This is a genomic window from Gymnodinialimonas ulvae, assembly GCF_037543845.1.
GTDB classification, from domain to species: Bacteria; Pseudomonadota; Alphaproteobacteria; order Rhodobacterales; family Rhodobacteraceae; genus Gymnodinialimonas; species Gymnodinialimonas ulvae.
On the sequence record NZ_JBBIFX010000001.1, the window covers coordinates 1 to 57671 of the forward strand.

General features: G+C 59.5%; 46 protein-coding genes, 3 pseudogenes, 1 riboswitch and 1 other annotated feature (1 of these 51 running past the window's edge). Of the genes and pseudogenes, 26 read left to right on the forward strand and 23 right to left on the reverse strand.

The window, feature by feature from the left end; all coding sequences use genetic code 11:
* From V8J83_RS00005 to V8J83_RS00015, 3 genes and pseudogenes are all read left to right on the forward strand, one after another.
* On the forward strand, positions 1–297 hold a 297-nt coding region (locus tag V8J83_RS00005; RefSeq protein WP_339982033.1), incomplete at its 5' end, for an integrase core domain-containing protein.
* A 50-nt stretch (positions 298–347) separates the two neighbouring features.
* Positions 348–672 (forward strand): annotated as a pseudogene (locus tag V8J83_RS00010) (integrase core domain-containing protein); the annotation flags it as partial.
* A gap of 538 nt (positions 673–1210) precedes the next feature.
* Positions 1211–3574, forward strand: a complete 2364-nt coding sequence (locus V8J83_RS00015; RefSeq protein WP_339982036.1) for a calcium-binding protein — start codon at positions 1211–1213, stop codon at positions 3572–3574.
* Positions 3575–4543: 969 nt separating this feature from the next.
* On the opposite strand, the gene V8J83_RS00020 is transcribed toward V8J83_RS00015, so the two are convergent.
* A complete protein-coding gene (locus V8J83_RS00020) occupies positions 4544–4747 on the reverse strand; it encodes a hypothetical protein (protein ID WP_339982038.1) in 204 nt (67 codons plus the stop codon).
* On the opposite strand from V8J83_RS00020, the gene V8J83_RS00025 reads away from it, so the two are divergent.
* The 3 genes and pseudogenes from V8J83_RS00025 to V8J83_RS00035 form a co-directional block, all read left to right on the forward strand.
* Entirely contained in the window at positions 4746–4991 is a 246-nt protein-coding gene (locus V8J83_RS00025; RefSeq protein ID WP_339982040.1) for a hypothetical protein, read from the forward strand. The genes V8J83_RS00020 and V8J83_RS00025 overlap by 2 nt on opposite strands.
* Before the next feature lie 245 nt (positions 4992–5236).
* Positions 5237–6262: pseudogene (locus V8J83_RS00030) on the forward strand (IS3 family transposase).
* Positions 5518–5634: a sequence feature (AL1L pseudoknot), on the forward strand. Its footprint overlaps the pseudogene before it by 117 nt.
* A gap of 183 nt (positions 6263–6445) precedes the next feature.
* A pseudogene (locus V8J83_RS00035) lies at positions 6446–6526 on the forward strand (IS6 family transposase); the annotation flags it as partial.
* Positions 6527–6793: 267 nt separating this feature from the next.
* Here V8J83_RS00035 and V8J83_RS19040 read toward each other — a convergent pair.
* The 7 genes from V8J83_RS19040 to V8J83_RS00065 all read right to left on the reverse strand — a co-directional run bounded on the left by V8J83_RS19040 (position 6794) and on the right by V8J83_RS00065 (position 16805).
* Positions 6794–7009, reverse strand: a complete 216-nt coding sequence (locus V8J83_RS19040; protein WP_439649743.1) for an HGGxSTG domain-containing protein — start codon at positions 7007–7009, stop codon at positions 6794–6796.
* 24 nt (positions 7010–7033) lie between these two features.
* On the reverse strand, positions 7034–8839 hold the full coding sequence (locus V8J83_RS00040; protein ID WP_339982042.1) for an EAL domain-containing protein: 1806 nt from the start codon (positions 8837–8839) through the stop codon (positions 7034–7036).
* Positions 8840–9023: 184 nt separating this feature from the next.
* A complete protein-coding gene (locus V8J83_RS00045) occupies positions 9024–10232 on the reverse strand; it encodes an MFS transporter (protein WP_339982044.1) in 1209 nt (402 codons plus the stop codon).
* Positions 10225–11010 carry a hypothetical protein gene (locus V8J83_RS00050; RefSeq protein WP_339982047.1) on the reverse strand — a complete coding sequence of 262 codons (786 nt, stop codon included), beginning with the start codon at positions 11008–11010 and terminating at the stop codon, positions 10225–10227. Before V8J83_RS00050 ends, V8J83_RS00045 begins: the two co-directional genes overlap by 8 nt.
* Before the next feature lie 1276 nt (positions 11011–12286).
* Positions 12287–13618, reverse strand: coding sequence for an aspartate aminotransferase family protein (locus V8J83_RS00055; RefSeq protein WP_339982051.1), 1332 nt, complete (start codon positions 13616–13618; stop codon positions 12287–12289).
* Between the two features lie 4 nt (positions 13619–13622).
* Positions 13623–14390, reverse strand: coding sequence for a beta-keto acid cleavage family enzyme (locus V8J83_RS00060; RefSeq protein WP_339982053.1), 768 nt, complete (start codon positions 14388–14390; stop codon positions 13623–13625).
* A 3-nt stretch (positions 14391–14393) separates the two neighbouring features.
* The gene (locus tag V8J83_RS00065) at positions 14394–16805 is read right to left on the reverse strand and encodes a GcvT family protein (RefSeq protein WP_339982055.1); all 2412 of its coding nucleotides are present in this window, start codon (positions 16803–16805) and stop codon (positions 14394–14396) included.
* A gap of 127 nt (positions 16806–16932) precedes the next feature.
* On the opposite strand from V8J83_RS00065, the gene V8J83_RS00070 reads away from it, so the two are divergent.
* The 5 genes from V8J83_RS00070 to V8J83_RS00090 all read left to right on the forward strand — a co-directional run bounded on the left by V8J83_RS00070 (position 16933) and on the right by V8J83_RS00090 (position 22781).
* A complete protein-coding gene (locus V8J83_RS00070) occupies positions 16933–17820 on the forward strand; it encodes a MurR/RpiR family transcriptional regulator (protein WP_339982058.1) in 888 nt (295 codons plus the stop codon).
* 105 nt (positions 17821–17925) lie between these two features.
* Positions 17926–18909, forward strand: a complete 984-nt coding sequence (locus V8J83_RS00075; RefSeq protein ID WP_339982061.1) for a TAXI family TRAP transporter solute-binding subunit — start codon at positions 17926–17928, stop codon at positions 18907–18909.
* A 76-nt stretch (positions 18910–18985) separates the two neighbouring features.
* Complete coding sequence (locus tag V8J83_RS00080; RefSeq protein ID WP_339982064.1) at positions 18986–21577, forward strand: TRAP transporter permease; 2592 nt, start codon at positions 18986–18988, stop codon at positions 21575–21577.
* Complete coding sequence (locus V8J83_RS00085; RefSeq protein ID WP_339982066.1) at positions 21574–22008, forward strand: universal stress protein; 435 nt, start codon at positions 21574–21576, stop codon at positions 22006–22008. Before V8J83_RS00080 ends, V8J83_RS00085 begins: the two co-directional genes overlap by 4 nt.
* 105 nt (positions 22009–22113) lie before the next feature.
* Positions 22114–22245, forward strand: a riboswitch (FMN riboswitch).
* 68 nt (positions 22246–22313) lie between these two features.
* On the forward strand, positions 22314–22781 hold the full coding sequence (locus V8J83_RS00090) for a 6,7-dimethyl-8-ribityllumazine synthase (RefSeq protein ID WP_339982068.1): 468 nt from the start codon (positions 22314–22316) through the stop codon (positions 22779–22781).
* A gap of 57 nt (positions 22782–22838) precedes the next feature.
* Here the strand turns inward: V8J83_RS00090 and dhaL are convergent, their stop codons facing one another.
* The 6 genes from dhaL to V8J83_RS00120 form a co-directional block, all read right to left on the reverse strand.
* Entirely contained in the window at positions 22839–23483 is a 645-nt protein-coding gene (dhaL, locus tag V8J83_RS00095; protein WP_339982071.1) for a dihydroxyacetone kinase subunit DhaL, read from the reverse strand.
* Positions 23484–23496: 13 nt separating this feature from the next.
* Positions 23497–24489, reverse strand: coding sequence for a dihydroxyacetone kinase subunit DhaK (locus V8J83_RS00100; protein ID WP_339982073.1), 993 nt, complete (start codon positions 24487–24489; stop codon positions 23497–23499).
* Positions 24490–24508: 19 nt separating this feature from the next.
* Positions 24509–25273, reverse strand: a complete 765-nt coding sequence (locus V8J83_RS00105; protein ID WP_339982075.1) for a GolD/DthD family dehydrogenase — start codon at positions 25271–25273, stop codon at positions 24509–24511.
* Between the two features lie 107 nt (positions 25274–25380).
* Positions 25381–26361: a substrate-binding domain-containing protein gene (locus V8J83_RS00110; RefSeq protein ID WP_339982078.1), complete on the reverse strand. Its 981-nt coding sequence runs from the start codon at positions 26359–26361 to the stop codon at positions 25381–25383.
* Between the two features lie 56 nt (positions 26362–26417).
* Complete coding sequence (locus V8J83_RS00115; protein ID WP_339982080.1) at positions 26418–27434, reverse strand: ABC transporter permease; 1017 nt, start codon at positions 27432–27434, stop codon at positions 26418–26420.
* Positions 27435–27462: 28 nt separating this feature from the next.
* Entirely contained in the window at positions 27463–28944 is a 1482-nt protein-coding gene (locus V8J83_RS00120; protein WP_339982084.1) for a sugar ABC transporter ATP-binding protein, read from the reverse strand.
* Between the two features lie 231 nt (positions 28945–29175).
* Between V8J83_RS00120 and rpiB the strand changes: the two genes are divergently transcribed.
* Together rpiB and V8J83_RS00130 are read left to right on the forward strand one after the other, a co-directional pair.
* Positions 29176–29631 (forward strand): ribose 5-phosphate isomerase B, encoded by a 456-nt coding sequence (rpiB, locus tag V8J83_RS00125; protein ID WP_339982087.1) that lies wholly within the window; start codon positions 29176–29178, stop codon positions 29629–29631.
* 20 nt (positions 29632–29651) lie between these two features.
* Complete coding sequence (locus V8J83_RS00130; protein ID WP_339982089.1) at positions 29652–30638, forward strand: sugar-binding transcriptional regulator; 987 nt, start codon at positions 29652–29654, stop codon at positions 30636–30638.
* A gap of 111 nt (positions 30639–30749) precedes the next feature.
* On the opposite strand, the gene V8J83_RS00135 is transcribed toward V8J83_RS00130, so the two are convergent.
* From V8J83_RS00135 to V8J83_RS00145, 3 genes are all read right to left on the reverse strand, one after another.
* A complete protein-coding gene (locus tag V8J83_RS00135; protein ID WP_339982092.1) occupies positions 30750–31526 on the reverse strand; it encodes an ATP-binding cassette domain-containing protein in 777 nt (258 codons plus the stop codon).
* Positions 31526–32680: an ABC transporter permease gene (locus tag V8J83_RS00140; protein WP_339982094.1), complete on the reverse strand. Its 1155-nt coding sequence runs from the start codon at positions 32678–32680 to the stop codon at positions 31526–31528. Before V8J83_RS00140 ends, V8J83_RS00135 begins: the two co-directional genes overlap by 1 nt.
* A gap of 106 nt (positions 32681–32786) precedes the next feature.
* A complete protein-coding gene (locus V8J83_RS00145) occupies positions 32787–33806 on the reverse strand; it encodes a sugar ABC transporter substrate-binding protein (RefSeq protein WP_339982097.1) in 1020 nt (339 codons plus the stop codon).
* Positions 33807–33985: 179 nt separating this feature from the next.
* On the opposite strand from V8J83_RS00145, the gene V8J83_RS00150 reads away from it, so the two are divergent.
* The 8 genes from V8J83_RS00150 to V8J83_RS00185 all read left to right on the forward strand — a co-directional run bounded on the left by V8J83_RS00150 (position 33986) and on the right by V8J83_RS00185 (position 42018).
* Positions 33986–35152 carry an ROK family transcriptional regulator gene (locus V8J83_RS00150; RefSeq protein ID WP_339982099.1) on the forward strand — a complete coding sequence of 389 codons (1167 nt, stop codon included), beginning with the start codon at positions 33986–33988 and terminating at the stop codon, positions 35150–35152.
* A 307-nt stretch (positions 35153–35459) separates the two neighbouring features.
* A complete protein-coding gene (locus V8J83_RS00155) occupies positions 35460–36506 on the forward strand; it encodes a LacI family DNA-binding transcriptional regulator (protein ID WP_339982102.1) in 1047 nt (348 codons plus the stop codon).
* A 17-nt stretch (positions 36507–36523) separates the two neighbouring features.
* On the forward strand, positions 36524–37819 hold the full coding sequence (gene xylA / locus V8J83_RS00160; RefSeq protein WP_339982104.1) for a xylose isomerase: 1296 nt from the start codon (positions 36524–36526) through the stop codon (positions 37817–37819).
* A 337-nt stretch (positions 37820–38156) separates the two neighbouring features.
* Positions 38157–38378, forward strand: coding sequence for a hypothetical protein (locus tag V8J83_RS00165; RefSeq protein WP_339982107.1), 222 nt, complete (start codon positions 38157–38159; stop codon positions 38376–38378).
* Entirely contained in the window at positions 38359–39525 is a 1167-nt protein-coding gene (locus V8J83_RS00170) for a TRAP transporter substrate-binding protein (RefSeq protein WP_339982109.1), read from the forward strand. Before V8J83_RS00165 ends, V8J83_RS00170 begins: the two co-directional genes overlap by 20 nt.
* A 113-nt stretch (positions 39526–39638) precedes the next feature.
* Entirely contained in the window at positions 39639–40154 is a 516-nt protein-coding gene (locus V8J83_RS00175; protein WP_339982111.1) for a TRAP transporter small permease, read from the forward strand.
* A gap of 12 nt (positions 40155–40166) precedes the next feature.
* Entirely contained in the window at positions 40167–41498 is a 1332-nt protein-coding gene (locus tag V8J83_RS00180; RefSeq protein WP_339982114.1) for a TRAP transporter large permease, read from the forward strand.
* 106 nt (positions 41499–41604) lie between these two features.
* Entirely contained in the window at positions 41605–42018 is a 414-nt protein-coding gene (locus V8J83_RS00185) for a universal stress protein (protein WP_339982116.1), read from the forward strand.
* A 61-nt stretch (positions 42019–42079) separates the two neighbouring features.
* On the opposite strand, the gene V8J83_RS00190 is transcribed toward V8J83_RS00185, so the two are convergent.
* The 3 genes from V8J83_RS00190 to V8J83_RS00200 all read right to left on the reverse strand — a co-directional run bounded on the left by V8J83_RS00190 (position 42080) and on the right by V8J83_RS00200 (position 45844).
* The gene (locus V8J83_RS00190) at positions 42080–43057 is read right to left on the reverse strand and encodes an ABC transporter permease (protein ID WP_339982118.1); all 978 of its coding nucleotides are present in this window, start codon (positions 43055–43057) and stop codon (positions 42080–42082) included.
* Between the two features lie 12 nt (positions 43058–43069).
* Entirely contained in the window at positions 43070–44575 is a 1506-nt protein-coding gene (locus V8J83_RS00195; RefSeq protein ID WP_339982120.1) for a sugar ABC transporter ATP-binding protein, read from the reverse strand.
* A 96-nt stretch (positions 44576–44671) separates the two neighbouring features.
* Positions 44672–45844, reverse strand: a complete 1173-nt coding sequence (locus V8J83_RS00200) for a sugar ABC transporter substrate-binding protein (RefSeq protein ID WP_339982122.1) — start codon at positions 45842–45844, stop codon at positions 44672–44674.
* A gap of 269 nt (positions 45845–46113) precedes the next feature.
* On the opposite strand from V8J83_RS00200, the gene V8J83_RS00205 reads away from it, so the two are divergent.
* A complete protein-coding gene (locus V8J83_RS00205; RefSeq protein ID WP_339982124.1) occupies positions 46114–47028 on the forward strand; it encodes an AraC family transcriptional regulator in 915 nt (304 codons plus the stop codon).
* Here V8J83_RS00205 and V8J83_RS00210 read toward each other — a convergent pair.
* Positions 47012–48448 (reverse strand): arabinose isomerase, encoded by a 1437-nt coding sequence (locus tag V8J83_RS00210; protein ID WP_339982126.1) that lies wholly within the window; start codon positions 48446–48448, stop codon positions 47012–47014. The genes V8J83_RS00205 and V8J83_RS00210 overlap by 17 nt on opposite strands.
* A gap of 472 nt (positions 48449–48920) precedes the next feature.
* Between V8J83_RS00210 and V8J83_RS00215 the strand changes: the two genes are divergently transcribed.
* Positions 48921–51356, forward strand: a complete 2436-nt coding sequence (locus V8J83_RS00215; protein ID WP_339982128.1) for an Ig-like domain-containing protein — start codon at positions 48921–48923, stop codon at positions 51354–51356.
* Positions 51357–51456: 100 nt separating this feature from the next.
* Here V8J83_RS00215 and V8J83_RS00220 read toward each other — a convergent pair whose 3' ends face one another.
* Entirely contained in the window at positions 51457–52761 is a 1305-nt protein-coding gene (locus V8J83_RS00220; RefSeq protein ID WP_339982131.1) for an HlyD family type I secretion periplasmic adaptor subunit, read from the reverse strand.
* Positions 52758–54494 (reverse strand): type I secretion system permease/ATPase, encoded by a 1737-nt coding sequence (locus V8J83_RS00225; protein WP_439649767.1) that lies wholly within the window; start codon positions 54492–54494, stop codon positions 52758–52760. The genes V8J83_RS00220 and V8J83_RS00225 overlap by 4 nt, the downstream gene beginning before the upstream one ends.
* A 438-nt stretch (positions 54495–54932) precedes the next feature.
* Between V8J83_RS00225 and V8J83_RS00230 the strand changes: the two genes are divergently transcribed.
* The 3 genes in view from V8J83_RS00230 to V8J83_RS00240 are tightly spaced (each overlapping or abutting the next) and all read left to right on the forward strand, a layout consistent with a single transcriptional unit that may run on beyond the window.
* A complete protein-coding gene (locus V8J83_RS00230) occupies positions 54933–55439 on the forward strand; it encodes a paraquat-inducible protein A (RefSeq protein ID WP_339982133.1) in 507 nt (168 codons plus the stop codon).
* Complete coding sequence (locus V8J83_RS00235; protein ID WP_339982136.1) at positions 55427–56050, forward strand: paraquat-inducible protein A; 624 nt, start codon at positions 55427–55429, stop codon at positions 56048–56050. The genes V8J83_RS00230 and V8J83_RS00235 overlap by 13 nt, the downstream gene beginning before the upstream one ends.
* Positions 56043–57671, forward strand: the 5' portion of a protein-coding gene (locus V8J83_RS00240) for a PqiB family protein (RefSeq protein ID WP_339982138.1). The gene runs 447 nt beyond the window's last position; only the first 1629 of its 2076 coding nucleotides appear in the window; its start codon is at positions 56043–56045; the stop codon falls past the right edge of the window. Before V8J83_RS00235 ends, V8J83_RS00240 begins: the two co-directional genes overlap by 8 nt.

The window sequence follows — 57671 nt, forward strand, 5'->3', positions numbered from 1 at the left end:
AATGGCCCCGAGTTCATTGCGCAGAAGGTGCGGAACTGGATCGCAGCTGTCGGAGCCAAGACGGCCTACATCGAACCAGGATCACCTTGGGAGAACGGCTACTGCGAAAGCTTCAACGCCAGGGTCCGCGACGAGCTGCTCAATGGTGAGCTGTTCTACAGCCTTCGTGAGGCTAAAATCCTCATCGAGCAATGGCGCATTCACTACAACACGGTCAGGCCGCACAGCGCTTTGGGGTATCGACCGCCCGCGCCGGCAAGCATCGTTCCAATGGACCAGAGGCCAACGATGCACTAACAATCAAACCGGACCACCCGATGGGGGCACACCAAAGGGGAGCAGGTCACCTGAAAAGTGCAAACGACAATGACGTCGAATGATACTACATCGACCTAGGCAAACCACAGCAGAATGCCTTCATTAAAGCTGCAATGGCAGCCTACGGAACCAATGTCTGAACGACGAGATGTTCGGTAACCTTGATGACGCTCAGCGAAAGCTGGCGCTCTGGCGATACCTCTACAACAACATGAGACCGCACTCATCTCTCGGAACCAAAGGCCCGCAAAATCGCGCCGGACGCTTGAGCAATTTGAGCGCTCCGCGACAGGCACGTTTGTCCAAACCGAAACCGAAGGATATGAAAACCAGACCCGCAAACACTCGATATGAATGAAGGAGCATCCGGGGGCAGGTCAGAAGGCCTATCGGCTCGATTTCATTTCGTCGACCCGCCGCTTCTTGATTTCGGGGGCGAGAATCGAGTCGAGCCTCTGCCGCCAAGACCAGATAATTTCATGGGTAACCTCGACGCCGTGCTCATGCAGCAGATCTTCGACACTTTTTAGCGACGACGGAAACCCCACAGAGTACATCACCACCACGCGAAAGATCTCATGGATAGTCTTGAAATGTTTGAACGGGGAGCGCTTACTATTCAGATGCGCTTGTCGGTCACCCCGCCTGCCTTGAGCGAGTTCTTTCTGAAAATACCCCTCTAACCGTGCCGTTCCGATAGCGCGTCACATTTATGACGCGAGATCGCGCCAATCGGGACACGCGCGCGACACCCTCCTGACGCACGCGTTTAGGATTGCTTCACGAAATGACGTGGAACAGGTGGGAAGGTCCACCCTTTTGTCAAATTTTGATCCCAAGTCCGCACCGTCGCAGCTTCCATCACTTGCTTGAGCACGCGAGAGTTGGGTAAATGACACAGCATCAAATTGGTTACTTCGAGTCCACCGGCAACCTGTCTCAGGACGGCCATTTCAACGTGAACATTCTGCCCGCCGCGAACACTGGCGAGCCCCCATGGGGCGGTAACGAGAGCAACGCCCTTGGCTCTCCAACCGTCGAGACCATCGCAGCCCTCGATGAATTCCGGGTCGACTATACCCGATTTCCCGCCGGGCAGGAGAAAGAGTTCTTCTCGGAGCACGGTATCATAGTCAACGGCCAGCTTACTGGCTTTCTTGCCGAATATCTGACCTTCGCACAGGCAAACGGCATGCAGATCAGCCTGGTCCTCCCCGTCGAAACCCTCGAACCCTTTGGCGGCGTGGGCGTGCCGGAGCTTTACACCCAGCTGCAGACCATGGCCGAATTGATCGGCGACGCATTTCCCGGTGTCGTTAAGTCCTATGAACTCGGGAACGAGTATTGGCGCGGGCGCGCCTCTGGCGACGAAAGCCGCGAAGTCGATTACGGCAACGGCGCCGCCCAAGCGGCCTTGGCTCTGCAGGCCGGAATGGATGCGTCCAGGGATAATCCCGCCATTCTCTTGCAGGCATCCGGCAATCTCGCCGGAAGCTACGACAACTCGATCTCCGGTGCGAACGCTGCCATCCAGTCCGCCTTTTCGGGCGTTGTCGACCCGAATGGCCTGATCGACGGAATCCTCCGAAACTTCTACTGGCGGGACGCCGCCGAAGGCGAATTGCATGACGACTCGGGTTTGTTCCTCGAGGATCGTGGTCTGGGGGAGCTTCTCGACGGTGGCGCGACCGCGAATTGGGAGGATTGGGCAGGCACCGACCTTCTCCGCGTCGTTGGTGAATTCAACATCAACCGCAACATCGCCCTCAGCGATGACCAGATCGACATCGGCATCCACGGGGCGTCGTTCATCCTCGAACATTACACCAATCTCGTCGAAGCGGATGTCGACTATTCCTTTGCCTGGCCGATCATTCACAGCACGCAGAACGCCTATATCAACCGTCACGAAGACATCGTCACGGAAACGGTCAATGGCTATGATGTTGTTGTGAACTCTACCCGGGCCGCAATGTTCGACATCCTCGGCGAGGTCACGGTTGGGCTGGCACTGATGGAGACCGACTGGAACACGACCGAAGGCACCGGGTCCCTCGAGCTCACGGTCTTCAGCAACGCCATGCAGCCCGCAGAGCTTGGCTCGCGCAGCGAGATCTTCCTCAGCTCCCGCTCGGCCGAGGCGCAGCATTTCACGGTCGATCTCTCCATGATTTCGTCCGAGTCAGCGCAGCGTTTCGCGTATGTCGTCGGCTATGAGCAGACTGGCGGAAACCACCGCAATGCCGATCTGAGGGAACTGGACCTAAACGCGGCTTGGCAGAACGGAAATCTCGAAATTTACCTGCGCCCTTACGAGGTGCTGCACATCACCTCCGTCGAATTTGCACCGGACGACACACAGCCGCAGATCGTAAATGTCTACGAGGGAACGTCCGAAGATGACTTCCAACTGGGGATTGAGGGCGCGGACTCGATGGAGGGGCATTCCGGCGACGACGTGCTGATCGGTGAAGATGGCGACGATTTAGTCTTTGGCGCCGCCGGTCACGATACATTGCTCGGAAGCGCCGGGGATGATGAGCTGTCCGGCGGGGCCGGCAATGATGTTGTGGACGGTGGCCAGGGCAACGATACCGCTTCCGGTGGCGACGGTGCCGATACCATTTTGGGCCACGAGGGGCGTGATGTCCTGCCGGGCGATGCCGGAAACGATTTCCTAGTCGGCGGCGTCGGCGACGACACGCTTGAAGGTGGCGCCGGCTATGACGTTCTCCACGGTCAGGCGGATGACGACCTACTGTTCGGTGGGTCCGGGAACGACTCGCTTTTTGGCGAGGACGGCTTCGATTTCCTCGACGGCGGTATAGGGGATGACCTTCTGATCGGTGGCGGTAACAGCGATACGCTCTCGGGCGGCGACGGCAATGATGAGTTGATCGGCGACTGGGGCTTCGACGTGTTGATGGGCGGCGACGGTGCCGATACACTGAATGGCGGTTCCGGCGCAGATACCATGACCGGCGGTGCGGGCGCGGACGACTTCTATTTCAACGCTTTCGACGATCGTCTTGATCGCGTCACCGATTTCACCATCGGCGAAGATCGGTTGGCCTTCGATACGAGCGGGTTTGGTGGTGAATTTGCGGGCGTAAGCCTCATCGCCTACGATAGCGGCGCGTCCACAATCTTGCGGTTCATCGGAGCAGATAGCAGCGTCGATAAAACTTTGGGCGGGATAGTTCTCGAAGGCGTTGCTTCGGATGTGATGGATCAAGTTGACTACTTCGCATTCTGAATCTGACGACCATGTCCTACCGGTAGAATTTTGGCCTGTTGATTAGGGGGTCGGTTCTGACCAAAGCACATGAATTCGTGCCGTCACACAGGTGCAGTCGATGGGTCGAACCAGTCTCAGCTTCGATTGGGTCGCCGCTAATTGCCCGGCGCAATGAACCCGCCGCTCGGAACAATGCGGCGGTTCCTCTAAGCTGGAGACTGTCGCGTGCGGCGAGATGGCACTCTTGGTTGAAGTAGTTCGGAATCTCGAAGAAATCCAGGACGGCTTCCAGGCCTAAAGGGTCGTCAGAAACTGGATGGCATTCTACGATACCGAGCGGTCTCATTCCGCGCTTGATCGGCAGACGCCCGACGACGCATATTGTGCCGGCTTGGAAGAGCAAAAAGCAGCATGAAACCTAAACCAGATACACCTTGGAACCGCGGCAAAGCTGTCCGAAAAACTGGGACCACTTCAGTTTGCTCCTTCAATAGGTTGAGCAATATCTACATCAGAACAACGGAAGTTTCGGGGGGCAGGTCAATTGCAAAGGACGCATGAGTGGCAGGAGGTAAGAGCGCACCATATTCTCTTAAGCCCAAAACTGAGATCCCAATCCTTCTGCATTTTGCTAGGGTGGATTAACTGACGATAGCTCAAAAAATCAAATACGGTACCGACCGCCGTACTCTCCAAGAAATTCCTCTTTTTGGGACGCTCTCATGCAGCAAAAAAAATACATAGAGGCTGTTTCTTTGTTTTAGCAATTAAAGCCCCATAAGTTGGTATGGCTACCTAAAAGTACGCCACATACAAGCAAAAATCCGCTCATCGTACTTCTCCGTTATTTCTTTCGGCCTTGGCTGATAAACCCGGAGTTTCACGGGAGATGAACCAATATTCTTGTAGATACATTTTAGCTGAGCAAGCTAATCACAGCCGCTAGGCTGGCCCACGAACGCGGGTGCGTCAACCAACGCCAGGCACTCAAGAGTTTGATAACAAAGAAATATGCGGCTTGCCGGAAGTCATCAAAGCAGTACCGTTGAAATGCCTCGTTCTCCAATTGCCTAAGGCCATGCCTAGTTGGTCACGCCATCCTTCGCTCGCAGAAAGCCGATGCAGCGTTAGCAAATTCTTAACCATCTTGGCAGAAAGCTGCTCATCGTAATCTGAGATAGGGTTTGCCATGAACGATTTGGACAAGATGATGGGTATCATTGCGGAACTGATTATCAATGCAGAAGAAAACGATCATCAAGAGCCTCTCCAGAGATTTGATGACTTTGCAGTCGCACTCAGCCAGGATAGCGGTTTCTCAGTTAAAAAAGTGCAGTGTATCTTGGTTGCGAAAATGCTGGAAATTTCTAGTTGTTCAAAGGGCGTAGCCAACAACGCCAACGCCGGTTCAAAAGTGCCTCGTTTGGCCGGTTGAAACAGGACCCACCTAAGCGATTAGTAGGCTGGGACGCGCGGAGCCCTCAAATAGCTCAAGCGTGGCCCAGCCTGCGGGGTGGGTTTAGGCGGCGGTGGTCTCCTTTTTCTTTGCGGGTCCAACGATCCGGGCTTTGCGTTTTCTTTAATGCGATAGCTTTCGCCATGGATTTAGATGACCTGGCTTTGATGTTGAACCGCGCCGGTTTTGCCGGAGGCTCCAACTTGTGAGTAGGATGGAGCATCATGAACAAGACAACGAACAAGTATTCACCAGAAGTGCGCGAGCGTGCCGTGCGGATGGTTTTGGATGGCGCAGGGCGGCATGAGAGCCGTTGGGCGGCGATTGTGTCGTTCGCGTCAAAGATCGGCTGTGCGCCGCAAACACTGAACGAGTGGGTCAAAAAGATCGAAGTTGATACTGGTCACTGCGGCGGTATCACGACTGAGCAAGCTGAGAAGATCAAGGCCCTCGAACGGGAAGTCCGCGAGTTGAAACAGGCCAATGAGATCCTTCGCAAAGCGTCCGCATATTTTGCCCAGGCGGAGCTCGACCGCCCAATGAAACGATGATCCGCTTCATAGAAGATCACCGCGCGGATCACGGGGTCGAGCCAATCTGCCGCGTTTTGCCGATTGCCCCAGCCACGTTCCATGACCACTTGGCCAAGCGCGCTGAAGCCCAAAACAACCATCTCAGAAAAAGCGCTCCCATGTCCATTGGACAAGGTGAACCGGCAGTTCGACGCGCCAGCGCCAAACGTGCTCTGGGTCAGCGACTTCACCTATGTCGCGACGTGGCAGGGGTTTGTGTAAGTGGCCTTGGTCATCGATGTCTTTGCCCGTCGTATCGTTGGATGGCGCGTCAGCCGCACGGCGACTGCTGGGTTTGTTCTCGATGCTTTGGAGCAAGCCATCCATCAACGCAGACCTGCACAGGATCAACTCGTCCACCGCTCGGATCGCGGGTCGCAATATCTGTCGATTAAGTACACCGAACGACTGGCCGAAGCGAAGATCGCCCCGTCTGTCGGCAGCCTCGGAGACTCCTATGGCAACGCCCTAGCAGAAACGACCAATGGCCTCTTCAAGGCTGAGGTCATTCACAGACGCGGGCCACGGCGCAGCTTTGAAGCTATCGAATACGCCACGCTTGAATGGGTCGACTGGTTCAACAATCGCCGCCTGCTCGAGCCTATCGGGAATATCCCGCCAGCTGAAGTAGAGGCAAACTTCTATGCCGCTCTGGAAAGATCAAACATGGCCGCGTAACTAAGACAAATCAGTCTCCGGCAAACCCGGCGCGGTTCAAAGAGGCATCGGTCAATGACCGCTCCGGTGAAACGCGTCAGGCCGCAAGATGCCTTCCGCTGCAACTACGAGGAAATGCTGCGTCAGGGCAGTGTCATAGGAACTCCGCTTGAGCGGGGCTGGGCGGTCACATACGATCCCGCGATGACGAAACGATCGCCCTTCAAGTACTTCAAGACGAGCCCTGAGATCATCCGGCTGGCGGCGATGCTCTATGTTCGGTTCACCGAAGGAACGTTGCTGTTTTCCGGTTTGATGTCGAATGGCAGGCTGAGCGGTGTGGCGCGTCGGTTTTCGGCGAAATGTGGTGAGAACGAATATCATGTTCGCGGACCTGCCTTAGGAACGACCGTAGTTTTGGAGGGGAACTATGTTCGTCGCGGTGATGCATGCCAAGCGTTGGGCGAGCGCCTTGATCGCCTTGAGTTCAATTTCATATCTGAGACTCCATTAGATTTGCGCTAAGTTGCCGAAGGCATCCAGAGTACCGAATTACTTTGCAGAGGCTTTGTTGAGCCACCTTTTCCGTTGCATCTCATAGATCCTAGCGCGCCCTTCATCCGTTTTCGGACCAGTAGACTTGCCGCTATGGTTGGCGCAGCGCTGCGCCCCCGGCTCCGGTTTGCGCCTATATGGGTGTCCTGCTCGTATCTTCGCTCCGCAGAGGGTTGCCCTAGCTGAGACTGGTTCGAACGCGTCTGATAGCACCGTTGGTGGCGATGACGCGCTGTACTAGGGCAGTATGTCCATCGATAGTTCTGAGTGTTGGACCTTCGAAATTGGGCACCAAAGACACCCGTCGGTTTCGTTCAGCACTTTGAATAGTTCAGATTCGGCCATCGGCTTCCCAAAATAAAACCCTTGCAGAATGTCACAGCCCAAATCGCGAGCCAGCCGCGCCTGGGCTTCATTTTCCACTCCTTCTGCGACCACTTTCAGTCCGAGACTCTTCCCAATGCCTATGAGCGATCCGATCAACGCGCGGGCGCGTTCGCTTTCTGTAGCAGGCTGAACGAACTGACGATCAATCTTCAGCACGTCGGGGTTGATTTGAAGCAATCCTTGAACTGACGCGTGACCGGTTCCGAAATCGTCTACTGCAACTTCAACGCCGAGTTCACGCAGTTCTTCTATTGTCCAACTTGTGGCACCATGGATCTGCTCCAAATACACTGACTCAAGAATCTCAACAGTCAGTCGTTTCGGATTAATCCCCGAAACTCTAATATCATGCAAGATTGCTGAATCAGAGAGCCGACCTGCAGAAACGTTGATCGCAAACCTGGAGATCTCTGTACGCGCCGTATCAAGATAGGCCACCGCCTCACGCAGACGGCTAAACAAGATGGCGTCAATCTCGGCCAGGATTCCCATTTGTGCCGCGACATCCAAGAAATCTTTTGGCGGCACTAGGCCCCTCGTCGGATGTGACCACCTGACAAGGACTTCAACACCTGCAATTCGACCCGTTGACGCCTCGACCAGCGGTTGGAAATAAGGAATGAACTCTTTCCGTTTGCAAGCAACTAACAGCTCTGCCGCCAAATGTCTGGTCGCCACGGACTGAGCATGCATTTCTGCCGTAAAGAATGACCAACGTCCACGGCCGGTTGACTTGGCATGGTAGAGCGCCGTGTCTGCATCTCCGACGATTTCATCCGGATTCCTGGTGTTCTCATCTGCGATTGCCAGTCCGACGCTGGCTCCACACGAAACCGATTTTCCATCATATTCAAACGGTTTGGACATCTCGCGTATGATTTCATCTGCCAAACTGCTGATTTTAAGGGCGCTTTCTCCAAGAGGCCTTAGTATCACAAACTCGTCCCCTCCCAACCGAGCGACCAGATCCGTATTGGAAGTAATTCGTTTCAACATAGATGCGACGGCAATAAGCAAACCATCACCCGCTTCATGGCCAAGCGTGTCGTTGATCGCCTTAAAGCGATCCAAGTCGATATAGAGTATCGCGAAAGCAGCACCTCTATTGCGTAAGGCGGCAATCCATACGCTTACATTTGCCTCAAAATGCCTCCGGTTGGATAAGCCGGTCAACGGATCTTCGTTTGAATCTCTTGTGACAGCTTTAGCGATGGAGCGCAGGCGTCGGTTTTCGCTTTCCAGGTGTGCGACTTGTTCTGTGTATTTCGTCAACAGGTCGTCGTTAACAGATGACCTGCTTCTAAAATCAAGAACGTTCTTGTTGGGTGATGGGCGAGCTTGAAGTTCGATCAAGGAGCATAGCCACCAGCGACTGCCGTTTTCTGGATCTGTCAGTGGCGTCCAAGTCATCGCAACCCAGACCGGCTCCCCATTTTTCTTGGTGAGCTGGACTTCGACTGAAAAGTGCTCCCAGCGCATCAACTTGTCGATGGTGAGGAGGTGGGCGCTTTGGTCCATATCTGGACCCACAAAGATCGTTGCTCGCTGGCCTATGACATCCGACTCGTCGAAGCCCATGACATTGAAGAACGGTTTATTGCACCAATGGAACTCCATGACTGCACCATCGTCGTCACTTGCGAGTGCCAACCCCAAACCTTCTTCACATTTGAAGGGCACCTGTTCAAGGAGTCGAGACGATATCATAGGACCATTCACCAAGCTGAGAAACGGTATCCCTCATAAGTTAACGAGTGGTTAACAAAACGCGGCTGACCTCCGGTCGCATCCGCGTCTGTTTAGCTTGCCACCCGTGCGTTCTTCCGCCGCCTGTGAGCGATTAACCTGTCCCGTCTCGGCTGCGGGTTACGCTATACGCACAGACTGCTGCCAATAGGCACAGGATGCATATCGCAAGCCTCGCGTACCCTCCGTCGACCCATGCCAGGATGGACACCGTTGCGATTCCGCCGATCCGAGCAAACGTGATGTCCATGCTGGCGGAGACTGCGGTTAATCCCTCAGGCGCAAATCTCAGGATCAACTGTGTCGACGGCGCATTGCTACATGCCAGTCCAGCACCGATCAGGACCGATGACAGCCCGATGAGCAGGAAGCTTTGATGGTTGGACAAGAGTAGCATTGCGACAGCTATGAGGAGCGGAGCAACAAGCATGATCCCTTGAATATGAGGGCGATCGACCAGGTTCCTGAGTAGGGTGCTGATACAGGAAAAGGTCAGCCACGCCACTGATAGGTAGAGGCCGATACTGGAAGCGCCGATCTCGTTCTCAGACAGCCAAACCGGTAGGCGAAATAGGTAATAGGTGATGCTGCCGTACGTGCAGAACACGTATGCAAACGTCATCAAAAGGTCGCGGCTCCGTAGGATTTCCGAATAGTTCCGCTTGCATGAAGTGGAAGGTTCCGGATTTTGTGGTACATGTGACCTAATCAGCAATACCCATGCGCCGGCGGCGAAGGCCGCGATTAAGACGAAAGCTATTCGCCAGCTGTCATCTCCAAGCAGATTACCGTATATGAAGGGGGTGAAAGCAGCGATATAGCCTGCAACACTTCCCCACAATATCAATGCGCGCCCCGGAGTATCCGGAGAGGCGCGCGTCAAATAAATCGGAACAAGCGGGGAGAAGATACCGGCCCCGAAGCCTTGCAAAAGCCGCCCGGCAATAAGGGTTTCATAGTTCTGCGCTGTTGCTGATATCAGCGCACCCGTCGCAAAAAGAGCGACGCCCAGTCCGAAAATTTTCCTGATGTTAAGCGTGTCGCCGAAGTATCCGCAAACCAGCACGCCAACGGCAACCGCTGCGCCGTAGGAGTTGAACACCCAGGCAAGATCCGCAACCGACAGACCAAATTGCAACTTTATGGCTGGCAACAACAGGGGAACGAGGGTGAGATCCATCACAAAGCCGATGTAGGCCGCAATCGGCCCGAGAATCACGGCACTGGGCAGGGCATGCCCTATGGTAATCCTGCGGATATCTATTGCTTTAGGATGCAATTGCGACAGGTGTTGCTCAGCCATCTACCCGGACTCCCACATCAAGGGCCGCTCGCGCGAGTGACGCGGTAAACGTTGTCATCGGGGAACCGGCCTGGCCTTGTTCCGCTGGTCGTGCCTTTGAAAGAGTTCGCGCCAATTCACTTGCTTCCATCCAGATGAGATAGTCTTCGTCGGTGACCTGTTGGTCTGGCCCGATCCACTGCCCGGGTTCACAATGGTTGAAGCAATAACGCAGATGAGCGCCTTTGGCGGCCACCCGTTTGGGTACAAGTGCAAAGACATACGATGGGTTCCATGTCGCCACCGCAACCTCGAGCATCAGACGCGACAGCAGGGTGGTCACTCCTTGGCTGCGCGGACCGCCAAGGCCTTGGGCACGAAGCCAGAATTCACCCTGATAGCAGACCTGGCCGGTGATGAATTGGAGCGCGTCGGGTCCCGAATAAAAGGTTTGGTCCGGGTCCGGTGTGGAGTCCGGAGTGATGTATTTGTGGCGATGACGATCCAGATGCGTATTCAGTGAGCCCCCCGAAAGGTCGAGAAGGCGCACGGCCTGGGTGTGGGTCAATTCGCCGTCTTCATTGAATCCGCATATCCAAAAGCCGTTCGTGTGATCAATGAAAGAAGTTGCCACATCGAACATCGGATGAATCGGAGCGCGATCAGGCAATTTACTTCTATAGGCACGGTATTTGGCGAAGTCGTCACCGATCTCAATGCGAATCCCCGCGTTTTCCAGATCTCGAATGATACCGGACAAGTGTTTAATCAGTTCAAAAAGCTTACTTGGCGACGTCATTTTTTGGTGCTCCTCATTCCCTGGTTGCCAAGTGTTTTTTGAGTATAATATGGTTAACATATCGTTAGTCGCGATCCGTGATATCAATGATGGAAAGTTGCATTCGGATCTGTTTCAGGGTTTAATCAACCATAGCGGGTGCCAGGATGCGCGGTCATGGGCAGTTCCTTTGCGGGACCGTTGCTCAGAAATTGCTACACGCGCGTCGTCACGTGACCCAAGCTTTAGTGACGAGTGACTTCACCGGGTTCCGAGCGATCCAGAGTATCATTTCTGACGAAGATGTTTGAATTTTAGCGGCAAAGGATGCTTGCCCACGTGGCGAGAAAGCAGGCGCCGCCAGCAGGCAGGTCTATTGCCGCTTGGGGCATGGTACCCGATCCGCATCGACGGAGGCAACGACACGTGCGGCAAGGATGATCTCGTGTGTTCGAGTAGACCCATCACCCTTCCAAATTTTCGGTCATTCCAAGTGCCTGCTATGATAGACTTACTTGAGCCCGGAAACGTTAGGGTGGTTAGAACAGCTGCTCGGTTTGAGTTGGCCAAGCTTCGCGGCTCCCGACGGAGCGTATTCCAGATAGCCTTAACGCAAATTGGGCCATATCATACTCTACTAGTTTTCCTGCATTTGGTATCGAAAAATAGAATTTATGCCCCTCGAAATACTGTTTGATATCGCCGTCTCCGTCTGCTGCCCACCGCCTGGGTCGGTGAACGTGCGTGCGGGTAAACCTGTGGAAGGTCCGGGTGGACGATGGATTCCTTGCGTCTGTGCGCTCGCAGACAAGACGTTCGTTTCCTGTGTCTACGAGGTTGGGCCCGGGCGAAAACAAGTATGTAGCCTGAACGCGCCAACTGAGTGTGACGACGAAGCGTTTTCCCGGGCGTTTAAACTTGCCACGCTCGCGGCGGCATAGGTTATCCGATGGGCGCGTCCAAGCCGCTCCCCGAGCCTTGGACGGGTTTCCGCGGAGCCTCGGCTACTCTCGGGCCCTGCTGCTCGGTTTGGAATTGTCTGACAGCATCCAGAGAGACAGCTCGAAGGAGTCATTTTTTTCGCTTGTAGCTTGCTGCACGAAAGAAGACTTCGCCAAGAACCTGCGCGACACTTGCAAGAATGGTCAGGAGACCGATCGTGCGATGCATTGCAACATGCGGGTCTTGTCGCCTTCGGACGACCTGGATTGGTTCTGACATCGAAAATCCGGGCCGCCCTGTGCGAGGGCAAACAGATGCCATTCGATGTCACCGCCTGGGCTTCTGGCAGGCCTTTTCAGGCACGACCGGATATCACGGTATCAATGGCGCGCGCGAGTTTGTCAGTCACTTCGTCCATCTGGTCCTCGGTCATGATGAACGGTGGCGCGAGCAGGACGTGGTCGCCGTCGCGTCCGTTGCGGGTGCCGGGCATGGGGTAGCAGGCCAACCCCTCGTCCATCGCGGCTTTCTTCAGCTTGCCGGCGAGCCCGAAGTCGGGTGGGAACGGTTTTTTTCCGGCCCGGTCTGCGACGAATTCAATCCCCCAGAAGAAGCCGCGCCCTCGAATGTCTCCGACATGGGGCGATTGGGCGAACCGCGCTTTCAGCCGGCCCTCAAATACCGCGCCCTTTTCGCGTACGCCTTTGATCAGGTCTCGCTCAATCATTTCTTGCAGGACCGCGAAGCCAGCGGCGGTCGCAATCGGGTGGCCAAGATAGGTATGACCGTGCTGAAAGAAACCAGACCCGCCCGCGAGTGTGTCGAAGATCTTGCCGGTGCAGAGCATCGCGCCGATCGGTTGGTATCCGGCGCCGAGGCCCTTGGCGATGCACAGGATGTCGGGCGCAATGCCATCGGCCTCACAGGCGAATAGATGCCCGGTGCGCCCCATGCCGCACATCACCTCGTCAAGGATCAGAAGGACGCCGTGACGGTCGCAGATCGCGCGGATACGTTTGAAATAGTCGCCCACTGCGGTCACAGCCCCAAGGGTCGCGCCAACCACCGGCTCGGCGATGAAAGCCATGACATTGTCCGGACCGAGGCGTTGAATTTCGGCCTCAAGTTCACCGGCGGCGCGTTCGGCATAGGCCGCAAGGCTCTCATCCTTGGCGCGTTGTGCGTATTCGTAGCAGGGCGCGATGTGGTGGACGTCGATCAGGAGGGGTGAGAATTGCTGCCGCCGCCATGCGTTACCACCTGCGGCCAGCGCCCCAAGGGTGTTGCCGTGGTAGCTTTGGCGCCGCGCGATCAGGTGCCGGCGTTGCGACGCTCCACGTTCGACATGGTATTGCCGGGCGAGCTTGATTGCGGCCTCGACAGCCTCCGACCCGCCTGAGACGAAGTAGACACGGTCCAGATCGCCGGGCGCGTGTTCGATCAGCAGATCTGCCAGTTCCTCGGCCGGATCGGTCGTAAAAAAGCTGGTATGGGCATAGGCGAGTTTGTCGGTCTGGTCCTTGATTGCCTGCGTGACCCGCGCGTTCGAATGCCCGAGGCACGACACCGCAGCACCGCCAGAGCCATCGAAATAGCGCTTGCCGTTGGCGTCGATCAGGTAGCAGCCATCGCCCGCGACGGCGGTGGGCAGCGTGGCGTGGCAATGGCGCGGAAAGACATGGGACATCTGGTCAGCTTTCGACGAGGGAGAGGGGAAGGGTGGCACGAACCAGCGCCGCGACCGATGCGGCATTGTTGCGCCAGATTGTGCCGTCGGGGCCGTGGCAGGCGTTTTCAAAGCCCACGCGGAGGTCCCCGCCAAGGCGGGCGGCTTCGGCGAGGCAGCCGTGTTCGGCAGGCCCGAACGCGCAGACCATCCAGCGGTTGATGCCGGTGCACTGTCCGAGGAGCGGTGCTATGTGATCGGGGCGTGAAGGCGGGCCGCCCGCATAGCGTCCGAGGACCAGGATCACATCTGTTTGCGTGTCTTTCACAATGCCGTCGCGGCGCCATACCGTCAGCAATCGAGCGTCGGCGGCATCGTAAAGGATGTGTTGGACACATGTACTTGCCTCGGCCGCGCAGGCGTAGAGCCTGGCCGCAACGGCGGGATCGCGCGCCATTTCGCGGATCGAGACACTGGCCCATTCCGGGCGCAGGGCTTCGATGCAACGCAGTTGGTCTGCCACTTCGAAACGGTCGGCAGCTTCGGTGGTGATCTGGAGCTTCAGGCGGGGGGCCTGCGCGTTGATCGCTGCGATGGCTTCACGATAGCGGCCGGGATCGAGGGAATGCGCGCCCTCCGCATCGCGTATGTGCAGGTGCAGCCCATGGGCTCCGGCGGCTTTGCAGGCGATGGCGGTTTCGGTGATCTCGTCCACGGACACGGGCAGCGCAGGATGGTCCGCTTTGCCAAGCCTTGCGCCGGTGGGGGCCACCATGATGAACGGCTCGGCCATGGCTCAGGCGCTCACGGCAGAGGACCGCCGCATCCAAACGCCCGTCCTATCACAGATCGGGCCGTGGATGATTTTGGCAGCATAATGTGTGCCAGCTATGTCGAGTGTTACGGGCGTTTGGTCGTCGACCCCCTGGCGGAGATGGGCCAGCGCAACGGGGCGTCCGATGCGGTGGCCGAAGGCGGCGGAGGTGGTCTCCCCGATGATTGTGCCGTCCAGATAGATCGGTTCATGGTCGAGAGGCACGGCGTTCACATCGTCGAGGACAAGCGATGCGATATGGCTCTGTGCGCCCTCCGCCCGCGCTTGGGCCAAGGCAGTGGCCCCGATGAAGCCGCCGGATTTGTGGACGGCAAAATCGAGCCCTGCTGCAATGGGGGTCACGTCGCTGTCCAACTCATGCCCCATGGCGCAGAAGCCTTTCTCGATCCGCATGGCGGTCTGCGCGAAAAGGCCTGCGGGCGTTGCCCCGGCCTCCGTCAATGCGCGATAGACTGCCGGCGCGTTCTCGGCCCGCATCGTGATTTCCCACCCCGCTTCGCCGACATAAGACATACGCGCCGCGCGCACGTGTCTGCCCACGATATGAGCCGCGCCCTGCTTGAAATAAGCGATGTCGTTCAATTCCGGCGCACCGACCTCGGCCGCGATGCGGGCGGCGTCGGGTCCCATGAGGGCAAGGACAGCGTAGGCCTCCGTGGTGTCGGTGAGGGTCACGTCGAAGGTGCCTGAATGTCGGCGCAGCCACGTCAGGTCGCGTTTGATCGCGGTGGTGCCGACAAAAAGGCGGTAGAGATCGGGCGCAATACGCTGCGCTGTAAGGTCGGACTCGAACGTGCCCCGCGCATTCAGCATCGCCGTGTAGATGACCGAGCCGGGCGCACGCGCCATGTAACCGGCGCAGACATGAAGCAGGAAGGCCTCCGCGTCGGGGCCTTCCACGTCGATCTTGCCAAAGGGAGAGGCGTCAAAAATCGCAGCAGCCTCATGCGCCGCACGCACCTCGGTGGCGACGTTTTCGAACCAGTCAGGGCGTCCGAAGGTCAGGCGCGGTTCGGTGGCTTTGCCAAAGTAAAGCGGGCGTTCCCAGCCGTAGACCTGTCCCATATGCGCCCCGGCGGCGCGGTGCTCGGCGTCAAGCGCAAGCACGCGCAGATCGCGGCCCGTGGCCAATTGCTTGGCCGGATAAGCGATGTCGTAATGTGTGCCGAGGACCTCGGGCGCGCGGGCCATGAGGTGTTCGATTGAATTGAAGACGGGCGCGAAGCGCTTCGCATCGGCCTCCGAGAGGTCATAGGCCGGATGTCCGTGAATGATGGTATGGGCAAGGTTCATGCCCGCGCCACCACCGGATGCCATGCCGACCGAGTTCATGCCGCAGCCCAGGAACAGGCCCTTGGTCTCTGCCGTTTCACCCAACATGAACGCGCCGTCCGGGGTGAAGCTTTCGGGGCCGTTCAGCAGCATCTTCACCTCCGCCTTCTCCAACGCGGGCAGGCGGTGCAAGGCGTTCATCATCATCGGTTCGAAATGGTCCCAATCCTCTGCCAGCAGACCGAATTCGAAGGTTTCATCGAGGACACCGGGTGCAATCGCCTTGCCCATCGGTTCAAAGCAGCCGACCAGAAGTCCGCCGCTGTCGTCGCGGATATAGAGGTGATTGTCGTGGTCGCTTAGCGTCGGCATGTTGCCGGATATTCCGTCGATGGGCCTGGTCAGCAGGTAGAAATGTTCGCAAGGCCAGAGCGGAACCTCGGCCCCGGCCATGGCGCCAAGCTCCCGAGACCAAAGGCCACCGCAAAGCGCAATGGCATCGCAGGTGACAAGGCCGCGGGTCGTTTCGACGGCTTGGACCTTGCCGCTTTCGGTCAGGATACCGGTCACGCCGGTGCCCTCGAAAATCTTCGCGCCGAGGCTCTTGGCGGCCTTTACCAATGCCGCGCAAACGTCGGACGGGCTGACGCGGCCATCGTCGGGGGACCAAACGGCGCCAAGCACGTCGCTGCCGTTCATCAGGGGCCATCGCTCCTGCGCCTCGGCGGGTGAGATTTCGGTGGCGTCAATGCCGAAGGCCTGCGCGAGGGCAGCCTGCCGACGGATATGGGTCAGGCGGTCGGGCGTGGTTGCGATGGAAAGAGAGCCCTCCTGAATCCAGCCCACGGATTGGCCCGTTTCGGCCGCCAACTGGGCATAGAGATCAACCGAATACTGGATCATCCGGGTCAGGTTGCGCGAATGACGCAAGGCGCGAACCTGCGCTGCGGAATGCCATGTCGTGCCGGAAGTGAGCGCGTTGCGTTCCAGCAGGATCGCGTCGCCCACACCCATCTTGGCCAGATGGTAGAGGGTCGATGTGCCCATGATGCCGCCGCCGATCACGACGACCGAGGCGTGGGAGGGAAGCGGCTGAGCCATGTGGGTCGCCTTGTGCGGGGAACAAATGCTGGTGCAAAGGCTGGCACTGAATTACACAAGCCGTCAATCTTGGGGATGCGATAACGTTTGTTTTGCGCTGCGATGGGATCAGATAGAAGGCGAATCAATGGATCCGGCCCTTAAAAACCGTTTGCTGTCAGATATTAAGGCGACGGCCTCGACGTTCTCGCCGCAATTGCGGCTGGCCGCGAAATACGTAGCGGACAATCAGGCGGACTTCGGGCTGGACCCCATTCGGGAAACTGCGCGCAAGGCTGGTGTCAGCACATTCACCCTCGTTCGGCTGGCGCGCCTTCTGGGGTTTGACCGGTTCGACGACCTCCGCGAGCCCTTCCGTCATGCGCTGGTGTCGCGCACCGCGGCCACGGAGGATCGGGAGTGGCTCGATCACTGGCGGACGACCGACGCAAACGGGCCCTACACCGCCGAAGCCGCGGCCAATTCGCTTGCCGTGGTCGAGCGGTCGTTGCAACGGCAGACGCCGGAGAAACTGCATGCAACCGTGCAAATGCTCCTATCGGCAAGGACGGTCTACCTGACAGCGATGCGCGCGTCATACGGCTTGGCGTATCACTTCCATTATGTGGGGCGTATGGCCCTTCAATCCATGGAACTTGTGCCGCGCCACATGTCAACGGCGATTGACGACCTTAACGATGCGGGTCCCGAAGATGTGCTGATGGCGATCACCTTCACACCCTACAGTCTAGAGACGATCGAGGCCGCAGCCTTTGCCAAATCCAAAGGGGCCAAGCTGATCATGGTGACCGACAGCGAGATCATGGCGCCGGGGCTGGAGGCCGATATGACGCTTCTGGTATCGTCGATTTCCACCCATCACTTCGCGTGTAATTCCGGGGCGATGGCGGTGCTGGAAATTCTGCTGGCCTTGATCGTGGATGAGGGGGGCGCGGACGTGCATGCGCGAATCGCCGACTACGAGGCTCTGCGCCGAAATCACAGCGCCTACTGGAGCGCGCCCAAAAAACAATAGTTTTTGCGTGACACTCTTGGGGACATGCCCTCACGATGCGGGCAGAGCCCCGGAATTGGGGCCGCGGCGGACACGGGTCACGCCGGATCAACAAGGAGACTTCATATGACATTCCAAAAAGCCCAGAAGGCTTTGTTCGGAGCGACCACTGCCGCAGCCCTCCTGCTGGCCGGGGCTGCGAGCGCTCAGGACCAACAATTCTTCACCATCGGGACCGGCGGCGTGACGGGCGTCTATTATCCGACCGGTGGCGCGATCTGCCGTCTGGTGAACGCAGGCCGAGCCGATCACGGTTTGCGCTGCTCGGTGGAATCGACCGGCGGGTCGGTTTTCAACACCCGTACGATTCGCCAGGGCGAGTTGAATTTCGGCGTTGTGCAATCAGATGTGCAGTCGGCGGCCATTAACGGCACCGGCGCCTTCGAAGACGACGGTGCGTATCCTGAACTGCGTGCATTGTTTTCGATCCACCCCGAACCGATGCACCTGATGGCCAATGCCGACGCAGGCATTGCATCGGTATCGGACTTGGCGGGCAATCGCGTGAACATCGCCAACCCGGGCTCGGGCACGCGGGTTCTGGCGGAAGCGCTGTTGGAGTACCATGACATTGCCATCGACGATCTGTCGTTCGCGGCAGAGCTGTCTTCGGCCGAACAGGCCTCGGCGCTTTGCGACGGCAACATTGACGCCACGATCTGGGCCGCGGGCCTGCCGAACGGCTCGACGCAGGAAGCCACGTCGACATGTGACGTCGTCCTGATCCCGATCGAGGGCGAGCCTTTGGAGAACCTTCTGGCCGACAACCCGGCCTATGCAGCGGCAACCATTCCCGGTGGCCTTTACCCCGGCAATCCCGATGACATCTCATCCTGGGGGCCGCGCGCGACGTTTGTGACGGATGCCAGCACCCCGAACGAAATGGTCTACGCCGTTGTCAGCGCCGTCTTCGAGAACTTCGATGACTTCAAGCGCCTGCACCCGGCCTTCGCGAACCTGTCGGAGGAAGAGATGATCACCTCCGGCCTGACCGCCGAAATCCACCCCGGCGCGCTGCAATACTACCAAGAGCGTGGCTGGGTCGAATAAGACCCTGACATCACGGGCCGCACGGAGAGATCCGGGCGGCCCTTTTCAGTTCTAGCGACAGGGTGTGGGGCCGGGCATGACCGATACGAAAACCAATACGGGCGATGTAGACGACTTCATTGCCGAGGCCGACACCGGCGCGCGCGCGCCGAAGGGGCGGTTCAATCGTAACGTGCTTTGGGCGGTACCGCTCATATGGTCGTTGTTCCAGCTTTGGATTGCCTCGCCCATTCCTTATGAGATCGGTTTCGGCGTGGTGAACAATGCGCAGGCGCGGTCGATCCACCTTGCGTTCGCCGTATTCCTCGCCTTTACGGCCTTCCCGACGTTCAAATCCAGTCCGCGCCACACGATCCCGATCCATGATTGGATCGTCGCTTTGGTCGGCGCGTTTTGTGCGGGCTATCTCTACCTGTTTTGGGACGGTCTTGCGGACCGGTCTGGCGCGCCCAATCAGATGGATATCGCGGCTGCTGTCGTTGGCATCGCGTTGTTGATGGAAGCCGCGCGGCGTTCACTTGGTCTGCCGCTGATGGCCGTGGCCGCCGTCTTCCTGGCCTATGTTTTCTTTGGGTCGTATTCCTGGTTGCCGGATGTGATCCAGTGGCGCGGCGCATCGGTCGAACGCGCGATGAGCCATATGTGGCTGACCACCGAAGGTGTGTTCGGCGTGGCGCTTGGTGTCTCATCGGGCTTCGTTTTTCTGTTCGTGCTGTTCGGGGCTCTGCTGAACCAGGCGGGCGCAGGGAACTACTTCCTGTCGCTGGCCTTCGCCACGCTTGGGCATCTGCGCGGTGGCCCGGCCAAAGCCGCCGTCATTGCATCGGCGGCGACAGGCCTGATCTCGGGATCGTCCATCGCCAACGTGGTGACGACAGGTACGTTCACCATCCCGCTGATGAAGAAGGTTGGCTTCTCGCCGTCCAAGGCCGGCGCGGTCGAGGTTTCGTCCTCGATCAACGGCGTTTTGACGCCGCCGGTCATGGGGGCGGTGGCCTTCCTGATGACGGAATATGTCGGCATCTCCTACGTCGAGGTCGTGAAATCGGCGATTGTTCCGGCAGCGATTTCCTACGTGGCGCTGGTCTATATCGTCCACCTCGAAGCGCTGAAGATGGGCATGAAGGGGACCAGCCGGATGAACCCGGTGATCTTCATCCTTTCGGCGGTCTTCATCATTTGCATCGGCATCATAATCGCGGGTGGCACACTCTACATTGCAGGCTTGGCCGTTGGCGCGGCTGAAAGCCTTCTGGGCGCTGCTGCAACCTACGTTATCATCGCGCTTTTCCTGGCGGGCTATGTGCTGGCCGTTTGGTATGCAGCCAAGGGTCCCGACCTGGAGCTGTCGGTAGAAAGCATGCAGAACCTGCCGCCAACCCGCGAGATCTTCAAATCCGGCATCTACTACCTGCTGCCGATCCTACTTCTGATGTACCTTCTGATGGTGGAGCGGAAATCGCCAGGTTTCTCGGCGTTCTGGTCGGCCAGTTTCATGCTGCTGACGCTGCTGACGCAAAAGCCACTCAAGGCGTTCTTCCGCGGCGAAGGACAGATCAAGGCGCGGATTGTCGAAGGCTTTTGGGAAGTGACCGAAGGCTTGATCGCGGGTGCACGCAACATGATCGGCCTGGCGTGTGCGATGGCTGTCGCGGGCATCATCGTGGGTTCTGTCACGCTGACCGGTGTGGGCCAGGTGATGGCGGAGTTTGTGGAGTTTCTTTCGGGCGGCAACCTGATGCTGATGCTGGTGTTTGTGGCGCTGATCTCGATCATCCTCGGGATGGGCCTGCCGACGACGGCCAACTACATCGTGGTCTCGTCACTCATGGCCTCGGTCGTGGTAGAGCTTGGCGCGCAAAACGGCCTGATCGTGCCGCTGATCGCCGTGCACATGTTCGTCTTTTACTTCGGGATCATGGCCGACGTGACGCCGCCCGTGGGGCTGGCCAGTTTCGCGGCGGCGGCAATTTCGGGCGGCGACCCGTTGCGCACGGGCTTCCAGGCCTTCTTCTATTCCATCCGCACGGCACTTCTGCCATTCCTGTTCATCTTCAACACAGACCTTCTGCTGCTGGATGTGACATTGCTGCAGGCAATCATGGTGTTTGTGGTGGCGCTCATAGCCATGCTTGTGTTCGCGTCGGGCACGATGGGCTGGTTCCTCGTGCGCTCGCGGCTTTGGGAATCCGTTGTGCTGGTCGTTGTGGCGCTGACGTTGTTCAGGCCGGGCTTCTGGCTGGACCAGATTCAGGATCCATTCGTCCAAATGCCTCCGGCCGAGATCTTTGCACTGGCGGAAGAGGCGCCACCGGACGGTGAGCTGCGTGTTGGGTTGGAGGGCATGACGCTGGACGGGGATTTCGTGTCATCCACCTTCCTTCTGCCCCTCGGCGACGTCGGGGCCGATGGGTTCACACGCCTGTCGCAGACCGCGGGCCTCGATCTGGTGGAGCGGGACGGGCAAATCGTGGTGGATCTTCTGGCCTTTGGCGGCACTGCCGAGCAGATGGGTATCGATTTCGACTGGATCGTGACCACGATCGAGGTGGAGGCCGAGCGGATGCCGAAGGAGATCTTCTTTATCCCCGCACTTCTTGTTCTGGGGTTGATCGCATTGATCCAGCGCAGGCGGATGCCCAACCGTGATGAGGAGGCTCTTGCATGACCCAGTACACACTTGCCGCCATCGACCTTGCCCACCCGGCCCATCACGCGCTTATCCTTGCAAAGGCGGCGCAGCTGGCGGACATGGAAGGCAACACACTCGCGGTCGTGACCGTTATCCCGGATTTCGGAATGAGCATCGTGGGATCCTTCTTTCAGGACGGCGCCGAGCAGAAAGCCTTGGAAGAGGCCAACCAAGCGCTGCACAAGGTTACCGAAGACGTGCTTGGGCCGGACTTGCATGCACAGATCAAGCATATGGTTTGCCATGGCACGGCATACGAGCAAATTCTGAACATCGCCGGTGAAATCGGCGCCGCGCAGATCGTCATGGCCGCCCACCGGCCGGATTTTCAGGATTACCTCATCGGCTCGACCGCGGCGCGGGTGGCGCGTCATGCAAAGTGTTCGGTGACCATCTTGCGCGCCTGAGGGCATGGATGTGCCTGTGAAGGGGCTGATTTCCCGCCGACGGCCATCCTGGCCACGCGCCCCATCGGATCGCCTTGCACCGCGCATCGAGACTGGGTACCTCTTCGGCATTCTCAGGGCGGGGTGAAATTCCCCACCGGCGGTTATAGCCCGCGAGCGCTTCGATCCGTCGAAGGTCAGCAGACACCGGTGAAATTCCGGGGCCGACGGTCACAGTCCGGATGAAAGAGAATGGCCAGCGGAGCCCTGACACGGGCTGCGCGGTTTGCTCTGGGTTTTGTCATGACGTGAAAGGACCCGAAGCAATGACAAAATCGCCCAAATTCGCCTTCATCAAGGCCAACTGGCATTCCAACATCGTGGATCGCGCCTTGGATGGCTTCGCGGAGGAGCTCGCCACGCGTTGTCCCGAGGCCGTGATCGAGGTGCATGATGTCCCCGGCGCGTTTGAGATGCCCCTGCTGGCACAATCCCTTGCCCTGACGGGCGAGTACGATGCCATCGCGGCGGCGGCTCTGGTCGTCGATGGGGGGATCTACCGCCATGATTTCGTGGCGCAGGCCGTGGTAACGGGCTTGATGGATGTGCAGATCAAGACCGGCGTGCCGGTGCTGTCCGTCTCTTTGACCCCGCATCAGTTCCACGAGACGCAAGCCCACAGCGATTTCTTTGCCAGCCATTTTGTCGGGAAGGGCCGCGAGGCGGCGCAGGCCGCATTGCGTGTATACGCGCTATACGGGGCGGCAGGTCGAGACACGGCTGCGGTGGCGTAGGTCTCGGGATCGGTGCGGCCGTTTGCAGCTGAGCGCTCGAAACGGCCGCCTCGCAGATCAGGCTGGGAGGCGCGCCTCGATCCCGCGCGCAAGCGTCACGAGGATCAGGCAACACGACGTCGCTCCCGCATCAAGCACCCCGCGGGAGCGTTCACCAAGACGGCTGGACCGGCCAACCTTGGCCACCATGTCTTCGGTGCTGTCGCGTCCGGCCTCGGCGGCTGCGGTCATCCGCGCCAATGCCGTTGCCCAATCCGCTCCCTCGCCAAGTGCTGCGTCATAGGTCTCGATCGCGGGGACAAGCGTATCCAAGAGGGTCTTGTCGCCGACCTTTGCCTCGCCAATCGCCTGAACTCCTTCGAGCCCCGCGTGAAGCATCTCGCCAAAGGTCTGCGCATCGATCTGCGCCTTGCCGGAGAGCGCGTCGGCCATGTCGGCAAACATCATCCCGTAGAGCGGTCCCATGGAGCCACCGATCTCGGACATAAGGACATCCGACAATGTCGACATCGCCGCGTCGAGTGTGTCATTCGCGGCGTCGATCCGCCCTTTGGCCCGGTCAAAACCCTTTGACATGTTGAAGCCGTGGTCGCCGTCGCCGATCTTGCCATCGATCTCGCTCAGGTAGGTTCGGTTTTCAACGATCACGTCGGCCACTTCGCATAAGATGGCCGCGCTGCCCTTGTTGGTCAGTGTCGTCATTGCGCCTGCCTCCTCAAAAGCCGGGCACGTTGGTCGGAGCATCGAGCAGGGTCTTCAACTCGTCGTCCAGCGCCATGATCGTAAGGGTCGCTCCCATCATTTCCAGCGAGGTAAAGTAATTCCCGACCAGCCCGCGATGGACCTTATAGCCCGCCGCCTCGATCCGGTCCGCCATCCGGTCATACAATACGTACAGCTCATTGATTGGCGTCGCTCCGAGGCCTGAAACCAATACGGCAACCTCGGTCCCTGCGGGCATGTCGTGATCTTCGAGCACGATTTCCACCATGTCGTCGGCCACGGCATCGGCAGGCTTGAGTGGTTCGATGCGTGTGCCCGGCTCGCCGTGGTGGCCGATGCCGACCTCCATCATGCCCGGCTCGATCTGAAAATTCGGTTTGCCCGCGGCGGGCAATGTGCAAGGTGTCAGGCCGACCCCCACGGAGCGGCAATTGTCGATGGCTTTCTGCGCGCTGGCGATCACGTCGTGCAGGTTTGCGCCGGTCGCGGCCTTCGCGCCGCCGATCTTCCACATGAAGATCTCTCCGGCTACGCCACGGCGCTTTTCGCGTTCGTCTTTTGGGGCGGAGCTGACATCATCATTGGCAACGACCGTGGCCACCTCGATTCCGGCCTTGGCGACCATGCGCGAGGCCATCTTCACATTCATATTGTCGCCCGCGTAATTGCCGTAAAGTACGGCAACCCCGGCACCGCCATCGACGGCGCGGATCGCATCCTGAAACGACTTGGCGGTGGGCGAGGAGAACAGCTCTCCGATGGCGACAGCATCGACCATGTTGCGGCCGGTATAGCCGATGAAGGCGGGTTCATGACCCGAGCCGCCGCCGGTCACAATCCCGACGCGGCCCTGCTTCGGCGTGTCGTTGGACAGGATCACGCGATTGTTTTCCGCGTCCAGACGCACGCGATCGGCATGGGCACGCACAAAACCGCGCACAGTTTGGTCGACGATGTCGTCGGGGTTGTTGATGAACCTTTGCATGGTCTTTTCCTTGATGCCTTTACTTGACGGTAAAGCCGCCGTCGACAATGAGGTCGGCGCCGTTGATCATCCGTGCGCCGGGCGAGGCGAGGAACACGGCCGCGGCCGCGATCTCTTCGGGTTCGGCAAAACGGCCGGTGGGGATCTGCGCCTTCATCGCGTCGCCCTTGGGGCCTTCCCAGGCCTTTTTCCCAAGCTCGGTCAGTACAACTGTCGGCGAAATCGAGTTCACCGTAATCCCATGCCCGCCCCATTCCAGCGCCAGCGTTTTGGTTAATCCGATCACCCCGAATTTCGAGGCGCAATAGGCCACGTGGGCGTCGATGGCGACCGAGCCTGCCTGAGAGGCGAGGTTGATGATTGCGCCACCGTTGCCTTGGGCGATCATCGACCGACCCACAGCCTGCGCCACAAGAAAACTGCCGGTGAGATTGATATCAAGGGTCCGGCTCCAGGCCGAAAGCTCGATTTCGGCGGCAGGCGCCAGATCGACAATGCCCGCGCAATTGACCAGAATATCAATGTGCCCAAAGGCCGTTTCGACGTCGCCCACGGCGGCGTTCACGCTGTCGGGATCAGCGACATTGCAGGCTGTCGACATGGCGCCGTCGTGCTGCGCGGCCTGTTCGGCGGCGGCCTCAGCGTTGAGGTCGAGAACGGCAACATGTGCGCCCTTCGCGGCGAAGGCGTGCACGATGGCCGCCCCGATGCCCGAGGCACCGCCGGTCACAACCGCGGTCTTTCCATCGAGCGAAAATTCAAAATCCAGATTGGCATCGGCCATGGCCTCAGCACTCCCTTCTGTCGTCTTGCTGCCGGTCTTTTTGCCGGTCTCGGGGCAGGGTATCCGAGGCGACGCGTGGCCGCCCCGGATGTGGTATCAAGCGTCGATTACTGACGAGTGGCCAGCAATGCCTCGACGTTTTCGTCGTTCACGGGCGTCCACGGAACGGAATACTCCGCGTCGGCCCCTGCGTTCCAAGGCATGTCGGTGTAGGATGTCCAGATGTCCGACATCGGCTCGTAGTCGTCCTTCACGGCGGCCAGCGCCACGTCAAGCGCGCCTTGTGCCTGGGCGCGGGCGTCCTGCAGGATGGAGGCCATATCGCCACCCTGAACGGCCACAAGTGCGTCGGTGATCCCGTCGATGCCGGCGACTGCGAAGTCGTCAACGCTCAGGCCAGCCGCACGGATCGCCTCGATTGCGCCGAGGGCCATTTCGTCGTTCTGGCCGATGACGCCGTCGATCTCACCGTCATGGGACGTCAGCCAGTTTTCCATCAGCGTCTGCGCTTCGGCACGCGACCAGTTGGCGGTCTGCTGCTCGAGGATGTTGACGTCTGGGCATTCGGCCAGGGCTTGCATGTTGCCTTCCAGGCGGCTGATCTGTGCCGACTGACCGATGGGGCCTTCGAGGATCACGACGTTGCCTTCGCAGCCGATCTGATCAAGAACGTAGCGCGCCAGCATGTAGCCAGAGCGCACGTCGTCCGAGCCGACATAGGAATGCAGCAGGTCGCTGTTGACCCGCGTATTGGATCCCACGACCGGGATACCGGCCTCGGAAGCCGCTTCGACTGCGGTTGCGCCTGCTTCGATGTCGATCGGCACGAAGATGATCGCGTCGAATTCCTGCGTGATCATCGTCTCGAACTGTTCCTGCTGTACGAGCGCGTCGTAACGGCCGTCGAAGATCGTGATGTCCACGAGACCTTCCTGAACCGCCGGATGCTCTTCGAGAGCTGCGGACCAGATTTGCATGAATTCGGCGTTCAGGCCGTAAACTGCAGCACCGATTTGCGGCACGTCCTGCGCGACGGCGGGGGCCGTCAACGCGCTGGTCGCCAACATGGCAATCAATGTCTTCTTCATAATGTGCTCCTCCCTTGGATTTTTTTGCACAGAGTGAGTGGTAAAGATCGACCGGGCTATTCGCGGCGATGCCGCGCCTGGTCGAGCATCACGGCGGCGACAATCAGCACCCCCTTGATGACTTGCTGGTAGTAGGATTCGACCCCCATCAGATCGAGGCCGTTGTTGACCACACCGATGAGCAACGCACCGATCACGGTACCGGTCACTCGGCCCACACCACCCGCAAGGCTGGTGCCGCCAATAACCACCGCTGCGATGGCGTCCAGCTCATAGGCGATGCCCGCCTGCGGCAGGGCAGAGCCGGTGCGTGCTGCCAGCATCATGCCTGCGAGCCCCGCAAGCGCGCCGGAGATCACGTAAACCATCAGGCGGATGCGTTTCACATTGATGCCGGACACCTCGGCGGCATGGGGGTTGCCGCCCGCCGCATAGACGTGGCGGCCGAAGCGCGTCGAATTCAGCACCCACCAAGCCACAAGGAAGACGACCGCAAAAAGGATCACCGGCATGGGGATGCCAAAGACCTCACCGGTGCCGATCCAGCGGAATTCTGGGGTCAGCGCGGGAACCGGGCGGCCGTCGCCGTAAAGAAGCGTCAGGCCACGGGCTGCGGACAGCATGCCCAGGGTGGCGACAAAGGCGGGCACTGCAAAGCGTGCAACGACAACGCCCGAGACCGCCCCGCAGGCCATGCCAACCGAGAGGCCAATGGCAATCGCCAACAGCGCGGGGTAGGGCCCGCCAGCCACCATAGCGGTCGAGGATGTGGTCGCGAGCGATGCCGCGACAATCCCGGCAAGCGCCACGACCGATCCCACCGACAGGTCGATCCCGCGGGTCAGGATCACGAATGTCATGCCGATCGCCAGGATCCCGTTGATCGAGGTCTGGCGCAGCACGTTGAGGATGTTGCGGGTGCTCAGGAAATGTTCGTTCACGACGGCCAGCACCAGGCAGATCAGCACCAACGCAATCAGGATGCCGTATTTCTGACCATAGGCCGCAAGCTGCTGCTTCCACGCGTCTTGCGCTTGCGCTGCCTGTGCCGGGGCTGTTTGCTTGGCTTCCATGTCGTTTGTATCTCCTACAATCCCGTCTTCAGGCGGCCAAATGGACCAACCGGTCGGCGCTCAGTTCGGCGCGCGACAATTCTCCGGATATGGTGCCGTCGCGCATCACGATGGCGCGGTCGGCCATGCCGAGAACCTCGTCCGTTTCGGATGACACCATCACAACCGCACCGCCGGCGGCGGCAAAGTCGGACATCACACGATAAATCTCGCGTTTCGCACCCACATCAACGCCGCGTGTCGGCTCGTCCAGCAGCAGCACCTTCGGCTCGGTCAGGAACCACTTGCCCAGAACGACCTTTTGCTGATTCCCCCCCGACAGGCCCGCCACATCCAGAAGGTCGGTCGCGGTTTTGATGCGGAACTTGTCGATCATGTCGCGCGCGGCCTTGCCCTCGCGCTGGGGGCTCATCACCGGGCCGAACCCAAGCTCGGCCAATTGCGCCATGCAAATGTTGGCGCGCACACTCGCCGACAGAACCAACCCGCTGCCCTTGCGGTCCTCGGTAACAAAGGCCAACCCATGGTCGATGGCTTGCGCCGGCGAAGAAACGCGGATCGGTTTGCCATCAAGAGCAATCTCGCCGCCCATATCCTCAACGAGGCCAAACAGTCGCTCGAAGATTTCACTGCGGCCCGAACCCATAAGGCCGAAAACCGCGAGGATTTCGCCTCTGTGGACGTCGAAGCTCACATCCTTGACGTGGTTAAGCGAATTGAGCCCGCGCACGGACAGCGCCTGGTCGGTGCCGGGGACGTTCTCTTTGACGAACTCTTCGGTTAGCGGACGTCCGACGATCATCTGGATCAACGCCTCGCGCGTCACATCAGAAATAGCGCCGCTGCCGACATAGGCACCATCACGAAAAACAGTGTAACTGTCTGCAATTTCGAATATTTCCGACAGGCGGTGGCTGACGTAGACAATGCCCTTACCCTGCGCCTTCAGCGTCGCAATGGCGGCGAACAACTGGTCGGCCTCGGCCTCGCCGAGCGCAGAAGTCGGTTCGTCCATGATGATAATCTCGGCGTCGTAGCTCAGCGCTTTGGCAATCTCGACCAGCTGCAACTCCGCCACGCTGAGGTCCATCATAACCGTGCGCGCATCAATTCCGAAATGCAGCTCGTCCAAAAGCGCCTGCGCATTGGCATTCATGGTGCGGAAATCGACCCTACCGAAGACGGCCAAAGGTTCGCGTCCGAGGTAGATATTTTCAGCCACCGTCATCGCGGGAACCGGGCTCAGCTCTTGCTCGATGATCGAGATCCCCGCCGCGAGCGCCTGGCCGGGCGTGCGAAATGTCACCTCGGCACCGTCGCGAAGGATCGAACCGGAATCGCGCGGCTGGATGCCCATCACGATCGAAAGAAATGTTGATTTACCCGCGCCGTTGCCGCCGCACAGCGCATGGACGGTGCCGCGCTCGAGCTTGAACCGACCATCGGAAAGGGCCGTAACGCCGCCGAACGACTTCGTGACCTCTTTGACCTCCAGTAGGGGCGGCGGCATATATGACTCTCCCGTGCTTTTGTTCATAACATGCACAAATGAAAAATCGGGTCAAGCGGGCAAACCTGATCGCGCTCGGAGTGCAACCTTAGGATGAGTCGCCGCAATACCTGCCTAATCTAGTTGTATTCATTGACATGTATTGCTTCTTTTTGCGCGGCGCCCTACCGCAGTGAAGGATTGACAGTTTCCCACGTGATGTGCATTTGTTCGGCATCTAAGGAGAAATTCATGCGCATAGCAATCGGGTGTGACGAGGCAGGGTTCGAACTCAAGGAACTGCTCAAAGGCCATATCGAAGCGCTGGGGCACAGGGTCGTGGACTTTGGGGTAAAGGCTGATGAAACGGTCCTTTACCCTGACATCGCGGTTGACGTGGCCCGCGAAGTGGTCTCCGGAAATCATGACCGCGCCGTGTTGATCTGCGGCACGGGCATCGGCGTGTGCATCAGCGCCAACAAGGTGCGCGGCATCCGCGCTGCGCAGGCTCACGACACCTATTCCGCAGAGCGCGCGCAAAAGAGTAATGATGCCCAAATCCTTTGCATCGGTGCCCGGATCGTCGGACCGGAGCTTGCAAAGTCCATCGTTTCGTCTTTCCTTAACGCGTCGTTCGAAAGCGGGCGCTCCGGTCCGAAGGTGGACCGGATCAGACATCACGAAGAGGCCGCTCGCGTCGCGGGCTGAGCACAAGAGGGATCGCCCGTTTGGCCGTACCGACGCATTTCACAGCCCAAACGCCCGAGGCCACCTATGGCCTTTTGGCTGAGATTGCGCGGCGCTATTACATCGAAGGTGAAACGCAGGACGCCATCGCCCGAGCGCTTGATCTGTCGCGGATGAAGGTCAATCGGATGATCAAGGACGCGCAGGAAGCGGGCCTGGTGGAGATCCGCGTGCGGTTTCATTCGTCTCAGACAAAGGCGATCGAAAAGGAGCTGTGCGACCGGTTCGGGCTCAAGCATCTGTTGGTCTCGCCGGCCTCGCAATCGCAGCAACAGCAGCGTCGCAACGTGGCAATGACAGTCACGCATTTCCTTGAATCGAACCTGCGCGAGAACCTTGTCGTCGCTGTTGGCATGGGCCGCAACGTGGCCGCCGTGGCCGAAATGCAGGCGGCCCGCACCTTCGAGACCCTGACCTTCGTGTCGGGCTCCGGCGGTGCGGCCGAGGCTGGGTCGGAAGGCAATGCCGATCACATCTGTCGGAACCTCGCGCGCCGTTTCGGTGGGTCGGCCGTGACACTCTATGCCCCCGCTTTCGTGCCCGAGGCCGATCTGCGCGAGAGCCTGATCAGCAATGGCACCGTGCGCCGCACCCTGAACCTTGCCCGCAGCGCGGATTATGCGCTTGTCGGGATCGGCGATCTTGGACCCGACAGTCACATGTCGCGCATGGGCTGGTTCTCAACCGACGAGATTCGTATGGCGCAGGACGCAGGCGTGGTCGGCGACCTCATGGGATATGATTTCTTCAATGCGCAGGGCGATCCGTGCAACGATGTGCTTGGCGGACGGGTCATTGGCCTCTCACGTGAGGATTTGCAGCGCGTCTCTACCACGATCGCGATTGCCGCCGAGCCCAGTAAGGCCATGGCGATCCTTGGCGCGCTACGCACCGGCACGATTGACGTTCTGGCCACCTCACTCAGCAATTGCCTGACCATCAGTGAGTTGCTCCGTGCGGGGCACTAAAGCGTTTTGACCTCGTGCGGAGGCCCGATTGCCAAGCCGGAAGGCCTCCACGCAGGTACGTTTCCTGGACCACTGCCACGGCCACCGCATTCAAATAGCCGCGTTCAACGCTTAGGCGGCGGGTGCCTGGTCTGGGGCGTCTTTTGCGCCGGTCATGAACGCGACCGCATCGGACATCGTGTAGTCTTTCGGGTCGACAATGCAGAGCCGGCGACCCAAGCGGTGGACGTGAATACGGTCGGCGACTTCGAAGACATGGGGCATGTTGTGGCTGATCAGGATGATCGGGATGCCGCGCGACCGGACGTCGAGGATCAGTTCCAGAACCTTTCGCGACTCCTTGACCCCTAGGGCTGCTGTCGGCTCGTCGAGGATGATGACCTTGGAGCCAAAGGCCGCCGCCCGTGCCACCGCGACACCTTGGCGCTGCCCACCCGACAAGGTCTCGACCGCCTGATTGATGTTCTGGATCGTCATCAGGCCCAATTCGTTCAGCTTCTCGCGCGCCTTGGCCTCCATCGCGGCCTTGTCCAATTGCTTCAGGAATTTGCCGCGCCACCCCGGTTTGCGTAGTTCCCGCCCCATGAACATGTTGTCGGCGATGGACAGGGCGGGGCTGACGGCGAGGGTTTGGTAAACCGTCTCGATCCCTGCGTGGCGGGCATCGTTGGGCGAGGTGAAGTGAACCTTTTCTCCCTCCAGTTCGACCACCCCCTTGTCGGGCACCACAGCGCCGGACAAAGCCTTGATCAAGGTCGATTTGCCCGCTCCGTTGTCGCCGATCACGGCCAGGATCTCGCCGGGGTAGAGGTCGAAATCGCAATTGTCGAGCGCCACGACCTTGCCATACCGCTTGGTCAGATTGCGACCTTTTAGAATGGGTTCCATCACGCGGCCACCTTTCTGATCCACTGGTCGATGCCGACAGCCAAAATGATCAATGTGCCGATCAACATGAATGTCCATTGCGGGTTCACCCCGGCCATTCCGAGCCCGAGCATGAAGACCCCGACGATGAGTGCCCCGAAGAATGCGCCCCATATCGACCCACGACCGCCAAAGAGGGATATACCGCCAATCACCACGGCGGTGATCGACTCGATATTGCCTTCAATGCCTGTCGACGCACTGGGCGAGACGGAGGCGAAGCGCCCAATGAGGGACCATCCCGCGATTGCCGCGATCAGACCCGCGAGCATATAAACAGACATCAGCGTGCGCTTGACGTTGACGCCGGCCAGTTCCGCTGCCTCGGGGTCGTCGCCCACGGCATAGACATGACGGCCCCAAGCGGTGGAGCGCAGCATATAGGCGAGAACGAAGGTCAACACGATCAGGGTCAGGACGCCGTAGGTGATCTTGGTCTGCCAAATCAGGTCGAGAAGGAATTGATCGGTGTCGTTGGGGCGGATCCGTTCGTAGACGTTGCCGCGCAGTCCGTCGATCCAAAGGACCAACTGTTCGTTCGGCTTGAGCCCAAGCCACTGCAGCATCGGCGCGTCCTCGCGTATGTCGCGGGCGCGGATGGTCTCGTTGCGCGAGTAGATATAGTTGGCGGCCAACACGATTTGCCACACGCCAAGTGTGGCGATGAACGGCGGTATCTTGATCCGCGTTACCAGCCAGCCAGACAGGGCCCCGATGGCCGCGCCTGCCGCGAGGCCGCAGGCCACGGCAACGGCGGGTGGAATGCCATAGCGGAAGGTGAATTGCCCCATGATCACCGAGCAGAATACCGCAATCGCGCCAACCGACAGGTCAATTCCGGCCGTGAGAATGACAAGGGTTTGGGCGAGGGCTAGAATGCCGACGATCTGTATCTGCTGAAACACAAGTGTCATTTGCGGCAGGAACCGGGGCCCAAGCCAACCGGTGAAGATCATGATAGCGCATCCCAAAACGATCAACGGCACCAGCGACGGCGTTTTGTGCAGCGCGCTTTGGAAGCGCATGAGAAGGGATTTGTTGTTTACTTCAAAGCTGGCAACGCTTTGTTGCGCGCCCTTAAGGCCGTCTTCGAAATTCTCCGCTTTCTGCGCCATGTTTTCTGCCTCTGTCTTCCAACACTTGCGGTCTTGATTTTCAAAGGGCGGACCGTGGCCCGCCCTTCGTTTAGCATGGTTCGGGCTCCGATGCCCCCCGTTCAGTTCAGCCCCAGCAGAGGTTGGCGCCTTCTTCGACGGAGATGCTGTCGACACCGTCGATTGGATCCGCGGTCACAAGCGCCACGCCAGTGTCGAAGAAGTCCTTGCCAGGCGTGTTTTCAGGTAGGCTTCCGTCTTCGGCATAGGCGGCGATGGCCTCGATGCCCAAAGACGCCATAAGCAGCGGGTATTGCTGCGAGGTGGCGCCAATAACACCATCAGCGACATCCGCAACACCGGGGCAGCCCCCGTCGACTGAGACGATCAGGACATCATCCTGACGGCCCACGGCCACGAGCGCCTCGTATGCGCCTGCTGCAGCGGGTTCGTTGATCGTGTAGACGACGTTGATGTCGGGGTCGGCGGCAAGGCAGGTTTCCATCGCCGTGCGCCCGCCTTCTTCGTTGCCAGCGGTGACCTCGTTACAGATGATCCGTTCGTCGGTTTCATCGCCCCACATGTTGGGGTCAACGACATCGATGCCAAAGCCCGTCAGAAAGCCCTGGTCGCGCAACACGCCAACGGTTGGCTGGCTGATCGCGAGGTCAAGCATCGCGATCCGCGCGTCGGCGGCTGCATCCCCCAGCGCGCCCGCGGCCCATTGGCCGATCAATTCGCCAGCGGCGAAGTTGTCTGTGGCAAAGGTCGCATCAGCGGCTTCGATGGGCTCAAGCGGTGTGTCGAGCGCGATTACAAGGATGCCAGCGGCACGCGCCTCTTCCACGGCGGGAACGATGGCGGCAGTGTCGGATGCGGTGATCAAGATCCCCGAGGCACCGTTTGCGATGCAAGTTTCAATCGCGGCCACCTGAGCCTCGTTGTCGCCGTCCACCTGCCCGGCGTAGGAGTTCAAGGTGATCCCGAGCTCTTCGGCAGCGGCCTCTGCGCCCTGCCGCATCATGACGAAAAACGGGTTGGTGTCGGTTTTGGTGATGAGGCACGCGGATACGCCGTGCCCGTCGGCCATCGCCGCGCCGCTCGTTGCAAATGTCGCCAGAGCGGTGCCGATCAGTAGCTTCTTCATTGTGTCCTCCCAGACCAGGTTTCGGCGGGGTTGGCCCCGCCCGATCCACGACCCCTCCGCGGGCCGTCTAGGCTCAAAGAGTCACGATTCGAACTGACCTGTCAATTAATTAGTTAACTTTCTTTATTTAACAGAATGCTCTATACTGAATCCGCGAAAGAGGGCATGTGTATGCGCCAATGAAAGACGAACTGGTCAGATCGCTCAGTTTTGGGCTGAGCCAAAGAGGCGTTCGCGATCACAACGAACGGCTTCTGCTTTCGCTGATCCAGCGCCATGGCGGGATGCCCGGAAGCGACCTGTCGCGCCACGCCGGCTTGTCGCCGCCTACGGTGTCCAGCATCCTGCGCAGATTGGAATCCGAAGGCCTTGTGCGTCGCGGCGATCCTGTTCGCGGCAAGGTGGGCAAGCCGTCGATACCAATGCATCTTCATCCTGAAGGCGCTTTCTCGTTTGGCCTCAAGATCGGTCGGCGGTCGGCGGAATTGGTGCTGCTGGATTTCACGGGTGCGATCCGTGACGAGCGGCATCTCACCTACGCGCGTCCGCATCCTGACGAGATCTTCGGCTTCGTTGAGGATGGCGTCAGCGAGATTACCGCGACGCTAGACGATCTGCACAGGGCGCGGATCTGCGGGTTCGGTGTGGCCGCCGCATTCGAGATGTGGGACGACACCGATGTCCGTCAGGAGAGCGTCTTTGCGGATTGGCGGGGCCTTGACCTGAGAAGTCTGTTGCGAGAGCAGACGGGCCTGCCGGTTTTGCAATTGAACGACGCAACGGCGGCTTGTCAGGCGGAGCACACCTATGGTCGCGGCAAGGAATTTCAGGATTACGCCTATTTCTTTGTCGGGGCCTATATCGGAGGGGGCATTGCGTTGGACAATTCCGTCTACGAAGGGCGTCAAGGCAACGCCGGTGCCCTTGGGTCGCTGCGCAGCATCGGTCCCAATGGCGAAAGCATGCAGTTGGTGGATATGGCCTCTATCCATCAGTTGGAACGCAGGCTGCATGAGGTTGATCTGGATTCGCGGCAGTTGTGGACCGATCCCGAGAGCTGGAGCAGATTGGCACGATATGTCGATCCCTGGCTGGGTCAAACGGCGCAGGAGTTGTCGAAAGCGGCCTTGTCGACCTGTTCGGTCATAGATTTCGAAGCGATCCTAATCGACGGAGCCTTCCCGGCGCAAATTCGAGATGAGCTGGTCGAACGGGTCCGGCGCTACGTGGTCACACAGGACCGGCGTGGCCTGATTTGCCCGCGCATCGAGGCGGGCAGTATCGGTCACAAAGCGCGCGCCATAGGGGCCGCGGCGCGCCCGATCGGGGCGCAGTTTCTGCTTTGAGACGCGCCTCGGATGCGTTGGTGTGTTCGAGCGCTTGGAACGCGCCGCGCACGTCCACGGGCGGTACAGGTATGGGGTTGGGCGCAGCGCGGGGCGAGGTGCAAGCGCCGTTGGCGCGCCTTGGTCGAAACTGTCGCTCTAAGCAGATTCCCATCGCGTTGTGGTTCGACGCGCATTCCAATCGAATACGTATGATCGTTGGTAAATCATGTGATGATCCATACTAGGAAAAACATGCTCTGGTGAAAATGATTGACGACCATCATTTTGGCTCACTAAGCTGATGGTCGTGTGGTTTGGAGGGGTTATGCGCTGGGAGGATGGCATCAAAAGCCCGACGCTGCATGACGTCGCCCAACTCGCGGGCGTAAGCTATGCGACCGCGGACCGCGTGCAGAACCGGCGCGGCAATGTCGCGGAAAAATCGGTACGCAAGGTCGAGCGGGCCATGGAGCAATTGGGCTACGTGCGCAATGTGGCCGCCGCCAATCTCTCGCGGAGTCGCGTGCGCCGTTTGGCCTTTGTTCTGCCGTCGCGCTCGCACCCGTTCTTCCTGAGAATGCACGAGCAGATCGCCAAATTCCGGCAGCACATAAAGGCGGCGCAGCTTCAGCTTGACGTGATTGAATTCCCAGCCTTCGATACCGAAGCCCTCGAAATCGCTTTGTGGGATCTGTTGGCGCAGCGCTATGATGGGATCGCCTGTGTCGGGCAGGGACAGGATCGCGCCTTGACGATGCTGCGCGAGGCGGGGGCGAAGGTTGTCACGCTGGTCTCTGACGGGCCGAAAGCGTGTCGGGATCACTACATCGGGATCGACAACGTCAAGGCCGGGCGCACTGCAGCGCGCATGGTCGGCATGGCCCATCGCGGGCAGCCCGGCCGTGTGATCCCGCTTGCCGGTTCGCTGGATGTCCGGGATCACGGCGATCGCATCCGAGGCTTTACCGAAGTTCTACGATCCGATTATCCGCAGATTGAGTTTTGCGACCTGATCGAGACCAAGGACCAGGATCGCCTGATGCGCCAGGCATTGCGTGCGCGCGTCGAGACCGAGCAGGCCGTCACTGCGATCTACAACGCGGGCGCTGGCAACGATGGCCTGATCGAGGTGTTAGGGACGACTGATCAGGAAAAACGGATCTTTTGCATCATCCACGAAGTATCCGGAAAAAGCCGCGAGGCCCTGAAAGAAGGGGTTGTCGATGTCGCCATCGACCAGCGCCCCGAGATCGAGATGAGCCGTGCCTTGGCTTTGTTGCAAGCGATTGTTGATGATCTTCCGCCGCCGCCGGCGCCCGAACTGATCCCTGCGATCTATGTGCGTGACAATCTACCAGATGACCCTTTGTAATTCATGAAAGAAACAAGATGACCGATTTCTTCCGAGATGCCGCCCCCGTGCGCTATGACCCCGATGCAATGGGCCTTGCGTTTCGTCATTACAATCCCGACGAGATCGTCATGGGCAAGCGCATGGAAGAACATATGCGTTTTGCGGTGGCCTTTTGGCATTCCTTTGCGTGGCCTGGCGGCGACCCGTTTGGTGGCCAAACGTTCGAGCGTCCGTGGTTTGGCGACACCATGGATCTGGCGAAGTTGAAGGCCGACGTTGCGTTCGAGATGTTCGATCTGCTCGATGTGCCGTTCTTCTGCTGGCACGATGCGGACATTCGTCCTGAGGGCGACAGTTTCGCCGAGAGCCAGCGCAATTTCGAGGAGATCGTCGATTACCTGATCGGGAAGATGGAAAGGAGCAAAACCCGCGTCTTATGGGGCACCGCGAACCTGTTTTCGCACCGGCGCTTCATGTCCGGGGCGGCCACCAACCCGGACCCCGAGATTTTCGCCTGGTCGGTGGCGACGGTGAAGAATTGTATGGATGCCACCCATAAGATGGGCGGTGAAAACTACGTCCTTTGGGGCGGACGCGAAGGGTATGAGACGCTGCTCAACACCGATTTGAAACGCGAGCGCCAGCAGGCCGGGCGGTTTCTTCAGATGGCGGTCGAATACAAGCACAAGATCGGCTTCAAGGGCGCGATTTTGGTGGAGCCGAAGCCGCAGGAACCCAGCAAGCATCAATACGACTATGATGTGGCGACGGTATACGGCTTCCTCAAGGAATTCGGGCTTGAGGACGAGGTTCAGATGAATATCGAGCAGGGCCACGCGATCCTTGCCGGCCATTCGTTCGAGCACGAATTGGCGCTGGCCGCATCTCTGGGCATCTTTGGCTCAATTGATATGAACCGCAACGATTACCAATCCGGCTGGGACACGGATCAGTTTCCCAACAACGTGCCTGAGGTCGCTATGGCCTATTACGAAGTGCTTAAGGCGGGTGGGTTCACAACCGGTGGCACCAATTTCGACGCGAAGCTGCGCCGTCAATCCCTCGATCCAATTGATCTTATTGCGGGCCATGCCGGTGCGATGGATGTCTGCGCGCGAGGCTTCAAGGCGGCGGCCGCGATGCTGGAGGACGGCGGGCTCGAGAACTTGCGTCAGGCCCGCTACGCCGGTTGGGACGCGCCCGAGGCACAGGCGCTTTTGACCAGCGATTTTGACAGTATTGCCGCACAGGTCGTGGCGGACGGGATCAACCCGCAGCCCCGCTCGGGCCGTCAGGAAATCTTGGAGAACCTTGTAAATCGGTTCGTCTGAGTGTGAAGGTCGGGTCCGAGGGCAATCCCGCCAATGAACAGGTGCCGCGCGGGCGAATAGGTGCCCGCGCGTGAATTCTGGTGTCGGCTTAAAGCCTTAGACGCCCCTACTTGCCCCAGCGCGCGATTTTATCTGTTCGTTGATCCGGCGCGATCTTTTCTGGCAGCGGAGCGCTTTTTGTCGGCGTCCAATTTATAGGCTACGCCAACGCAAAGCCTTGTCCGGTGCGTGGAGAGGCCAACCTAAGGGTTGCGCGCAAATGTAAGCGCTTGCATTTTAGATCTTTAAGGTCCTAGATTGCTTGTAGGATTCGTATGTCGGGAGGGACAAACGAGCTATGGCAATCATCTTGGCCGGTGTCTTACTCGCGCTCTTTGTTGGTAATGTCGCCTTGGGATCGACTTCCAACTCTGCCATTCTTGGCAATGTAGGCGAGATGCTGCTTTTGCTGTCGGCGTCGATAGTGTTCGTCATCGGGATCCTGAAAAAAGAAGCAGATGCAAAGGCCGCCGCCCAAGAGCCGCAGCCGCGCGTCGACGATGTCCAGGGAGGACGCTAAATTGGATCATGATACACAGGAATTGAAGTCGGCCGAGCGCCGCAATTTCCTCAAGCTGGCCGGGAGTGGTGCATTTACCGCCGCCATGGTTGCCGGTGCGGCGGGCACGCTTTGGTCGTCTGAGGCGGCAGCCCAAACCCAGCAGGAAGAGGCAGAGCGCGAAGCCGCCGCTGAGCACATCATGACGCTGGCCACTGCCTATGTTCTGGGTGCATCGCGCAGCTATCCGATCATGCAGCTGGACCTCAAAGAGAATGTCCAGAACATGACCAACGGCAAGGTCTACGTGCGTCTTGCGCCAGGCGGTCAGCTTGGTGCCGGTGGTGCGTTGGCACAGGCCGTACAAGGCGGCACGATCCAGTGCGCGCAGCACTCGCTGGCCAACTTCGCGCCTTTCGCGTCTGCCGTTGACCTGATTAACCTGCCGTATTTCTGCGGCTCGAACCAACGCTTCACCAACCTCACATCGTCGGATGCGTGGAAGTCCGAAGTTGACCCCCGCATCGCGGAGTCGGGCTTCAAGGCGCTGATGTATATCGTCATCGATCCCCGCGTCGTTGCCGTGCGCCAGGGCGGAAATGCGATTGTCACTCCCGCGGATATGGCAGGCGTGAAGTTCCGCGTTCCGGGCTCTGCGATGCTGCAACAGTACTACCGCATGGTCGGAGCGAACCCGACGCCGGTGGCTTGGGGTGAGACGCCGTCCGCCATCCGTCAGGGCGTGGCCGACGCGCTTGACCCCTCGGTGGGCGCACTTCACGTATTTGGCTTTGGCGAGATCCTCAGCCACGTGACCTTTACGCAAGCCGTGCCGGATAGTCAGGTTTACTCGGTCAACCTCGAATGGTTCAACTCGCTTCCCGCCGATGTGCAGGAAGGCATCGAGTTCGCCGGTGAAGTGACCCAGCAGCAGAACCTCGCCAAGGTGCCCTCGGCGCGCTCCTATGCCATGTCGCAACTGATCGCGAACGGTGTCGAGTTCCACTCGCTGTCCGAAGATCAACTGGCCGAATGGCAATCCGTTGGCGGCTACCAACTGTCCGATTGGGACGAGTTCAAGGTCGAACTTGCAGGCTCCATGGACACGTTCGCGCGCCTCGAAGAAGCCGCAGGCACCGCCAGCCGCTACTACGTCCACGACGCCTAAGTCATATCGGGCTCCGCCGTCTTTGGCGGGGCCCGTTTCCGTTCGGACCCAAGCCCAAATTCACGCCCACTGCGCGTCCGGCCCTCTCCGAAGGCGCTGGCAAGGGGAACGTCATGTCGAATTTTCTCAGCACGCTGAACAAAAACGCCGAGCGTTGGTTGCTTCTGGTGTTCTACGTCATGCTCGTGGGCACGATGTTCATTGAGGTCGTGCGGCGCGAAGTCTTTGCCTATTCCTCGATCTGGGGTGAAGAAATTGTGCGCTATTCCTTCATCTACCTGGCTTGGGTCGGGGCCGCCTCCGCCGTGAAAGAGCGTGGCCATATCCGCATTGATGTAATCCTGAATTACGTCCCGCCGACGGTGAAGACGCTGATCTACATCTTTGGCGATATCGTCATGTTCATCGTTGCAATCATCGCTTTGTATTGGTCGTTTGAGGCGGTGCATGTGTCGTGGAAATTCGGCTCGGTCACGCATGGGTTGCGGATCAGTCAGACCTTCTTTCTGTTCGCCGTGCCGTTTGGCTTCGCGTTGGTCATCGTGAGGTTGACCCAATCCTTCCTTCGGGACTTATCCGACCTTCGCAACGGCCGCGCCGTCTATGAAGGCGACAAGCTGTTCGACTGAGGGGACAGGCACATGCTTTGGCAGACACTCCAACAACAAACGGTCGAGCTTGGCTGGGATTTCTACGTTCCGATCATCGTCTTCGTGATCCTCGTGGCCTTGGCGGTTCCGGTCTGGGCCTCCATCGGGGCGGCGGCGATTATCATGTTGATGATGTCGGGCGCGCTTCCGTTGTCGCTGGTGGGTGAGAGCCTGTTTCACGGAATTGACCACTTTGCGCTGACCGCTGTGCCGCTGTTCATCCTGACGGGTGACGTGTTGGTCCGAACCGGTTTGTCGAAGAAATTCCTCGACGTGGCCGAGGCCATCACGTGTTGGGCCAAGGGCGGCTTTGGCTCGGCCACTGTTCTGGTCTGCGGCATGTTTGCTGCGATCTCTGGCTCGGATGCGGCGGGGGCGGCGGCGGTGGGCCGCATGACCATCGACCGCCTCGTGGAATCAGGCTACCCGCGCCCCTATGCCTGCGCGCTGGTTGCGGCGGGGGCCTGTACCGGTATCCTGATCCCGCCTTCGATTGCCTACATCATCATCGGCCTCGTGCTGGGTGTGAACGTGTCGATCCTGTTCCTGGCGGCTGTCATCCCCGGCCTTCTGGTCCTTTTCGCGATCCTGTTGACCAACACCATCGTCAACCGCCGCCACGCCTACGAGGGCGGTGGATTGATGACCGTCGGCGAATGGGCTTCGAACCTATGGAAAACGATCAAATCCGGCTGGTACGCGTTCCTGGTGCCCGGCATCATTTTCTACGGTATCTTCTCTGGCCGCCTGACCCCGACCGAAGCCGGCGCCGTTGCCGTCGTCACCTGCATCGCGATCGGTTTCATCATCGGTACGCTGCGGTTCAGCGACTTCCCGGCGATGCTCGTCAGCTCCGCAAAGGTGAACGGTGTGATCCTGCCGATCATCGCCTTCTCCTTGCCGCTGGCGCAGGCGCTTGCCGTGCTCGGCGTGCCGCAAGGGTTCGTTGCGGCGGCGACCGGCGTGAGTGAAGACCCTCGCGTGCTGATCCTGATGATGATCCTGATCCTGATCGCGGCGGGCTGCGTGATGGAGACGACACCCAACATCGTGATCCTTGCGCCGATCCTTTACCCGCTGGCGCAGAACATTGGGATGAACGAGATCCAGTTGTGCGTGATGATGATCACCGCGCTTGGCGTCGGTTTCATCACACCGCCCCTGGGCCTGAACCTGTTTGTGGTGTCGGGGATCACGGGGGAGTCGATATTGAAAATCGCGGCGCGCGCTGTGCCGTTCGTCTTCTTCATGCTGATCGTAACCCTGATGATTGCCTACATCCCTTGGATTTCAACGGCCCTGCTGCCGGAGATCTACCGCTAGCGCAGTTGTTTGTCTTGGCGTCTGCGAGGGCTGTGAGCGTCGAGCGCGCGGGACCTTGCGCGTTCAACAGCCGATAAGGCAGCCTGAACCGTGAAGGAGACCTGCAATGTATGACCACATTATTGTCCCGATGGCTTTGGATCATGGGTTTGGTGCGACCGCGCTTGAGCTTGCCCAGAAGCTTTTGAACCCGGGCGGAACGATCACTGCGCTTCATGTTTATGAACAACCCTCCGGCACCGTGAATGCCTATCTCGACGAAAGCACGGTGCAGAAGGCCTATGCAGCGGCGGAGGCCAAGTTGGCGACGCGCATGAAGGGTGTGCCCAATGCGCAGGCCACGGTGGTCAAGGGCCACAGCGGGCGTACGATCATTGATTTCTCGTCGGACAAAAAGGCCGATTGCATCATCATCGGCTCCCACAAGCCGGGTCTGATCGACTATCTCCTGGGGTCGACCGCATCGCGGGTTGTGCGGCACGCGCCTTGCGCCGTCCACGTGTTGCGCGATCCAGATTAACGCATCTTGGCAAGGCTGAACGGAGCCGGGAGGGGGCTGGCGCTACGTGCCGTATGCCGCCTTACCCCAGCCGTTGGCGCACCCCATCAAAGCCCACCGCAAGGATCAGGACGACGCCGCGCGTGACGTCCTGCCAGAAGCTGGAGACGTTCATCAAGGTGAGCCCGTTGTTCAGCGTCCCGAGGATCAAGACCGCAACGAGCGTGCCCCAGACCGATCCGCGCCCGCCTTGGAGTGACGTTCCACCAAGGATGATCGCAGCGATAACGGTCAGCAGGTGCGGGCCCGCCGCATTTGGCGCGGCAGCTCCCAACATCGCGGCCAGAACGGTCCCCGCAACCGCACCGGAGACCGCGGACATCACGTAAAGAGAGACCTGTGTGCGATCCACGGGCAAGCCAATCAAGCGGCTTGCATCGGGATTGCCGCCCACCGCGAAGGCGTGGCGCCCGAAATGGGTCTTCTGCATCATCAGCCAAAGAGCGACGTACACGGCCAGCATCAGGATGGCCGGGACGGGAACCCCTAAAACGCGCCCCTGACCGATCCAGTTGAAGCCATCGACGAACAAGGGTTTTGTGAGCCCTCCGGTGAGGATCAATGAAACCCCGGTGACGATCGACATCGTGGCCAGCGTCACGATCAACGGGTTGAGCCGCAGGTAGGTGGCCAGAATGCCGTTCACCAGCCCGATCACAACAGCCACAGCGATTGCGGCCAAGACCGCGAACCAGATCGGAACCCCGGCCGCGTGCAGCAGTGCGATAATGACACCGGTCAAGCCCGCCACCGCCGCCACCGAAAGGTCAAGGCCACCGGCGATGATCAAGGGCGTTCCAGCCGCCGCCATAAGGCCGATCAGGGCGATATTCGAACTGATCGATGTCATGTTGCGCACGGTCATGAAGAACGGGGACAGGAAAGAGAAAACGATCAGCAAGAGGATGTAGAATATCAGCAGGATCAGAACCGTTGTTCCCACGCCCGATCCGCCGAATAACCGCCGGATGACACCTTGAGACAGCATTGCGTTTGACATCTTGGGCGCCTTTTATGCGGAGGTTACGGGGCGGGCGGAGGCGGAGAGCAAATCGTTTGCCGTCGCTCCGTGTGCGAATTCGGCCAGGATCCGACCGCGATCTATCACCAGGGATCTGTCCGACAGCCCCGCAATTTCCTCGACATCGGAAGACAGCACCAGAACGGCCAGGCCGGAGCGGGCAAAGTCGACCAGATGGGAATAGATTTCGCGGCGCGCGCCGACATCGACACCCCGTGTGGGTTCTTCAAGGATCAGCATCTTGACCTTGGGGTTCAGCCACCTTGCCACGCAGACCTTCTGCTGATTACCACCCGACAGGAACCGGATCGCCTGCTCCGGGCCAGAGGTTTTGATGCCGAGCTTGGTGATCCAATCCCGGGTATGTTCGAGCTCGCGGGATGGTGATGTGAACGGCCCGTTGCCGAAGTCGCGTTGAAACGCGGCGACCAGATTTTCGCGCACGCTCATGTCGGCCATGATGCCATCGGTCTTGCGTTCTGCGGTCACAAATCCAATCCCGGCGTCTTTGCCCTTGAGGGCCGAGACTGGCTGGTAGGGCTTTCCCAACAGGGTTGTGTCGCCCGCCGGTGGGCGTCCTTCAGCGCCGAAAATAAGGCGACCCAAAACCTCGACCCCGGAGCCGATCAAGCCGAACACGCCGAGGATTTCACCGGCGCGCAGATCGAAGGACACGCCCTCCACCTTGCCCGGCAAGGTCAGCCCCCTGCAGGTGAAGATAACCGGAGCATCCGAGGGAAGGGGGGCACGCTCTTCAAACATGACACCGGCGACTTTGCCAAGCATGGCACCGACCACCTCTTCGACTTGTGCCGTGTCGGGATCGAATTCACCGGCGTTCAACCCATCGCGCAGCACAACGATGCGATCTGAAATCTCGAACACTTCCTTAAGATAATGAGAGATATAGACGATGCTTGTGCCGCGCGCTTTCAGGCCGCGCAGGATCGTGAAAATCTGCTCGCTTTCCTGCTCCGACAGGGACGCGGTCGGCTCGTCCATAACCAAAATATCCGCTTGCGCTTCAAGGGCGCGGGCAATCTCGATAATGCGTCGTTCGGCGACGGGCAGGTCCGCGACCAAGGTCTCCGCCGCGAGGTGCCCAAAGCCCAGATCATCGAGCACGACCTGCGCCCGGCGCGCCATATCGGACCAATTCACCCGCCCCGCGCTATCGGCGCTCATGCAGATGTTTTCGGCGATACTCAGCTCCGGAAAGACCGAGATTTCCTGCGGTAGAAAGGTAATCCCGACGCGGGCGGAATCGCGGGGAGATGTGAATTCGACCACATTCGCGTTGACGCGGATTTCACCGGAAGTCTTGGTGTAATTCGCCGTGAGGATCTTCATCAACGTGGATTTGCCCGCCCCGTTGGACCCCAGCAACGCCACGATCTCGCCGGGCATCACGTCCAATGACACGCCTTCGAGAACCCGGACCGTGCCGAAGTTTTTTACGATGTTGCGCATCTGGATGCGGGGGATGGCGGCGTTCATCGGGGGATCACCTGTTGCAGCAGACCGGCAGCCTGGGCCGCGGCGATAGAAAAAGCCACCTGGCGTTGCGGCCAAGTGGCTTTGACTGTGATGGGTTTAGTTGTTCGGGATCAGGTTCTGCACATCGGCCAGGTCCGGATCGCTGCGCAGGGCCTCCAGATGGGCGAGGAAGCCTTCCTCGGGGAAGCTATAGTCGATGACCGCGACGTCCTGACACTCGATGCTGTCGTTGAACTCACAGATGTTCGCGGGCGTCACCATCTGGTGATTGATCAAGACCGCATCCGGAAGCTCTTCCCCTGCGAGTGTTGCAAGCGCCATCGGGATGAGTGCATTGCCGTAGCGTTCGGGAAACGAGCCCACGGCGGCGACGAAGTTTTCCTCGGTCGCCAGTGTCTCGCCTTCGTCTGCGCCAAGACCCACAACGGTGACCATCTCACGCCCGTCTTGTTGGGCCGCGCGCAGAATGCCTGTGGCCGCTTGATCATTGATCGCAGTGCCCATGATCGGTACGCCCTCGGGAATGCGGCTGAGCAGGTTGTTGGTTTGGGTGAAGCTTTCTTCCAGCGTGTTCTTGCTGTCGAAGGTCAAGATCTGATCCTCCGGGAAATCAGGCAGGGCGGCACGGAATCCGGCGATCTGACCTCCGGTGCGCATCGCCGGGATCGGGCCGGATTGCGGCAGCTCGCCTTCGATGAAATACCCGTTCATCACCGCATCCATCCCGTGGCGTTCGACGGCGGCCTGTGCCAGATAAGAGCCACCCATGAACCCGGCGCGCGGGTTGTTCACGCCGAAAAAGCCCGCACCGGGCATCGGGATGTCGATGGCGACCACCGGGATATCGGCCTCGTTCAAGCGGTTCATGATGACGGCTCCGAATTCAGCGTCAGTTTGGAACTCGATCACGAAATCGACGTTGCGTGTGATGAAGCTTTCGGCGTTGGCCAGCGCCGTTGCGCCATCCAGTCGGTTGTCGGCCACAACAACTTCGATCCCGGCGGCTTCGGCGTTTTCAAGGATTCCTTGCTCGACAAGGACGCAGAACGGGATGTCGCGCTGCAGATTTGCGAAGCCGATCACATAGGTTTCGCCGTTGCGTGGCGGATTTACCTCCATCGCGGACTGGACCATCGCCATCAGGTTTTCGGCAGGAAACATCGTCCCGTCATGTGTCGCCGGGTCGAAGCCATGGAAGTCCGCCAAGGCCGGGGCGGCGGCCACCGAAAGGGCCAGCGCGGCCGTTGCAGACAAGATGAAGTGTTTCATTTGGATCTCCTCCCAGAATGTGTGCATGGCTTCCGCGGGCGGATTGCATGCTCTCCCTAAGAAAAAGGCTAGAAGAGAATCGGAGCAAAAATCTGGTTAAATGGATACAAGATTTGCTCACTTCAGGTTGGTGCGCGGTCGCTGTTTTGAGCGAATTACTATCCGGAAAGTATAATATTTTCATATATTTGACGTAGTTTGATGGGGCGAGGCGGTTGCATCCGGCATATCGTGGTTGATTTGTGTTTGCTCCGTGCCATCCTGCGTTCATGAGGGACAATACAGAGAACTATTTCAGCTACATTCCGGAAAGCCGGCTATGCCATACGCTGGGTTGCACCTTGCAATCGTCCGGTTTCACGCGGGTGCCGCCGCATGCCCAATATCCGGCGCCGACCCATCCCGTCGATCATTTGTTCGGGCGCTCGCAGGGGCGTGTCTTGCAGGCCTATCAAATCGTTTGCATTTCGGAAGGGCGGGGCCGGATCCAGCTCGGGCGCGCGAGCAAGCCGCAGGACATTAGGGCCGGTCAGGTCTTTGTACTGTTGCCCAACGTCTGGCATCGCTACGCGCCGGAGCCCTCGGTCGGATGGACGGAGCACTGGGTCGAATGCAAGGGAACCGCATTTGATATGGCGTTGAATTCTGGTCTGCTCGACCCGACACGGCCGATCGTTCGCAATCCGAACATAGCTCTGATCGAAGACACGTTTGCCGAAGTCCACAAGCTGGCGCAGCAAGACGCGGTCGGTCATCAGCCGGTGCTCTCCATGCTTGGCCTGAAATTGCTGGCCATTCTTGCCGGGCCACGAAATGCGAATGAGGACAGCACCAACAAGTTGGTTAACACGGCTCGGATGCTGTTATTGGAACGCTGTGCCGCGCCGCGCCCCATGGAGGAAATCGCGGAGGAATTGAACGTAAGTTACTCCACCCTTCGGCGTACATTTCGTACCCACACAGGCATGTCGATGAAAGAATACCAGATGTCGGCCCGGGTCCAGAAGGCGAAGGATTTGTTGGACAATACCGAGCTTTCGATCAAAGGCGTCGCGGCGCAACTGGGGTTCAGCTCGGCCTTCCACTTTTCCAATCAATTCCGAAAATCGGTCGCCTGTTCTCCATCCGACTGGCGGGCGCGATTTGGTCAGCGGCAGGATCGCCGCGTCAGCACACCCGAATGACATCCAATCCCAGAAGTGCCCCCAGCTTCTCAATCCGGTTGGCGATGTGGCCGACCCCCACCGCGCAATGGTGAGCGGGGGCTGAGGCGTTCCAGGTCTCCACAAACTGGCGCGCCCCAAGTGCGAATTTGTAACGGCTGTTGGTATTGCCGATTTCAAGAATGGGGCCGGGCACAGATTCCCCTTCCGCCACCAACAGCGAGACCTTGCCAGCAATCTCCAAGACCGACAGGCAGGTGATCGGACCGTGCATCACGCTCATCTCCACGCTAAGGCCTGCACCGACTTTACCATGATAAACCTCAAGCGGGCGGACCTTGGTTTTCCCTTGCGCGATCCGCGTGTGCCCTGGCCCGTCGTGCCCCATCATCACGACGTCTTCGGCATAGTCGATGGCGTAAAACTCGGTAAATGAACCACCTCCACCAAAGGTATCCATGATCTTCATGGCTTGCGCATTCTTGACCTCGTATTCGCCCGCAACCGGCACGCCAGACGCGGTCAGCATCGAACACCCCAAAATGACCGAGGTGATGATATCCTCATGGGCCGAGCCGGGTTTAGATTCGTAATAATAGGCCATAGATCCGAGTCCATGCCTTTCGATCATCTTGAACAATGCGGCGGCCGTGGTGGCGGCGCGGTGGAGTTCTTCTTCCGGGCAGTCGGGTTGGATATCAAACTCGGCCCGGATCCGGTCGAGCGTTTCGGCGATGTCGGCCTCGCTCAATTCCCCCCGGATCGCAGCCAGTTCATCAATCTCGACGATCTCGATGATCGTCCCGAAAGCAGTCGATTGCAGCGCCATATCGGAATAGATGTCGAGCATCCCGTTATAATACCGCCCCATCACACCCAGCTTCGTATGTGCCATCACATGGCCAACGCGGGCGGCTTCGATCCAGGCCTCTATCTCGGCATCCACATGTTCGTCGCCTTCAAGGACACCGGTGACCTGATGGAAATCGATCCCCGCCCGGGTAAAGACATTCGCGATCTCGGGAACCGGGCAAGCGTTGCAATGGGCCAGCCATTCACCGGTCATCTGCGCGCGGCTGTTGAGGGCATTGAAATGCACCAGATCAATGGCATCGACGGGTTGCAGGTTGAGGGTGACAACCGGCACCCCTGCACGGCGTACGACCGGGAGTACGGTCGAGGATAGCGCATAGGTCGTGACGTAGAGAAAGATAACATCAACATCCGCTGACCTGAAATCATGGCCCGCCTGCACGGCCTTCTCGGGCGTGTCGATCAGGCCGAGATTGACGACTTCAACATCATCGCGTTGCAGCTTTTTCTCTACCACCCCAACATAGGACTTCAGCCGCTCTTCCAGTCCTTCGAATTGAGGCCAGTAGGCGTCCAACCCGATCCCAAACAAGCCCACTTTCAGAGTGTTTACTGCGATATCAGCCATTTAACGTTCCTCCCCGCCAGGCAATCGCCCGTATCTTTGCGGGACACAGCCTCCTCCGCTCTGACCCGTCATGCTGTCACACTAGGCACGATGGCGCTGCGAATTGTGACCGCACGCATGCAAGAATTGATCAGTTTTTCAGTGAAATTGGCACTGTGCTGTCCGGAACAACACGAGCACTACGCAAGCCACGGACAGCCGCGCATGCCCTCTCGGGTGCGGTTTTTGCCAATGCGGCTTTGCCGGTCTGCAGGGTTTCGCCCTGAAACGCCGGATCGTCTAAGTGGCGCGCAATCAGAGGTGGAAAAAAACCAGAATCGCGTTAACGTTTTGTTCATTGATAATGGGGGTAAGTACGATGAATATCCTTTTTGCAACAAATTCATTTATTTACGCGACGGTCGGTGGACCATGGAACGTCGAAGAACAATTCGCAAGATTGGCCCAGGACGGCGGACACAGTGTTACGCCGGTGTATTCACGTATTGGTGGCGGCACGCTTCAGGCCCATTGGGAAGATGAGTTACGCACCAATGTGCGTGATGAGCTTGAAACCGGATCCTACGACCTTTTCATCATGAACGGGCGCAGTGGCAGCGAGGCAGGGTTCGACACCTATGCCGGGCTTCTGGAAGACCTCGCGACAAGCAATGGTGCGCGGACGTTACTTCTGAGCTCATGGCCTGCGGACAATCGCATCAGCCTGAGCGATCCCAATACTGAGGTTGAAGCCGATGAGGTCGCGCATCGGTCCGCGGCCGAAAGTCATGGGACCGGATACATCCCGGTCAATCTCGCTTACCGCGAACTCTACCTTGCTTTGGCCGACCGTTACAACGACACCGAAAACGGGGCCATCGTCGAAGAAATCCTGACGGCAGATAACGGTCATGGCAGCCACCTTGGGAATTATCTGACCGCTACAATGCTCTATGCGTCAATTTTCGAGGAGAGACCGCCCGCGCTGTGGATCCCACCCGATGTCTCTGGGGCTGATGCGACATTGGTCCGAAACATTGCGTGGTCCATCACACGAGACTTCGCGATCCCAATTGATGGCAATGGCCCCCCGCCGCCGCCGCCAAACGAAGACCCAGAGCTAACGTCACCAACAAGCTTTAGCATCGCGGAAAATAGCATCGCCGTTGGAGTAATCGCAGCGACGGATGCAGACGGAGATGACCTGAGTTACACCATCGCGGGCGGTGCCGACGCGGCGGTGTTCGAGATTGACGAGACAAGCGGTGCCTTGCGATTTGCCACATCGCCCGATTTCGAAACGCCGGGTGATGCCGGTGGTGACAATGTCTACAACCTGAACGTGTCAGTCAGTGACGGGGAGGGTGGAAGTGACGCAGCTTCGGTCAGTGTTTCTGTCACAGATGTGAATGAGCAGGGGGGCAACACGGACCCGGTTTTCGTGTCGCCCACGAGCTTCAGCGTTGCGGAAAACAGCACTGCAGTTGGGGCAATTGCGGCGACGGACGCGGATGGGGATGACTTGGGCTACACGATCGCGGGCGGTGCCGATGCGGCGTTGTTCGAGATCGATGAGACAAGCGGGGCCCTGCGATTTGCCGCCGCGCCCGATTTCGAAGCGCCCGGCGATAGCGGTGCCGACAACGTCTACGACGTCGACGTGTCCGTCAGCGATGGTCAGGGCGGCTCTGCTGGTGCAAGCCTGCAGATTTCCGTCAGCGATGTGAACGAGGGCGGGACCGGCGAGCCGGGTCCGGGCGTCGATTACTCCACCTACAACGCAATCGAGGCTGCGGGTTATACGCGGGGCACGGCGGGCGCGGATGTGTTTGAATTCAACGCAGTGCGGGGTGACGTTGCCTTTGCGGGCGGCGCGGGCCTGGACGCGTATCTGTTCAACGCTTTCTCCGATGGCAACGTGCACCGAGTGCGCGAGATTGAGGCGGGTGAGATCCTCGACGTCTCGCCATTGGTTGAGTACACCGGCGGACCGGTGAGCGATTACGTCCGCATTGACGCCAGCAATGCGTCGCGGCCGATGCTTGAAGTGGATACCGACGGCGCCGCTGGTGGGGCGAGCTTCGCACGTCTGGCACTGGTTGTCGGGTTGGACGCCGACGACGCGCAGCAAATGTACGATGCCGGGTTGTTGATTATTGACGGTGAAAACGACGGTGGTGATCCTGCGCCGAACACGGACCCGGTTTTCGTGTCGCCCACGAGCTTCAGCGTTGCGGAAAACAGCACTGCAGTTGGGGCAATTGCGGCGACGGACGCGGATGGGGATGACTTGGGCTACACGATCGCGGGCGGTGCCGATGCGGCGTTGTTCGAGATCGATGAGACAAGCGGGGCCCTGCGATTTGCCGCCGCGCCCGATTTCGAAGCGCCCGGCGATAGCGGTGCCGACAACGTCTACGACGTCGACGTGTCCGTCAGCGATGGTCAGGGCGGCTCTGCTGGTGCAAGCCTGCAGATTTCCGTCAGCGATGTGAACGAGGGCGGGACCGGCGAGCCGGGTCCGGGCGTCGATTACTCCACCTACAACGCAATCGAGGCTGCGGGTTATACGCGGGGCACGGCGGGCGCGGATGTGTTTGAATTCAACGCAGTGCGGGGTGACGTTGCCTTTGCGGGCGGCGCGGGCCTGGACGCGTATCTGTTCAACGCTTTCTCCGATGGCAACGTGCACCGAGTGCGCGAGATTGAGGCGGGTGAGATCCTCGACGTCTCGCCATTGGTTGAGTACACCGGCGGACCGGTGAGCGATTACGTCCGCATTGACGCCAGCAATGCGTCGCGGCCGATGCTTGAAGTGGATACCGACGGCGCCGCTGGTGGGGCGAGCTTCGCACGTCTGGCACTGGTTGTCGGGTTGGACGCCGACGACGCGCAGCAAATGTACGATGCCGGGTTGTTGATCGTATAAGCCAAACCTGATGATGCAGTCGAAGGCCGGTCGGTTCGCGTTCGACTGTATCGACTGGCAGGCCCGTGTTTCGCGGTATGCGACCTTGAACAGGGCGCGGTCAGCTTTCTCGGAAAGCGCGCGAGAAGTACGATGAAAATGGCTCCAACAGGTACGTCAGAGGTGTGCGCTCCGCGGTGCGAATAAACGCGTCCACCGGCATGCCGGGCACCAAGACCCGTGCCCCGAGCAGGGCGGCTTGGTCTTCGGGCAAGACAATCTCCGCGCGATAGAAATTGCCGCCTGAGACATCATCCACAAAAGCATCGGCAGAAACTTGGCTGACGACACCCGTGATCTCGGGCAATTCGTTCTGGTTAAACGCTGGGAAGACGACCGAGACGTCCTGACCGGTAAAAACCTGATCAATATCGATGGCGGGGATGCGCGCCGAAATGACCAGCGGGCGTCCTTCGGGGACAAGATACGCGAAAGGATCGGCGGGGCGCAGGACGGCGCCTTCACCAAAGATGGTCAGGCCGTGGATCCGGCCCGCCACCGGCGCACGCAGCTCCAATCGCGCGATGCGTGCAGTCAGGCTATTGGCCCGCTCGGTCAATTCCTGCTCCTGGACGCGGATTTCGCGTAGTTCGGTAATCGCCTGTTCGCGTTGCTGCGTTTGCAGCTGCAATATCGCCAATTCGCTTTCGATGATGCGTTCGGCGGCCTCTGCCTGACCGGCGGCAACCTCGCCTGCGTTGCCCTGCAATTGTACTAACTCCTGCTGCAGACGCACGACCGGCTCGCGCGTACCGGAGCCGCTGTTCAGAAGGGCCTGGCGGCGCTCCAGTTCCTCCGCAACCAATGCGACTTGCGCGGCCAGCGCGTCTTGTTGCGCCTGCAAGGCCTGGACCTGGGCGTTGACCTGCGTGATGCGGCCGCGAAGCTGTTCGGTCTCGCGGGCAATCGTCTCGGCGCGGGCGGCAAAGAGGTTGGCCTGGCCAGCGACGAGTTCCTGGATTTCGACATTGGCTTCGGCGAATTCTAGCAGATCGGGCGCGAAGGCGACCGCATCGGCGCCATCGCGTTCGGCTTCAAGTCGGGCGCGGCGGGCCTGCACCTCCGCGAGGTTGGTCCGGACCACTGCAAGCTCCGTCTGCAACTGCGACGGATCGAGCCGGGCCAGAACATCCGACGCCGCCACCCGGTCACCTTCATCGACCAGAACTTCTGCGACAAGACCGCCGTCGGGATGCTGGATCGCCTGACGGTTGCGGTCGACTTCGATCTGCCCGGAGGCCACCACCGCGCCCGATAGGGTCGTCATCACCGACCAGGTGCCGAAGCCGCCTATCAAAATCAGTAACCCAAACACGCCAAGCCTCAGTGGGCCCGAAACGGACCATGTGGATGTTTCACCGCTCATGTCAGCGCGCCTTTGGTTTGATTTTCCGTGACCAGTCGCACATCGGACGAATTTTTTAGGACCTTGGCCAGCACCTCATCGCGTGGCCCGAACGCCTGCGCCATGCCGCCGCGCAGCACCAGTAGCTTGTCGCATTGCTGAATTGCATTGGGCCGGTGAGCCATCAAGACCACGCTGAGGCCGCGGGCTTTCATGCCTTGGACCGCGCGGTTCAACGCTTCGGAGCCTGCGTGGTCGAGCGCGGAATTTGGCTCATCCAGGACCAACAGGACCGGATCGCCGTAAAGGGCGCGCGCCAGGCCGATGCGTTGTATTTGCCCGCCGGACAAGCGCGGCCCGAGTCCTGCGACCTGCGTGTCGTACCCGTCGGGCAAGGCTCTGATCATCGTATCCGCGTCCGCCGCGATGGCCGCCGCCGAGACAGCGGCAGGATCGGGCGAGGGGTCGAGGCGGGCGATGTTCTCCGCGATGGTGCCGTCGAACAAGGTTACGCTTTGCGGCAGATAGCCGATGAGCTTGCCCAATCGGTCGTCTTCATATTGGTCCAATGTGGCGCGGTCGAGCCGGACGGAGCCGCCTGCGGGTGCCCAAAGGCCCGTGATTGCGCGGGCGAGGCTGGATTTCCCTGATCCGGAGGGGCCGATGACCCCCACCGCTTCACCCGGTGCAACGCGGAATGACACGCCGCGAAGTGTGGGTGCGCTGGCGCCCGGTGGGACGATGGAAAGGCTCGAAACCTCAAGTGCCGCGGCCGGGCGCGGCAGGTCCAGCTTCGCCATTGGTTCCGGCTCGTCGACGAGAAGGCCTTGAAGGCGCTTCCAGCTGCGCATGGCCTCGGAAATCATCGACCATTGCCCAATCGCAAGATCGATGGGGGCGAGGGCGCGGCCCATCAGGATCGAGCCTGCGATCATCGCACCGGCGCGCAATTCCCCACGCAACACCAGAAGCGCGGCAAGGCCGAGGATCGCCGATTGCAAGAACATCCGGAAAGTCTTGGAAAGGGTCGAGAACCCACCGACCTTGTCTGCTGCGCGCATCGAGACATCCAGCGCGCGTTTGCGTTGACCGTGCCAGCGCGAAAACGCTGCCCCCTGCATGCCGAGCGACCGGATGACCTCGGCCTGCGACTGCATCTCGCTGGCCATGCGGTCGGCCATACGGCCCGTCTCAGCCGCCTCGCCGAGGGGCTTTGCGGTGGTTTGCCGGTTGAGGATCGTCACCACGACTAACAACAGCGCACCCCCGAGCGCGAGCCATCCAAGCCATGCGTGGAAGACGAAGATAACGGCGATGAACAGCGGCGTGAATGGCAAATCGAAGATGGCCATGAACACTGGCGAGGATGTCAGGCGTTGCACAGACGCGAGATCGGATTGCGCGGTCTGCGATTGCCCGGTGCGCCGCGCACGCGTCATGGCCGCACGGAAGACACGGGCGTCGAACGCTTCCTGCAGTTTGGCCCCATACCGTGCGGCCACCCGCGACCGGGCGAAATCGAGCACGCCCATCATGATGAACAGGAAGGCGACCAAGATCGTCAGAGCCAGCAAGGTTTCTTCGCTGCCAGAGCCGAGTACGCGTTCGTAGACCTGCAACATGTAGAGTGGGCCGGTCAGCATCAGCAGGTTCACAAAGAGGCTGAACAGGAGAACCGACCACAGAATCCACGCATACTTCCGGCGGAAATCGGCAAGCTCATCCCTGCTATCCGTTCGTTTTTGAGACAAGATCGTGATCCCGGTTCAGGCGGGCGGTTGGTCTATGCGCGACGCTGCCCGGTGCTCATTCATAAGACTTAGCATCAATGATCCTTTCTTGAACCTTTGTTTAATCAAGTCATCGTGTCGAATTGGTTACCGGCGCGGGTGGCGACGGTAGGTTTTTGTCCAGAGACAGTCCGGCGACCGTCTGTCTTGCGTTTCGCGGCTGTCGGCATTGCACCAATCACAATTCGCTTGAAAGCCGGAGGAGCCATCCGCATCTATGGTTTCAGTCTGCGAGTCGGGAGAGCGCTCGTGTTGCCTGCCGACGCGCCAATGAACCAAGCATCAACATCCTCGGAAACGATGTCGCCCGGCATCGTTGGCTGTTCCGTTTGTGATGCGATCTACCGTTTGCCGCCCAGTGTGTCCGCGCAGGCAACCCAATGCAGCAGATGCGGGCACAAGTTGACTTTCGGGAAGACCGCCGCGGTTGCGTGGTTGGTCAGCTTGTCGGCTACGAATGTCGCGCTTTTGGCGATGGTTCTGTTCTTGCCGTTCCTCGAATTGCGTGCCGGACAATTTGACAATGCGGCCTCGGTCATTGACGTGGTGCTTGGCTTCAGTTCCGGCATCATGGTGCCCCTGGCTCTGGCGGTTCTGGCCTTCATCCTGATGCTCCCGCTCAGCCGGTTCCTTCTTTTGATCTACGCGCTTGGGCCGGTGACCATTGGGCAGGACAACCTGCCGAATGCCAAGCGCGCGCTGCGGCTGGCGTTTTTCCTCAAGCCCTGGGCGATGGCTGAAATCTTCATGGTCGGGGTCGCGGTGGCGCTGGTGAAGCTGGCGGATTTGGCGACGATTGCGATCGGTCCGGCGTTTTGGATCTTCGCATTGATCGTGATCCTCAATGCCTATCAGGACACACTCATGTGTCGCCACACACTCTGGACGGCTCTGACATGCAACGGGTGACAACCGCACGCGAAACGGGCCGCGTGGTTTGCCGAAGTTGCGGGTTGGTTGCGCCGGTGGCGCAAGACAGGTGCACGCGCTGTCGTCAACGGTTGCAAAGCCGGGATGGGCTGAGCCAGCAAAAGGTTTGGGCGTGGCTGATCGTCGGCCTGATCGCCTATATTCCTGCAAACATTTATCCGATGCTGCGAACTACGCAGGGCTTTCGAACCGAGGAAAGCACGATCATCGGCGGTGTCATCGACCTGCTGGACCATGGCGCCTATGCCGTTGCGATCATTGTATTTGTGGCCAGTATCCTGATCCCGGTCGGGAAATTCATCGTCATTGCCTATCTGGCAGTTCTGACCGGGCAACGACATCGCAGCGACCCGCATCGTTTGCTGGTGCTGCACGAGATCGTGGAATTCATTGGGCGGTGGTCGATGATCGATGTCTTTGTCGTTGCGATTCTGACGGCGCTGGTGCAGTTCGACGTGCTGGCGACGATCAACCCGGGCATTGCAGCGATCTGTTTCGCGCTTTCCGTCGTGTTTACCATGCTGGCGGCGCAGAGTTTCGACTCGCGACAGATTTGGGATCGTCTGGAGGATGACGTGACACATGGCTGAGAGCGATCTGCCAGAACCCGAGATGAGCCGGCGTCCGCGACGTGGCATCTCGTTGGTGTGGCTGATGCCATTGATTGCGTTGGCGATTTCCGTCTTCGTCGTGGTGCAATCCTATCGTGCGCAAGGCCCTGTGATCGTGGTGTCCCTGCCCAACGCATCCGGCATCGAGGCCGGCGAGACGCCGCTGCGGTTCCGGGATGTCGAGGTCGGTCTTGTCGAAGACCTCGACTTTTCCGACGGGTTCCAAGCGGTCGAGGCGCATATCCGCATCGACCCGGAAATCGCTCCATTTGTTGATGCACAGGCTGAATTCTGGCTGGTGGAGCCGCAGGTTTCTGCGCGTGGGGTGACGGGACTGTCGACGGTGTTGTCGGGCGTTTTTATCGAGGGCACTTGGGACGGTGAGATCGGCGCAAACCAGACCCGGTTCGACGCGTTGGAAACCACGCCGCTGTCACAACCCGGCGAAGATGGCACCCGGATCGTGCTGCGCTCACGCGATGGCGGTCAACTCGCCGCAGGGGCGCCTGTGCTTTACAACGGGATCGAAGTCGGCCGACTCGGGGTTCCGGAATTGTCGGAAAATGGCACCACGATCACGATGGATGCGTTCATCGAGGCCCCGCATGACGCCCGTCTGTCGACAAACACGCGCTTTTGGGACATTTCTGGTATTTCCGTTGACCTGAATACCACGGGGCTGTCTGTGAACTTCGATAGCCTCGCCTCGCTGGTCGAAGGCGGTGTAGCGTTCGAAGCTTTGGTAACCGGCGGTGAGACGGTCGAGGATGGCGCGATTTTCGACGTCTACAGCAATCGTGATGACGCGCAGCGCAGCGTTTTTGAAGCCCCCGTCGATCAGGCCCTGTCTCTTGCGGTAATCCTGCCCGCCAATGATGTGCGGTTGGCACTCGGCGCAGTGGTCCGTTTCGGCGGTGTGCGTGTCGGCGAAGTCAACAGCATCATCGGCTATACCGATCCGCGCGCGGCCGAGAAAGGCGTGCAGATCCTGGTCGGATTCTCAGTGTCGCCGGTTCGTATCGGGTTGCCCGATGTGGCCACGGTCGAGAACCTGATCGCCACTTTGGCGCAGCGCGTGGAAGACGGGTTGCGCGTGCGCGTCTCGTCCGAGGGACTATTGGGCACCACGCTTGCGCTTGAGCTGTTCGAAGACGCCGACAGCCAACGCCAAACGCTTGTGACGGATCTGGTCGATGTGCCCCTGATGCCGGCTTCGGCTCCGAACATCGCGGAATCCTCCGCCGATCTTGATGCCATCGTATCGCGCATCTCGGCGCTTCCGATCGAGGATCTGATGAATTCTGCTATCGATGCGCTCGACAGCATCACCGCCTTGTCCAGTGGTGACGACATCCGTGGGTTGCCCTCGAACCTCAATGCACTGGTCAGCGAAGCGCGCGCCGTCGTGGCAGCCGAGGAGATTGGATCGACGCTGTCTGACCTCGCCAGCGCGGCAGAAGGTCTGCAGGCGTTGGTCGGCTCGATCTCGGATAGTGAGGGCGTCACCACGACCCTGTCCGCTTTGGAAAACAGCGATGTCATTATCGCCAATCTGCAAACGTTCACCGACGGCCTGCCTGCGGTTTTGACCTCCGTCGAG

Bases quoted from the DNA above. Each gene is read 5' to 3' on its own strand.
- V8J83_RS00015 (WP_339982036.1), top strand. From the start codon at position 1,211: ATGACACAGCATCAAATTGGTTACTTCGAGTCCACCGGCAACCTGTCT.
- V8J83_RS00025 (WP_339982040.1), top strand. From the start codon at position 4,746: ATGAACGATTTGGACAAGATGATGGGTATCATTGCGGAACTGATTATC.
- V8J83_RS00020 (WP_339982038.1), bottom strand. From the start codon at position 4,747: ATGGCAAACCCTATCTCAGATTACGATGAGCAGCTTTCTGCCAAGATG.
- V8J83_RS00045 (WP_339982044.1), bottom strand. From the start codon at position 10,232: ATGGCTGAGCAACACCTGTCGCAATTGCATCCTAAAGCAATAGATATC.
- V8J83_RS00050 (WP_339982047.1), bottom strand. From the start codon at position 11,010: ATGACGTCGCCAAGTAAGCTTTTTGAACTGATTAAACACTTGTCCGGT.
- V8J83_RS00055 (WP_339982051.1), bottom strand. From the start codon at position 13,618: ATGTCCCATGTCTTTCCGCGCCATTGCCACGCCACGCTGCCCACCGCC.
- V8J83_RS00060 (WP_339982053.1), bottom strand. From the start codon at position 14,390: ATGGCCGAGCCGTTCATCATGGTGGCCCCCACCGGCGCAAGGCTTGGC.
- V8J83_RS00065 (WP_339982055.1), bottom strand. From the start codon at position 16,805: ATGGCTCAGCCGCTTCCCTCCCACGCCTCGGTCGTCGTGATCGGCGGC.
- V8J83_RS00070 (WP_339982058.1), top strand. From the start codon at position 16,933: ATGGATCCGGCCCTTAAAAACCGTTTGCTGTCAGATATTAAGGCGACG.
- V8J83_RS00075 (WP_339982061.1), top strand. From the start codon at position 17,926: ATGACATTCCAAAAAGCCCAGAAGGCTTTGTTCGGAGCGACCACTGCC.
- V8J83_RS00080 (WP_339982064.1), top strand. From the start codon at position 18,986: ATGACCGATACGAAAACCAATACGGGCGATGTAGACGACTTCATTGCC.
- V8J83_RS00085 (WP_339982066.1), top strand. From the start codon at position 21,574: ATGACCCAGTACACACTTGCCGCCATCGACCTTGCCCACCCGGCCCAT.
- V8J83_RS00090 (WP_339982068.1), top strand. From the start codon at position 22,314: ATGACAAAATCGCCCAAATTCGCCTTCATCAAGGCCAACTGGCATTCC.
- dhaL (WP_339982071.1), bottom strand. From the start codon at position 23,483: ATGACGACACTGACCAACAAGGGCAGCGCGGCCATCTTATGCGAAGTG.
- V8J83_RS00100 (WP_339982073.1), bottom strand. From the start codon at position 24,489: ATGCAAAGGTTCATCAACAACCCCGACGACATCGTCGACCAAACTGTG.
- V8J83_RS00105 (WP_339982075.1), bottom strand. From the start codon at position 25,273: ATGGCCGATGCCAATCTGGATTTTGAATTTTCGCTCGATGGAAAGACC.
- V8J83_RS00110 (WP_339982078.1), bottom strand. From the start codon at position 26,361: ATGAAGAAGACATTGATTGCCATGTTGGCGACCAGCGCGTTGACGGCC.
- V8J83_RS00115 (WP_339982080.1), bottom strand. From the start codon at position 27,434: ATGGAAGCCAAGCAAACAGCCCCGGCACAGGCAGCGCAAGCGCAAGAC.
- V8J83_RS00120 (WP_339982084.1), bottom strand. From the start codon at position 28,944: ATGCCGCCGCCCCTACTGGAGGTCAAAGAGGTCACGAAGTCGTTCGGC.
- rpiB (WP_339982087.1), top strand. From the start codon at position 29,176: ATGCGCATAGCAATCGGGTGTGACGAGGCAGGGTTCGAACTCAAGGAA.
- V8J83_RS00135 (WP_339982092.1), bottom strand. From the start codon at position 31,526: ATGGAACCCATTCTAAAAGGTCGCAATCTGACCAAGCGGTATGGCAAG.
- V8J83_RS00140 (WP_339982094.1), bottom strand. From the start codon at position 32,680: ATGGCGCAGAAAGCGGAGAATTTCGAAGACGGCCTTAAGGGCGCGCAA.
- V8J83_RS00145 (WP_339982097.1), bottom strand. From the start codon at position 33,806: ATGAAGAAGCTACTGATCGGCACCGCTCTGGCGACATTTGCAACGAGC.
- V8J83_RS00150 (WP_339982099.1), top strand. From the start codon at position 33,986: ATGAAAGACGAACTGGTCAGATCGCTCAGTTTTGGGCTGAGCCAAAGA.
- V8J83_RS00155 (WP_339982102.1), top strand. From the start codon at position 35,460: ATGCGCTGGGAGGATGGCATCAAAAGCCCGACGCTGCATGACGTCGCC.
- xylA (WP_339982104.1), top strand. From the start codon at position 36,524: ATGACCGATTTCTTCCGAGATGCCGCCCCCGTGCGCTATGACCCCGAT.
- V8J83_RS00165 (WP_339982107.1), top strand. From the start codon at position 38,157: ATGGCAATCATCTTGGCCGGTGTCTTACTCGCGCTCTTTGTTGGTAAT.
- V8J83_RS00170 (WP_339982109.1), top strand. From the start codon at position 38,359: ATGTCCAGGGAGGACGCTAAATTGGATCATGATACACAGGAATTGAAG.
- V8J83_RS00175 (WP_339982111.1), top strand. From the start codon at position 39,639: ATGTCGAATTTTCTCAGCACGCTGAACAAAAACGCCGAGCGTTGGTTG.
- V8J83_RS00180 (WP_339982114.1), top strand. From the start codon at position 40,167: ATGCTTTGGCAGACACTCCAACAACAAACGGTCGAGCTTGGCTGGGAT.
- V8J83_RS00185 (WP_339982116.1), top strand. From the start codon at position 41,605: ATGTATGACCACATTATTGTCCCGATGGCTTTGGATCATGGGTTTGGT.
- V8J83_RS00190 (WP_339982118.1), bottom strand. From the start codon at position 43,057: ATGTCAAACGCAATGCTGTCTCAAGGTGTCATCCGGCGGTTATTCGGC.
- V8J83_RS00195 (WP_339982120.1), bottom strand. From the start codon at position 44,575: ATGAACGCCGCCATCCCCCGCATCCAGATGCGCAACATCGTAAAAAAC.
- V8J83_RS00200 (WP_339982122.1), bottom strand. From the start codon at position 45,844: ATGAAACACTTCATCTTGTCTGCAACGGCCGCGCTGGCCCTTTCGGTG.
- V8J83_RS00205 (WP_339982124.1), top strand. From the start codon at position 46,114: ATGAGGGACAATACAGAGAACTATTTCAGCTACATTCCGGAAAGCCGG.
- V8J83_RS00210 (WP_339982126.1), bottom strand. From the start codon at position 48,448: ATGGCTGATATCGCAGTAAACACTCTGAAAGTGGGCTTGTTTGGGATC.
- V8J83_RS00220 (WP_339982131.1), bottom strand. From the start codon at position 52,761: ATGAGCGGTGAAACATCCACATGGTCCGTTTCGGGCCCACTGAGGCTT.
- V8J83_RS00235 (WP_339982136.1), top strand. From the start codon at position 55,427: ATGCAACGGGTGACAACCGCACGCGAAACGGGCCGCGTGGTTTGCCGA.